We start from the raw sequence: 57,671 nt of genomic DNA, 5'->3' as shown, positions 1-57,671 counted from the left end.
GTGTGGTTAAAGCACTCAACAACTGTTTATTTTTTGTCAGCAACTCATTTGTACAAGGCTCAGCCCCTGATTTTATATCGCCGACATGGAGTAAAAAAGCATGTTCCGTGGTATTTATTTTACTGCCTAAAATTCCCTTCGGCGCTAAATTTAGTGCATCTATTGGGGTATACGGCATATCCCCCATTACCAAAAATGCATTACTAGACAACGCCCAGGTTAAACCAATAAAACTCAACATCGCTCCCCTCACCCACAAATAGTAAAACGCTATATTAAGCTCTCATAGTAACAAACAAATGAACACCTAAAAAAACGGCTTTTTGCGACTAAGCTTGCTAAAATAACTGCACAGTAATCCTGAATTAATTAATCATGTCATTTAGCACCACTTATACATTAGATAAGCCCTATTTTTACGAATGTTTTGATGAGTCTCTGCCTTACAGCGCGCAGGCAAAGCCAAAATATGTTTTTTTAGTATTATTGGTTAGTTTGGGACTAACGGCTATTTATTGGTTAGAAAAACACTACTTAGGTAATTTTTTGATTATGGCTGCGGTGCTTGAATGCGTGGCATTTTATTATCGCAGGCCTTGGTGGGTAACGCGGCAAATGCTCAGTCGCGCATCGGGGTCAGAAGCGACTTTAAGCATAGATAAAGAAGGCTTCAAGAGTGTTAACCCGCATAAGAGCTACCAGCTAGCGTGGCAAGATATCGATGAAGTGATTTTTACTCCTCGCGGTATTATTTTAAAAAGCCGCCGCGGTATGCAGTATATTTCAAATAGCGTACTGAATGATGAGATAATTGCATACATAAAAAAAAGAGCCACTAAATAGTGGCTCTTTCATATCAATTAAATTGATTAAGCATTGCCCGGATTCGGGTTAGACTTTTCAGCTTGAATACGCATGTAAATTTCTTCACGATGTACTGAAACGTCTTTAGGTGCATTAACACCAATACGTACTTGATTTCCTTTAACACCTAGTACAGTGACAGTTACTTCGTCACCAATCATTAGGGTTTCACCTACTCGACGAGTTAGTATTAGCATTCTCTTGCTCCCGTATTCCAATAAATTAAAAGATTCCGCGTTTGTATCTTAAAGAAAATAAAGCTTAAAAGTAAGTAAAAACTCTAAATCGATTCATTTTCTGTTAAAAAAACTCTTTGTAATGCACCTATTGCCAATTCTAAGTCTGTTTCATCTATACAAACTAACATTTTAATATCAGATATTAACTTAATACCTGTTTACGTTAACCCATAAAAACATACTTACTGCACTAGGATGTGATCCCGTACTCACTGCCACAACAGGGTTTTAGCAACTAAGTAACCACCAGAAATCTCTTTACAATTAATATAATGGTGATTATCGCTCAATACTTCAAGTGGTTGCTAAAAATCTTTATCCACACTGTAAAGCATAGTCTATTTTTTCATATACAAGAAAAAGTCGATAGCCAATAAAAAACAACTGTGGTGTGTTTTAAGCTGAACTCTGGATAATAAATCTATCTCCAGCGGCTCTTTTCAACGCTAACTGTGTTGAATTTAGTAAGTGATTTAATCGCTTTGAAGCACACTGAGTATAAACACCTTAGAAGGCTCAATTGAGCCTCCAAGGTGTGCAACTAAAAAGTGCGCTAATACGCTTACGTACGCTCGGTTAACCAAGCCGTTACACTATCAAGTGCCGAGCTTAAGTTTTGTGGCTCTGAGCCACCCGCTTGCGCCATATCAGGACGACCACCGCCTTTACCACCCACTTGTGATGCCATGTGATTTACCAGCTCACCGGCTTTCACTTTGCCAGTTAGGTCTTTCGTGACACCGGCAATTAAACTTACTTTGTCGCCATCAGCTACGCCTAAAGCAATCACACCTGAGCCAATCTTGTTCTTAAGATCATCAACCATACCACGTAAGGCTTTTGATTCAGTGCCTTCAACATTAGCAACCAGTAGTTTAACACCATTAATTTCAACAACTGAATCAAGCAATGAAGCGCCCGCTGCACTTGCTAGTTTATCGTTAAGCTGAGCAATCTGCTTTTCTAAACCTTTTGCTTTTTCAAGCAAGGCAGTTACTTTTTCAAGTACTGATGCGCTGTCGCCTTTTACAAGCGCTGCAACGTCGTTTAGGTGTTGTTCTTGCTCGCTAACGTAGGCAATTGCGTCTGCGCCTGTTACCGCTTCAATACGGCGTACACCGGCTGCAATTCCACTCTCTGATACGATTTTAAATAAACCAATATCACCAGCACGGTTTACGTGAGTACCACCACACAATTCGATAGAGTAATCGCCAATAGTTACTACGCGCACTTCGTCATCATATTTCTCACCAAATAACGCCATAGCGCCTTTTTCTTTGGCTGCATCAATGGCCATCAACTCAGTGTTTAAGGCAAAGTTACGACGTATTTCGTCATTAACAACGCGCTCAATTTCACGTAGTTCAGCTTTAGTCACCGCTTCAAAATGTGAAAAGTCAAAACGTAAACGTTCAGGGTCAACCAATGAACCTTTTTGTGATACGTGTTCACCTAATAACTGGCGCAGTGCTTCGTGAAGAATATGCGTTGCCGTGTGGTTCTTTTTAACACGGTCACGACGCGCATCATCAATACTCGCTTCCACCTTATCGTTGACACCAATACGGCCCATTACAGTACCGTGATGTGCAAAGGCATTACCAAGCTTTGTCGTATTAGTTACTGTAAACTCACCACCGGCTACTGTTAATGTGCCGGTGTCGCCAACTTGGCCACCAGATTCTGCGTAAAACGGGGTGCGATCTAGTACCACAATGCCTTGTTGGCCATCTTCAAGTACAGATACAGCTTCGCCCTGTGCGAACATTTCAATCACAGTACCGCTATAATGCGTTGCGTCATAGCCTTTAAAATCAGTGTGTTTATCAGATTTTAATTGTTGGTTGTAGTCGGCACCAAATTTACCGGCTTGCTGCGCTGTTTTGCGCTGCACAGCCATGCACTGTTGAAAACCTTCTTCATCAATGCTCATAAAACGCTCACGCGCTACATCAGCGGTTAAATCAGCAGGGAAACCATAGGTGTCATAAAGTTTAAAGACTAACTCACCCGGGATCACATCGCCGGTTAAATCAGTCAAACTTTCTTCTAAGATAGCTAAACCACGCTCAAGGGTTTTACCAAATTGTTCTTCTTCGATACGCAGTACTTTTTCGATGATTTCTTGCTGTTTTGCAAGCTCAGGGTACGCTTGACCCATTTGCTCGATTAATGCGGCAACTAACTTATAGAAGAACGAACCTTTTGCGCCAAGTTTGTTACCGTGGCGTACAGCACGACGAATAATACGGCGCAGTACATAACCACGGCCTTCGTTTGATGGCATCACCCCATCAGAGATTAAAAACGCACATGAACGAATATGATCCGCCACTACGCGTAGTGATTTATCATCCATATCTTGAGCATGGGTAATTTCTGCTGCCGCTTTAATTAAGCCTTGGAATAAATCGATTTCGTAGTTTGAATGCACGCCTTGTAAAATTGCAGCAATACGCTCAAGACCCATACCTGTATCAACCGACTGCTTAGGAAGTGGCTCCATCGTACCGTCGCTTTGACGGTTGTATTGCATAAATACTAGGTTCCAAATTTCAATGAAACGATCGCCATCTTCTTCAGGTGAGCCTGGAGGGCCGCCCCAAATATGTTCACCATGATCATAAAAGATTTCAGAACACGGACCGCATGGGCCAGTGTCACCCATTGACCAAAAGTTATCTGACGTAGCAATACGGATAATACGATCTTCAGCTAAGCCAATATCTTGTGACCAGTAGTTAAAGGCTTCTTCATCATCATGATAAATCGTAACTAAAAGCTTTTCTTTAGGCAGCTTTACTACCTCAGTTAAAAATTCCCACGCAAACTTAATCGCGTCTTGCTTAAAGTAATCGCCAAAGCTGAAGTTACCTAACATTTCAAAAAATGTATGGTGGCGCGCTGTATAGCCTACGTTTTCTAAATCATTATGCTTACCACCGGCACGCACACAACGTTGTGAGCTAGTTGCGCGGTTATAAGGGCGGCTTTCTGCGCCTAAAAATACATCTTTAAATTGCACCATGCCGGCGTTATTAAATAATAACGTCGCATCGTTACCCGGAATAAGCGAGCTTGATGGAACAATTTGGTGTTGTTTAGAGGCAAAAAAGTCTAAAAACTGTTGCCTGATCTGTGCGGTAGTCATGTGCTGCATGTGAACGTCTCACCCATTTTTACTGTGCTTGCATTGCAAAATCAATTTGTTCGTAACTGAACCCTCGATACATTAAGTAGCGCACGCGCTTAGCTTTTTCTTTGTGATCGAAGTCGTCCTGTGAATTTGAATATTTCTTTAAATACGCATCCTGCGCTAATTGAAACCAATCTATTGCAAATGATTCAATGACACTTTCTAACAGTGTGCGGTCAATCCTTTTCGCCATGGCTTCACTTTGTATCCGTTTTAAGCCATGTTTTTTAGCAATATGGCGACGTACAAACCCTTCAATATAGCGCTGCTCATTAATAAAGTTGTGCTCTTCGCACCAGTCTAATAAAGCCTCGATAAATTCCGGCGTCGCCTGTTTTTGCTGTAATTTTAGTGTTAACTCTCGGCGCGAATATTCTTGGCGGCCGAGTAACCAAAGTACGTAATTTTTTAACTTTTTTTGTAACGCTTCATCCATTTCATCAGCCATTACGCGTCAAAGCGACCGCTGTCATCATTATGCTGCGGCGCTACGGGCTTTGCATCCGCAGGTGGTACAACCGGCATAAATATAGCTTGATAAGAAACAAAAAAGCTAATGTAACAAATCGGCATTAAAACCAACAGCGGCAAGAATGATAAGAACATTGAAAACATCATCAGCACAGCTGCAATCGCGCCATACACACTCAGTGGCGCCATATTATGATAAAACACCATTAATGAGCTTTTCAGTACCTCGAAAATCCGTTTTTGTTGGTTAAAATAAACCAATGGCACAGCGTAAGAGAAAGCGGTTAAATACAGCGATAATGCAATTAAAAACAACGCCAAGTTTGCCATTGAAATGCTGTCAATCACTTGCTGCAAAGCAATATTCGGGTCGACACTTGGGTTGCTCATTATCTCAACAGCTTCTGCAAATAAGCCACTAGCTAATAACGCCATTAGTACGCCAGCCGCCATTTGATAAAGCGCTAAGCGCAGTAACCCCATACGATTACCTTTATTGGTAAACGGTTTTAGGATATCGGCCAGCATAATTTTACCACCTTGCTGCTTGGTGATCACCGCTTGGTAAAAGCCGGCGGTTAAAAATGGTGTAGCTAAGGCAGCTATAATTTGTAAAAAAGGTAGAAATAGCGATAACAAACCAATAATACCGATAAATAAATGCATAAAAATAAAGGTAAAAGGCTGAGTTTTAAAAATAAGCCAGCCTGCTTTAAACCATTTCAGCCCAGCATCGGCCTTAAATACTCGTAATTCAATTGACATACTTGCTCTTAAATTAACAACAAAACACGCCGAGTATAACTCGGCGTTGGATCGGATTACATAGACGACGGCGTAAAATTAAGGTTTTTTAATCTTCTTTATATCTAACATATGTGCACCATGCTTAATTTTCGTCTCTAAGTATGCTTTGTTACCCGCTAAACCAGCTTTTAGATGTGCATGCGTGCCAATCACTGATACCACTTCGATACCTGCATCTTTTAACGCATTCAGCTTTTTAGGGTTGTTAGTCATAAGCTTCACATGAGCCAATCCCATCGCTTCGAGCATCAATACTGCGTCAGAAAAATCACGTAAGTCATCTGCAAAACCTAAATGGTTGTTTGCTTCGTAGGTATTCATACCTTGCGACTGCAATACATAAGCATCAATTTTGTTATACAAACCGATACCACGCCCTTCTTGGCGTAAATAAAGTAAAATACCACCTTGTTGATGCATCATCTCAATGCATTCGTTAAGTTGTTCACCACAGTCACACCGTGATGAGTGAAAAACATCGCCGGTTAAACACTCTGAATGCATGCGAATAAGCGGCACAGATTGCTCACTGTCAGCATTATTAAATACCAAAGCAACGTGCTCTTGACCATCTTTTAAACCGCTAAATGACACGATCTCTGCGGGAATATCACTGTTTTTGCCAACATTAAGCTGGACTCTAGCTCTTACTTGCGCCACGACAAATCCAAATATTAAAAAGTAATGCGATACTAAAATGTGATATTATCACAAAAATGATTTGCATTGAAAATAATACAACATCGCAATGAGTAGTAACTATATTGAGGCAGTTACTAGCAATTCAAGCATTATACCTCAGTTTAGCGCTGGGCTGAATCGGCAATACAGCGCTGCGCTACAAAAACAAATTTTTCGTTGATATTCTGAATCAGCGACACGGATCCGTTAGTATTTATTTCGCTAAAATAATAAGGAGCATTATAAAAACTAGCTATTTACTACTCTGTTTTGCTATTGCTTATCTGGGTTACAGTCTCACCGATGACTCAGCAATTAAAAACCAATTGCCAAGCAATGTTTATTGATTGCGTCATAGTATGAATTGAAATTTAACTTTACTTCCCTTGCCCTTAATGATCAACTAGGATGGATTGTTCGTAATAACATCTATATCCAACGATTGAGGAGTTTTGATGAGTAACAGCGAAAACTATACCCCACCAGCCGTGTGGCAGTGGGATGCAGAAAATGGCGGTGAATGGGCTAAAACAAACCGGCCAATTGCCGGCGCAACTCACCCTCAAGAGCTGCCAGTTGGCGAACATGCTTTACAGCTATATTCTTTAGCAACGCCGAATGGCCAAAAAGTCACAATCATGCTTGAAGAGCTATTAGAGCTTGGCATTACTGCAGCCGAGTATGACGCATTTTTAATTAAAATTGGTGATGGCGATCAGTTTGGCTCAGGCTTTGTAGGCGTTAATCCTAACTCAAAAATTCCAGCATTGATGGATCACAGTACTAACCCAGTTACGCGCGTGTTTGAGTCGGGTGCCATTTTACAGTACTTAGCTGAAAAGTTTGCAGCTCTAGTACCAAGCGATCACACCAGTAAAACTGAATGCCGTAACTGGTTATTTTGGCAAATGGGTTCTGCTCCGTATTTAGGCGGTGGCTTTGGTCATTTTTATGCTTACGCCCCTTATAAAATGCAATACCCTATTGACCGTTTCACCATGGAAGTGAAGCGTCAACTAGACGTATTAAATCGCCATTTAAGCGACCATGACTATATGGCAGGCAGTGAGTATTCAATAGCGGATATTGCGATTTGGCCTTGGTATGGCTCACTGGTACTCGGGGATATTTATGATGCAGCAGAATTTTTAGATGTTGAGTCTTACACTCATGTAATGCGCTGGGCTAAGCAGATTGCGCGTCGCCCTGCGGTTAAACGCGGCCGTCGTGTAAATCGTACTTGGGGACCAGAAGACGAGCAATTAGCTGAGCGCCATAGTAAAAACGACTTTTAGTCACTAAACATAAAAACGCGGCGAGTATAACTAACCGCGTTTTTATTTGTCTCACTAAAAATACTCATATTTAAGCTTTATCAATAACACCTTGAAGCAAAGTCTATAAGCCTCTTCGCACCTTCAATCTTTGCTGTAAAAACAGCATTATAAAAATGTACTAAGACGGTGCATTTTCACACAAACTTAAGTTATCATATTGTTTTAAAGCAAAGGACTACCCATGAAAAAATTAATTATTTTAGCAGCGACTATCGCTGCATTATCAGGTTGCAGTACTTTGGTGCAGATGCGTAATTTTGATGAAAATTTAGTGCCACAAAATGCAAATACAACACATACACAAGAAAGTGTTGGGGAAGCAATTTTACTCGCTTGTAAACAACTTACTTGGAAATGCCGCATACAAGAAACAGGTAAAATACTAGGGGTGTTAGATATTCGTAAACATCAGCTCCGCGTTAATATTAACTATAATGCAGCGCAGTATGACATTGATTATAAAGACTCGATAAACCTAGATTACAACGGTGAAAAAATACATCGCCAATATGTAAATTGGGTAACAAACTTAACCCGTCATATTGATTCAGAATTAGCGAATTAATAATTAAGGCGACCTTTTGGTCGCCTTATTGCTTATTACTCTTTTAAGTGTTTATCAAAAAAATCTAAAAACGCTTGTAAGGTTTGGATCCGATAAGGTTGATACGACAAATAGTGATCGCCATCTTCAAGTTCAATGTAAGTTACATCTTTATCCTCATCATCTAACTCGTCTTCCATTTCACGGCTATGGTAAACAGGCACTATGTTGTCATCACTGCCATGCACAAGTAATACTGGGCGGTTTATTTGTTTGGCATAATTAACCGGCGAGCTCTTTGCCAGCACATCGTCATCTGTACCAAACTGCTTTCTAACAATTTCTTTATTAGTAAAATACCGTGCTTGCCTTACTAAGTGCTCTAAATCACTGACACCTGCAAAGCTTGCTGCACATTTAAAGGTTTCTGGGTGTTTTACTACCGCCATTAATGCTGCATAACCACCATAGCTTGCGCCACCAATACAAATTTTATCTTTGTCTGCGATACCTTGCTCTACAAGCCATAGTGCGCCGTCTTGCAAATCATCTTGCATTGCTTGACCAAACCCTTGCACCGACTGCATTAAAAAATCATAGCCATAGCCACTCGAACCACGAAAGTTAGGTTGTAATACGGCATAACCATGATAGGCCAACAACGCAGTCCAGTAATCAAAGTTGCTGTAATCACGCGCCATTGGCCCACCGTGCGGGAATATAATGGTCGGCAGTTTATCGCCTTTTTTATAGCCAACCGGCAAAGTTAAATAACCTTCAATGGCTAAACCATCACGTGCTTTAAAACTAATGTGCTCTTTGCCGCGGTAAATTGTTTCGTCAATGTCAGGATAAGCTGTGGCAAAAACGGACAGCTCATTGTTTTGCCGATCACCGAGCAAGTAAGTCCCTGAAGTTGAATCCGAACTCATAAACAACACATATTTTTGCTGATCATCACTGGTATTTAAAATATCGACTGAAAATTCTTCTGCGGGTAATACATTACGAATAGCGGTTTGTAAGGCAGCTAAATCAGCATCCCAATATTGCACCCCATCAGGTAACTGTGAATGAGTAAATCCAGCAACTTCACCGGTTTTTGGTGAGTAAAAAATATCACCATCAACATCATATTTATCATCGCTGTAAATTAATTCACGTTTTTTAGTGGTTAAATCAAACTTAAACAACGCGTCTCGGCCATTATGAATCGCTTTGATATAAATAAAGTTAGGGTCTTTATCAAAGCCTAAAATAGCAACACTTTTATCGCTAAACGCACTGTATGCAAATAATGTTTCCCAATCACCTGACTGCTGATGCAAAAGTTCATAACTAAACTTATCATCATCCATTTTCTGGGCAATACGCACATTACCTTGGCGATCAGCTATCCAGTCGACCACACTGCTTCGTGCGCGTTGAACTTTCTTTTTGCGCTGATTATTTAAATCAAGTTCATAAACAGCAGGCATATTTGCCACATCGTAGTCGGCCTGGATCAAGACGGTATCTTTTTTGTGTGGTAAAAAGCTAAGCAGTTGATCTTCAAATTGAGGTTGACGTTCATCACGGCCATAATCTGGTTTTGTTGCTATCTTAATTGATTCATTATTTTTGATGTTGTAGCTATACAGACGTGTCGATGCATATTTAATTCCACCGCGTTGGCGTTTAATATACCGAGCGCCTAGCAGTAATACGTCATCGTTTGCCCAGTTATACCAATCAAAAAAGATAGTATGGTCATCAGATTTTAAAATAGGCTTAAAACTGGCGTCTTTGGTGTTGTAAACCATCAACACCAATTCACCTGCTACATTTCTAACAAAGGCGAGATTTTCACCATTTGGAGAGAGCTGTAAGCGGCTAAATGACTTAAGTGAGGCAAATGATTCAATCGGTAATTTTGTAGCGGATATTGCACTAAAACAAACACTCCACATTACGCATAATATAAGCAGTTTAAATTTCATAGAAAATTCCATTTTTATTTTTGCAACTATCTTAAAAGCAAATAGCTGTTTTTGCTAGTCGTTCGTTTCAACAGAATGATTTGGCCGCTTAAAATGAATTTATCAATCTTCTTTATATGCTGTATACATCACTTGTAATTAAAGGAACTACTATGAAAAACGTATTACGGTTCAACTCCTCACTTAACGGTGAACAAATTACTGATATCGATTTAATTTTAGCTAAGCCAGCGGTCAGTGATGGCCGCTTGTTAATTAGCCATGTCGCTTTCATTTATTAGCCATTCTTATCATCAGTGGATCCGTGTAACTCAACATTCAATACTTTTGTAAACTTGGTGCTTATGTTGCAACAGTCTCTGTAAACCGCCCATTTCGCTATGCAAAGGTGAAATCTTTTCACAGTTAGCGAAATTATTACAAAGGAGATGAGCATGACGATTAAGAAATCAGCACTATCACATTGGTCTGGCGATATAAAGTCTGGTAAAGGCCAAATAAACACCGAAAGTGGCGCTTTAAAAAGCCAACCTTATGGCTTTAATACGCGCTTTGAAGATAAGCAAGGTACCAACCCTGAGGAACTTATTGCTGCTGCGCACAGTGCATGTTTTAGCATGGCACTGTCTGGTGCACTAACAGAAGCAGATTATGTTGCCGATGATATCACCACCAGCGCGGTGGTTAGTTTAGATAAAGTAGATGATGGCTTTGAAGTGAGCCATATTGCGCTGCATGTTGAAGCAAAGATCTCAGGCATTGCTGAGCCAGAGTTTAATAAGCTGTGTGAGCAAACAAAACAAGGTTGCCCAATCTCAAAATTAATGAATGCAGAGATCTCGCTGTCTACGGTACTAAATTAAAGCCTCAAAATTTAACAACGTTAAGCCAAGTAACCATTACTTGGCTTATTTTTAGCAAAGATTTCGCCGCTATTGCAGGCTATTTATTTGCATCGCTATGGATGGCAGATACGCCATAGCTAGAAAACTTAAGTCAAAGTTCAGGTCGCGCTAAACTAAACAATGCTTGTGTAGTCGCAAAATCATTGCCGCCCATTTTACCAACCGTGTTTAATAAAGCGGAGTCGATATAACCATCAACAAGTACGCTGTCATCAATATAAACCCCTACAATATCGAGTAACATCATTTGACCACCGGCCGGTTGTGCAGAAATTGTGATCACCTCACGTAATCTGCATTCATAACGCACTTTAGCTGCTGCTACACTCAACGGTTTTACCAATTTACTAGCCGTTGCTGCGATACTCACAGCTGCAAATTCGCTCACCTGAGATGGGAAACTGGCACAGCTTTGATTCATTTGTTCCACCAGCTCGTGGCTAACTACGTTAATAACGCACTCTTGTGTGGCCAGTAAATTGTTTAAGGTATCTTTGTTTTTATTATCGGAAGGGTTTACCTGAGTCACACTCAATACCGGTGGATTAACACTGGCCACGGTAAAGAATGAATACGGTGCAATATTCGCCACGCCATCAGCGCTTAACGTACTTATCCACGCGATAGGCCTTGGCGTGATCCCACCAACCAATTTACTGTATGCCCCTTTTTGCTCGTCAGGATCGGTTAAATCAAAATACATCATCACCTCATTAAATTTAAACTCATTAAACTAAACGCCTTGTCACTTTGTTACGTATTAAAAACAAAGTAAATAAAAAACGCTTTATAACTATGACACACTCTTTGTACTGGTTTACCAACGATTTACGACTAAGCGATAACGCACTAATCACATTGGCTGCAAAGCAAGATACCGCACTTAGCTTGGTATATTGTGTTGACCCTCAATGGTTTAAAAACAACCGCCATGATTGCCAAGCAATGGGACTACATCGCTGGCAGTTTTTAGTGCAATCTTTACAACAGCTAAACAATACCCTGAAAGACTATGGCCAACATTTAGTGATCTACCATCAAGCTGCTGCTGAAGTGATTGCTCATTATTATCACCACCACAACGTGCGTACTCTGTATTGCAGTGAACAAATTGGTTACGATGAGCGACAAACACTACTCGATGTAGCGAAAAATCATGGTGATCTTGTTATTAAACAAGCCAATACATTTACCTTATATGACAACCAGCAACTTCCTTTTGCTGTTAATGAATTGCCAGCAACATTTAGTCAATTCAGAAAGCTAATTGAGCAAACAACGCCCACTATAAATACACTTTTAGATCCTCCAGAGTACATAGCCAGACCTTTAATTGCTGCAATGCCTTGGCCAACTACATTGCCTAATGTCAGTAAAGAACGATCGTTATTCGCAGGTGGTGAACAAAGTGCTACTAAGCATCTCGTTAATTACTTTTCAAGTGCGAGTCCGTCTACCTACAAAGAAACTCGCAACGCCTTAGCGGGCATTGCAAACTCAAGCAAATTTTCTCCTTGGCTTGCTAATGGCTGCATTAGTGCCCGGCAAATAGTTAATGCTTTGCGTAATTATGAGCGCATACACGGCGCAAACGACTCAACATACTGGATTTATTTTGAATTACTATGGCGTGAATACTTTCAACTATACAGCGTGTGTTATGGCAATAAGTTATTTTCTTTTGCTGGAATTACCAAGCGTAAGCCACTAACCAGTTTTTACCCACAGCGATTTAAACAATGGTGTACAGGCACAACACCGTACCCCATTGTCAATGCGTGTATGAAACAACTGAATCAAACCGGCTATATGTCAAACCGTGGCCGGCAATTAGTCGCCAGCTGCTTGGTAAACGAGCTCAAGCTAGATTGGCGCTTTGGCGCTGCTTATTTTGAGCAACAACTGATTGATTACGACGTGGCATCTAATTGGGGAAATTGGCAGTACCTCGCGGGTGTAGGTGCAGATCCTCGCTCGGGTAGGCATTTCAATTTAGTAAAGCAAACCCAAACCTACGATGCTAATAATGAATTTATTAATTACTGGCAAGGTGATGAGGTACACGGCATAGACTCGTTAGATGCCGCAGATTGGCCGTTAAGCAGTTAATAATGCTTAAAGAATAGCGGTGGTGAGAACAAAAGTGGTGGCACACAAAACCGAGCCATTAAGGCTCGGTTTTGTACCATTTTAGCAAGGTGCAACATTATTAAATGTTCTAATTTTTGTTTTTAAATCAAACGCCGCATAGCCAGCCACAATAATAAAGCAGCCTGCTGGCACAATATAAGAAAAAGCGACACTATAGGTATCGATAAACACCGCCTGCAACACAGGTATTATCGCTCCACCTAAAATAGCCATTACCAAACCGGCAGCGCCTAACTTTGCATCATCGCCTAAGCCGTGTAGTGAAATCGCGTATATAGTAGGAAACATTAACGACAAACAAGCCGATATACTCACTAACGCCCAAACGCCACTTATAGTTGGCATTTGCACCATATATAAACACAACAACGTTGCAACAATAGAGGTTGCCATTAAAAGTTTAGCCGGGCGAATAAATCCCATAAGCCATGTCATCACAAACCGAGAAACTAAAAAGGTGAGCATACTGTATTGTAAAAACATTCCGCCAGTCACTTCATTTGTATCAAGTGCTTCCATAACGTATTGAATGGTAAACGTCCATACACAAGTTTGTGCCGCAACATTAAAAAACTGCGCAATAACGCCAAAGCGGTAATGGGTGTTTTTAAATAAACGCTTAAACGTTGCACGAAAATCGACATGCTTAGACACTTTTTTTTGCTTACAAAAGTTAGCTGTTTTAGTAAACGCAATTGCTAACCAAATAAGCACCAGCACGCAGGCCATACCCACATATGGCACCATAACCGCATCAAGCTCAGCGCTTATAACGCTAGTTAATTGCTCGCTACTCATCTTAGCGCGCTCGTCTGACGTTGCGATATTTAGGCTAGGTAAAATAAGGGTTGCAGCTAAAAACACACCAATATTAGTACCAACAGGGTTAAACGATTGCGCTAAGTTTAACCTGCGAGTGGCACTTTGTTGACTGCCCATCCCCATCACATAGGGGTTTGCTGACGTTTCTAAAATAGATAAACCACCGGCTAACACAAACAAAGCCGCTAAAAAAAAGCCATAAGTCATTGCTTGGCTGGCTGGGTAAAACATAAATGCTCCCATTGCAGCCATACCCAAACCGGTTAACACACCCGTTTTATAGGAAAAGCGTTTATTGATATACGCAGCCGGAATAGCTAAGCAAAAATAAGCACCATAGTAACTAAACTGTACCAGTGCAGATTGCACTGACGACATTGTAAAAATTTTACTAAACACTTTTACTAGCGGATCAGTCATATTTGCCGCCGCCCCACATGCTGCAAAGCATAGAACGAGCAAAATAAAGGGAACCACCATCTCCTTGGAGACAAGAGGTGTTTTTTGTGTGTGTGTGGTCATTGCCGTGTCTCAGTTGTTAACTTTGAGTAAAGCATTTAAACAGGTAAATACCACCTCGTCAATAAATCAACTATAGTTACTTATTATTTATCAGCTAATTTAATTGTACTCTATCGAAAATTTAATAATAAAAATGAGCCTAGTAATAAAGCCAACACAGTCGCCAATTACACACGCTCAGTGTACAATTAATCAAGTTATTCAAGATAATAACAACTAGGCAGGAATAATTATCAAAGCTAAAAACCCTCGACTCGCCTCACAAGAAGGCCGAAGTCAATCCGGTCTGCGTGCCCATAATGAACGTCGAATTATGTCATTAATTCGTCAACAAGGTAGTGCGCCAAAAGCTGAGATAGCACAAAAAACGGGCCTTTCTGCACAAGCCGTTACTGTTATTATCAATAGCTTAGAAGCCGAATCGTTACTAATAAGAAAAGCACCGCAACGTGGTCGAGTTGGCCAACCGACGATCCCATTTGCGTTAAATCCAGATGGTGCATTTGGAGTTGGCTTAAAAGTAGGTCGACGCAGTTTTGATTTAACACTGATTGATTTGGTTGGAAATATACGCGCAACCTTGCACGAAAACTGCGCCTACCCGACCGTAAATAGTCTACTGACCTTTTTAAAAAAAGGGATCAACGTACTTAAAATGAGCTTAAGCGATGAACTAGCTGAGCGTATTTTGGGCGTTGGCGTTGCCACTCCTTATGAAATTTGGCACTGGACTGAAGAAGCCGGTGCTCCAAAAAAAGTAATGGAAGAGTGGAAATCTTTTGATTTTAAACAAGAAATAAATCAAATTGTGCCCCTTCCGGTATATGTATGTAATGATGATACCGCAGCATGTTCAGCAGAATTAAGCTTTGGTAACCCCGCTCGCTTTAGCGATTTTTTATATATTTTTATCGGCACCTTTATCGGTGGTGGAGTCGTTATAAACGAAACCTTGTTTACCGGTAAAAAAGGTAATGCGGGGGCTATAGGCTCGCTTCCTAGGCCAAGACTTAATAGTGAAGGCCAACTAACATCGCAACAACTGATCATGCAATCGTCACTGTATATCCTCGAAAAAATGCTCAAAGATGATGGTTACAACACCGACATACTATGGAGTTCAAAGGAATACTGGGGAGACTTAGGCCCAGTACTCGATAAATGGATAGACCAAGTTGCAGATGGTCTGGCCTACGCGGCATTGTGTTCGCTGGCTATTTTTGATTTTGAAGCGATTGTGATTGACGGTGCAATTCCTATCAACGTCAGAGAAAAAATAGTTGTCGCAACAAAGTGTAAATTAAGCCAAGCCGATCACCGTGGTATTAATCGCTGTGAGGTAAAAAGTGGCTCTATTGGTGCTAAAGCTCAGTCAGTAGGTTGCGCTAACCTCCCGTTACTTATCAACTTTTCTCAAGATAATACGAGTATTTCACACAACTAATAAGTTTTAAATTTAACAAGCAGCCCGTAATAACTATGGCTGCTTTTTTATTTTCTAAATGTAAGGTAAAAAAATATCCCTGCAACAATCACAAAAATTGTACAAAAAATAATAAATGATAATAGTTGATTTATTATTTTAAGTTCTCTACATTCAATTTACAAATTTGATAACACTGGTGAGATGAGTTGATTCTAGAAGGTACAAAAGATACATAAAGCGACGTATTTTTTGACACCAAAATCAATAACCGCCTTAGTGGTCAAGGCTTAGATTTAACCAAGGGTATCGTTTAAACGCGGCGATACCCTGACAATTTTTATAGGAATAACGTAATGGAAGTAGTTGCAATTGGTGAAGCCTTAATTGATTTACTCTCAAATGATTGTATAGATAAAACAATATTAAGCAGCGAGCTAGGATTCACTCAATTTGCTGGAGGGGCGCCCGCAAATGTCGCTGTCGCCGTTGCAAAGTTAGGCGGTTTGAGCTCATTACTTGGTAAGGTCGGCGATGATCCGTTTGGTCATTTTTTGATAAAGGCACTCGCTACCCATAATGTTAAAACATCACATGTGAGTTTTTCTAAAAAAGGGAAAACTGCATTAGCCTTTGTCTCATTAGATGAAAGCGGTGAACGTACATTTGATTTTTATGATAAAGACGCCGCGCATTATGATTTGCAGATCACCGATTTAACCGCCTCTTTATTTACAGCCCCTAAAATAGTGAGTTTTTGCTCAGGTTCTTTAGCTAAAGCTAACGTATTAAATACCACGTTACATGCGCTAAAACACTTTAAAGAAGCAAACTCGGTTATATGCTTTGATATTAACTTTCGACCGGCCTTTTGGGATGAACCGCTCACGGCCCCATCCATTATTGATGATATAGCTAAAACGGTTGATGTTATTAAAGCAAGTAAAGATGAGCTGATAGCCCTGTATGGCATTGAGCATATTGAAACCACAATAAAAAGCTGGGTAGACAATGGCGTGTCATTGGTTTTAATGACTGATGGTGGCGAGCCAATTACATTTTCCTCATGCTCATTTAGTGGTACATACCCTTGCCCACCAGCGAATGTCGTAGATACCACAGCTGCCGGTGATGCTTTTGTAGGCGGTTTTTTATACCAAGTAGCTTCGCTAGTAAGTGATAAAAACGAATTTACTTATTGGGCCAATAATTTTGAAAAAGTATTAACAGCAATCGACTTTGCAACTAAGTGTGGCGCCTCAACTGTCGCAAAGTTTGGTGCGTTCGACGCTTTACCAACGCATGAAGACTTGCCTGCCTGAGCACTTACAATCAACCAGCCTATTTGTAATCTCTATACTAACGACTAAAACTCATATTTTTAGTTTTAGTCGTTTAACAAAATCGCTTTTAAACTACTTTTACATTTAATACGTATAAAACTATTTATGCCTAATTATTTATAAACGATACGGTTTTGATATCACCAGTATGAAAGAAAAAATAAACATAGTCTGGTTTAAACGTGACCTACGCCTAAGCGATCATCAGCCTTTAAAAAATGCGTTTAGTAATGGCCTGCCCACACTATTAATTTATAACTTTGAACCTTTACTGCTTGAAGATGGGCATTACAACGAGCGGCATTGGCGCTTTGTCTATCAATCAATTGTTGATTTAAATACCCAACTAGCTCGCTTTAATAGCCGCGTGTATATATTTAATTCAGACATGCAAACCCTGCTTGAATCGCTCAATACGCAGTTTGCAATCACAAACATCTTTAGCCACCAAGAGATAGGGCTAAATAACACCTTTGAACGTGATAAAGCCATTAAAACATGGTGCCAACATAACCATATCAACTGGCTGGAGTCACCAACAGGTGCTGTGATACGCGGTAAAAAAAATCGCAATAATTGGAACGAACGCTGGCAACAAACCATGCAAGCACCTATTGCTATACCTAATTGGAAGCAAATAAAGCCACTTACCCTTACTGACTATAAAACACCTAAACTGCCGAGTGCCTATACACAAGATAATGAACTTTTTCAACAAGGTGGCCCACGACTTGCCCGTGAAGTAATGCAAAGCTTTTTTGCTGAGCGTGGCAAGGGTTATCAAAAAAACATATCCAGCCCAAGTTTAAGCCGTACTCATTGCTCTAGGCTATCGCCCTATTTAGCATGGGGAAATATCAGCCTTAGGCAAGTGTATCAAATGGCGATTGACGCATACCATAGCACTCATGCTGATAAAAAAGGTTGGCAGCGCCCCCTTGCTGCATTTGTATCTCGGCTGCATTGGCATTGCCATTTTATGCAAAAGTTTGAAAGCGAATGCAGCATGGAATTTAAAGCATTAAATCTGGGTTACCATGTATTTCCTTATCGTGATGACGCACAGGTTACAAGCAATATTCAACGCTGGGCGCAGGGGCAAACCGGCATTCCTATTATTGATGCCTGTATGCGCTGTTTAAAAGTCACCGGTTATATTAATTTTAGAATGCGCGCTATGTTAGTGAGTTTTGTTACCCATCATTTAAACATCAGCTGGCAACAAGCAAGCCTGCCGCTGGCTAACTATTTTTTAGACTTTGAACCGGGGATTCATTACCCGCAAATTCAAATGCAAGCTTCGGTTACGGGCATTAATACTATTAGACATTACAACCCAATTAAGCAATCGGAGGATCAAGACCCAACCGGAGCGTTTATAAAAAAATGGTGCCCCGAACTTGAAAAGCTCCCCATTGAATATCTACATCAACCTTGGGAGCAAACGCCCATGGAAGCACTATTTAACGACTTTAAACTAGGTGAAGACTACCCAGAGCCGATGCTTGATTTAACCAAAGCGTCTAAAGAAGCGAGAGAACGGCTTTGGCAATATCGTGAACGTATTGAGGTTAAGCGCGCTATTCCTGCGATTTTAAAAAAGCATGTAAGCATCGCCCCTAGCTCAAAAAGTACCAAGACAAACCATCACAATGGCTCATAAAAAACTAACTTTAGCGCAAAAAACCTGCCCCACTTGCAAACGTGATTTTGCTTGGCGTAAAAAATGGCAGCGCGACTGGGATAACGTTATTTACTGCTCAGAGCGTTGTAAACGCAGTAAAGAGCTAAAGCTAACCCCTTAGTTAAATACAATAACCTTTGTTATCAACTCTAAAAATACGGTAATATCACCGTTATTATTAATAATAAATAGCATGAATTAAGGGATACTATGAATTGTACAAGTTGTGGTAAAGGGTTACTTAAACCAAGCTTTATTGAAGGTCAATTTCGTTCACACACATGCACGCACTGTAATGGCCACTGGATACTAATCGAAGACTTTGCAGCTTGGAAAGAGCGTAACCCAACCTTTGCATTTGCTGACAACATCTCATTCGAAGCCGACGCTACAGACACGAAAAAAGCATTAATTTGCCCAGTATCGGGGGTCATTATGCGTAAATTCCGTATTTCATCAGCAACTGACCACCGTATAGATTACAGCGCACCAGTAGGTGGGATCTGGTTAGATGCGGGTGAGTGGGAACTACTCAAAGAAGAAGGCTTAGCTGGTACATTGAATGCGGTAGTAACCCAGCAATGGCAAAACCAAATTAGAGAGCAAAGTACCAAGCAAAACTTTAGTGACATTTATGCTGATAAATTTGGCGCAGACACTTATGCAAAAGTGAAAGAACTCAGAACATGGCTTAATGCCCAACCGCAAAAAGCAGATTTGAGAGCCTACCTAATGGCTGAAGACCCATATTCTGCTGAAAAGTAAGCTGCTAAAAAAAGTGGGACTCGCTGTATCGAGTCCTTTTATCACACAATACCCCTGTGTCTTTGTAGTTGTTTAATTTTCTTATTGCTGTGTTAAGCGCATACGCCACTGTTTTACTGTTATACTCAAACGCTAATACGCAGAAGCCAATCGCGGCTATGCCATATTTACTTTCAACTTGTCATTCTATGCAAGTTAACCACCTGATTTAAAACTGCTTTATATTAAAAACACTAATTTAGTAAATAACAAAACCCTTTACTGAGCACCATTGTTTACAGTCAAGTGTTGCGCTTGCCTGTAAAACAGCCCACAGTTTGTTGGCGAAGTAGCATCATTCGTTTATGAACTCAGCATACTTTAAACAAGGCGATAGCATGAGTGAATTAACTATTGGCGTAATTGGTACGTCACGTAAGACAGATGAGCGACGTTACCCCATCCACCCAGACCACCTTAAGCGCATTCCAGAACAACTTAGAAAACAACTGATCTTTGAACAAGGCTACGGCAAAGCTTTTAATGTGAGCGATGCGCAAATAGCCGCATTAACCGGTGGTGTTGCAAGTCGCAGTGATATTTTAACCAAAATAGGCAGCGTGATCATCGCCAAACCGGTGCTTGCTGATTTACAAGAACTACGTGAAGGTGGCACCCTTTGGGGCTACGTACATTGCGTACAACAACGCGAAATAACCCAAGCTGCAGTTGATAGAAAACTCACTCTCATTGCGTTTGAAGATATGTTTGTATGGTCACCACAAGGCAATGTTGGCCGTCATACTTTTTATAAAAATAACGAAATGGCCGGCTACTGTGCGGTGTTACACGCACTGCAGCTCAAAGGCATTGACGGACATTACGGTGATCAGCGTAAAACCATCATCTTTAGTTTTGGTGCTGTTAGTCGCGGTGCAATTTATGCACTCAAAGCCCATGGTTTTAGAGATATTACGATTTGCATCCAGCGCCCCGATCACGAAGTACGCGAAGAGATCCTCGACTGCCATTACGTTAAAGTTCGCCAAGGTATTGAAGGCGAAGCCCGCATGATGGTGGTTGAACACGATGGTACACAACGGCCACTAACTGAGCTGATCAGCGAAGCCGATATTATCGTAAATGGTACTTTTCAAGAAACTGCAAACCCAGTTAATTTTGTTATTGGATCTGAAGCGGACTGCCTAAAAGCAAACAGTTTAATTATTGATGTAAGCTGTGACGAAGGTATGGGGTTCTTTTTTGCTAAACCCACTACATTTGCAAATCCGATGTTTCGCTATGCAACCACGGATTACTACGCGGTTGATCATACACCTAGTTATTTATGGGAAAGTGCAACACGTTCAATCTCTGCCGCCATGATTGTATACTTACCAACAGTATTAGCAGGCAAGGCACAATGGCAACAAGATGAAACCATCCGCCGCGCGATTAATATTGAAGACGGTATAATCAAAAACACTGCGATTCTAGCGTTTCAAAAACGCCAATTAAACCCGCCTTATAATGCACTTTAATTATTAAAGGCGGTTGATTTTACAAACATCAATGATCAAGCCGAGCAGCTAATCCTGCTCGACGAGTTCATCTGCAAGAGTCATTGCTCTGATGTTGTTTGCTCAGCAACGGCTATTTCTCTTAGTTGCATCACCACTTGATCTGATATAGCTAAATCTCCTTGCTTGGCACTAAAGCTATGAACAACCCCGGCAGAGGCAGCAACCACTTCCAACACCACTTTATCAAAATCAACATCAAATAAAGTTTGGTTTCGTACTACGGCATCCCCCTCATTCACATAAATTGCCGAAATCGTAGCCTTACCCATCACTCCTTTTAGTTCAGGTACTTTGATATCCATATTGCTTCCTTAGTGATTAATTTAAATGCTATTTCGCGCCCCATGCAGCAATCAATTTTTCAAACTGAGCCTGCACATTATTACTGTTGATACCTTGAGTTTGTTGGTTAATCGCATTAACAAGCTCAGTAAATGACGTTTGGTTATTATTACTGGTAACCGCTGCGGTGAGCGCATTCACAGCCTCGTTATTATCAAGGGCTGCAAGTTGCTCTGTTAACGCCTGCAACTGTGACTGACAGTTATTACCAGCAATAGCACGGCTTAATTGCTCTAAACTTGCCATATAAGGTGTTTGCACAAAACCATTATCAAGCGATTGCGCTATGCTGCTCATTGCTTGTTTATTATCTAAACTTTGTATATTCACACCAACACTTTGTAGTAACTGGCTGTAATCGTGGCTTAGGTTGTTTTTACTGAGTTTACCGGCGATCTCTTCCAGTGATTGATGCAAATAACCCATTTGCTCCACCGCCATCATCACCGGACTGCCAGCGCCATCAAGTTTATTTAAACGTACAAAGTCACCTTTAATTTGACTAAAGCGCTGCTGCTGTTCGGCGCTTAAGGTGCCACGCAGTTCACCGAGTTTAAGTAGGTTCTCTTCAGAGCCTTTGCTGAGCGTTTGCGCTTCACCGCGATAATGGTCACAAATCAAGTTTTCTAGTTCTTCGTCATTCATGGCAGCGACTACTTTTTCTGCCATTTTATTCATATTACGGTAGCTGCCTTGCAGTTTAAATGGCGGCTCTGTACGGTAATTATTATCTTGCGCGGCTGAGGCAATATACTGAGCGTTCACTTTTAGTACGGTATTACGAATAGTGATTAATCGCATCAGTACCGCTTTAATTTCGTTAACTTCCGCTTGTGAATAGCCGTGTTCAAGCTCATTTAATGAAATATCTTCGCCTTGACACATCCGCACTAACTTATATAAATCTTCCATATTGCGATTAGCCAATGGCGCTAATACTGCATTAGAGGTTAGCGCATTTTCTATAAAGCTCATGGCAAACTCTTGCTCACAGCCGGCTAGTGTGTCGCCAAGATTATAAATATCGGCGCGGTTTGCCAACATATCAGGAATTTTAAAACTCTCGCCAGACTCCGTATACGGGTTACCAGCCATCACTACCGCAAACTTTTTACCGCGTAAATCATAGGTTTTACTTTTACCGTTCCACACCCCATCAATACGTCTTGAGCCATCACACAAAGAAATAAACTTTTGTAAAAACTCAGGGTTAGTATGCTGAATATCATCCAAGTAGAGCATCACGTTATTGCCCATTTCAAAGCTCTGATTGATTTTTGCAATCTCTTTTTCAGCAGTAGCATTAATGGCTTGAGCAGGATCGAGTGACACCTGATCGTGCCCTATCGACGGGCAATTTACTTTTACAAAAGTCAGCCCTAAACGGTTAGCAACGTATTCAACTAAGGTGGTTTTACCGTAACCTGGCGGCGAGATCAGTAATAACATACCCATTAAATCAGTGCGTTTGTTTTTACCTGCTGAGCCAATTTGTTTTGCTAAGTTATCACCAATAATTGGGAAGTACACTTTATTTATCAGCTGATTACGTACAAACGAGCTAAGTGGCCTGGCTTTAAATTCATCCAGTTGCAGACGCTCTTTTTGCGCCGCTAAAATATCACTGCGCAGTGCATGATACTGCTCAAAAGCCGGTACTTGCTCAGTGATGTATTTCCGAGTTCTGGCATAAAACTCTGCATAATCAACATGTAAAGTTTGCTCTTGCACTCGTTTATGTTGCCCCATTAAACGCTCAACGTGGGTGTTTGGGGTAACGTCCAACACAGTGTATTGTAATGATGTGGTGGCACTGAGATGCAAGTAGTTAGCCGCTTCCGCCTGTACCATTGCCGACACTTTCGGACTTTGCATGCAGTACGCATTAAGCCAACTTAAAAATAATAATGCCCGCTCATCAGTTTGCTTGACGTTCTCACAGGCCTGAGCAAGTTCGTTGCTATAACCTTTGGCTTTAGCGTCACTACTAAACTGTTCAGCCAAATTTTTAGCTTGCTGAGAAACGATAAATAACTGTTGCTCCGCGGTTGTTTGCTGCGCTAATTGCTGTACTAAATAAGCAGCGGCCAAGTCAGTGGATAAATCAGCAAAACGTGCAGATAATTTGCTAATTTGCGGCAAAAAGTCGTTGATCTGTTCACTTAACTGCGCGGTTAGCGTGCCGATAAAACTGCTCGCTGCAAAGTGTTTATCCATCAAAATAGCATTGCTCGCTTGATGGAAATATTCGTTCAGTTGTGCGGCTGACAATTGCGCACTAAATAACTGCGCAATAATACGACAACTAGCCGGATAAATAAGTAAATCCAGACTATTTTTTTGTGTCAGTAAGGTGTCAATAATTGCCCATGCATCGTGGTCATGAATGCCTTTTTCATAGCCTTCTTGATAGCGCGGCTCGGCAAATTTTTGCACCAGCTGCAATAACTGTTTATCTCGTTGTGCCTGCTCTAATTGTGCAAAAGTCAGCGAATGCTCACTGTTTTCACAAGCGAGTAATATTTGTGCAGCTAAATACTCACCACGATAAACCAACTCACTTTCCGAAACTAATGTTTGTTGCCACAAATGACGGCTTTGCTGTAATGTTTGTAAGCTTTTCTCATCTGTTATTGGCTCAAAATAATCAGTACCGGTTAAGTGCAGCATCAGCTGCTCGTCACGCGGCAATAAGGTTAAATCGAGTAATTGCTTATTAACACTAAAGGCGTGCTTACCAATACTGACTGTATTACCGCCGTCAGTGAAAATATCTTGTTTATCACGTAACGAACGTATGCCCTGATCTTTACTGGCTTTTAGCTTTGCTTGGATATCATCGGCACGAATTTCATCGCCTAACTCTTTAAGCTCGCTAGTCAATGCGCGCAGTTTGCTGATCATAGGATCGGCAGCAAAATAAGTATTTAATGCATCAAGCTCAGTAAAGCTTTGTGCACGGCGGTTAACGCCTTGCAATATCCGCTCGGCGGCATTGGCTAAATTCAATGCGCGGCGCTGGCGGGTATCAATTAAGCTTTGTTTATGCGCTTCAAAGCTTTCGTATACGTCATCCCGTTTAGCAATGATCTCTGTCAGGTATTCGTCAAAGTCACTAAATTGCGATTCCAGCTCTTCAAGCTGAATAAGCAAACGTGAAAGTTGCTCGTCACACGCCTCTGGGGTTTTAGCATTATTTAGTGCGTTGGTAATACTTTGCGAAAAAAGCTTAAAGCGTGCGGCAAATTCAGCTTTAGCTTCAACACTGCCAAGGCTCTTTTGGCGGATTTCAATACTCGCTTTAGCACGATTAACCAACGCATAAACAGCACTGATATCTTCGAGGATTTGCGTGCGCACACGGCTGTCGTCGATGTCTAAATCCAGCATAGTGTGGTTAAGTAAGTCCAACTCCACACTTTGCGTATCTAACTGGGCGATATAGGTTTTCAGCTCGCTAACGCTTTCGCTTTTACTGCTTAGCTGTTCAAGCTCGTTCAGTTTTTCGTGGTACGGCGCCAAGGCGCTATCTTGTTGTAAAAACGCAGCAGTTGCTTGGCTTACTTCCACTAGCCGTGCATCAATTTCAGTTTGTAAATTATGCAGTGCCGCAATATCTATATATTTAATATCTTCAAGGCTTATTACTTGGCCTTTGAGCATTTTTAAGGCATCAATACCTTGCACAAATTGTGGTGCAGTTTTAAAGCTATTAGGGCGAACTTCGCGGGTTACATCAGTGTATTGCTTATTAATATCCACCAAGGCTTGCTTGGCTTTGTTTTGGATCTCGGTGACTTTTTCAAACTCATCAAGCACTTGCTCAGCGGTTTCATTAATGCTGTGAAGGTTTTGTGCGATTTCTGCAAATTCGCCTTCGTTAAGCCAATGATAGCGGTCAAAGATATTCCGACTAAGGGCAATTAAATCTTCATAATGAAATAAGGTCGGGCTTTGCTCGCTAATGGCTTTACAGACACTGTATAAATCAGAAATACCGCGCACTAAATCGGGGTTGCCTATTTTACCAAAAAAGCTAGTAAGTGGCGGCGCATTGGCTGCAAATTCAGCGGATACAAATGGGCTTTGCCAAATTTGAATCGGGTGTACTCGCTCCGCTTGGTCTTTATCGGCCTTAAAGGTCAGCGTTATACCATCGTTGTAAATAGCATAACCGTGACAGTAAATCGGGTTTTGCAGGTTTTTATCAATGATATTGTAAGCAAATAGTGCGTAACGCCCTTCACTTGGCTCGTAAAACACGTATAAAACATCTTCGCCATTGGGTGACTTTATATATCGGTGAAATTCTAAATCTTCTATTTGCTCTTCAAACGAGCGTGCTTGCCCTGATTGTAAGTAGTAACCGCCAGGGAAAATAATGCCGTGATCTTCAGGCAAAGTAACACATGCACTACCGATTGCATCTTGGCGCATCACCTGCTGAGTGCGGGTGTTATAAATAAAATAACGCCATGTTTTTTCACGGTATGGGAGAATTTTTAGCAGCACTAAGTCGCCTACCAGCGCGTACTCAACCTCGCTGTCAGCAAGGGATTGATTTTTATCATCAACAGCTTCTTGATAAATCCCTTCACCAGAGTCTGTGCTGTTTTCTATTTTAATGGTCAATGAGCCACCAATGGTTTCAACAAACACTTGATCGGCGATGTTGATATGCGCGTGACGGCCTTCTATGTGGTTACTGCGGTCAGTTTTGAGCCATTCAAAATCATAGTCATGGGCGTGTTGAATATCACGCTCACCGCGGTTATCGATATAATTAATGGTGTTGTCTGGGTGAATTTCCCAGCGAAAAACCCGCACATCCGATAACTTGTCACCGATTTGGAATAGCGCAAACAGCTTGCCATTTTGTTGATATAAATGCTGTAGGCTGGTTTGTTTGTAATAGGTATACAGTTCTTCAAAATCACGAATAAAACGACTATCGGTTAAAAAACGCGTTGTCTCTGGGTAAGGCTCAATTTCGTAATGGTCGTCTTGCTGCACCAGCTTTTGTACACTAAATACATCACTGATTGCGGTTGCTTTTTTTAATCCCAAAAATACGTTGTAAGCAAAAATGACTTTGTCGCCAATAATCACGATATCGCGCGGGGTACAGTTTTGCTCAGTGCGAACGCGAACACGCCCTTTTACCTGTAGTTCAGTGCTGCCAAACTCGTTAATACGCTGTGTATTTACGTCATCTATTTGCGTTTTTAAACTAGCACCAAAATTATTTAAGCGGCGTTTAATTAAATCGTACGAGCCTTGCTCTAGCGCTTGTTGAGTTGCGTCCGTCATGAAACCTATCCTGAAATTTAATAGAAGTTAGCCGCAATAGTTAAACTATTGCGGCTAAGGGTATAAGCTAGTCTTTTGGATCTAGTTTAATTTTCTCATCTAACCCACCACCTAAGTTACCGCCTAACATGCTTAGTAATTGGCTTTTTTCAGCCGCAGAGGTATTACTTAACTGCTTTAATAACTTACTCATGTTGAAGTTTTTAAGTGTTTCTGCTGAGCCATTCGCCCCAGCTAACACCCCTTTTAGGTCTTCAATTAAATTACGATCACCGTTTAAGTGATCTTTAAATACGGTTTGTACGGTTTTACTTTCATCAACTAAGCCATCAATTGATTTACCTAAACTGATCGCACTCATAAATTGATTAAAGAACTGACCATCGCCGCCCATAATATTGATATCAGCATTACCTAAGGCTTTCGCCATAATGTGTGCTTGGTGCTCGGCGATGTCTTTGCTAGCTGAAATTTTTGCTAATACCAGCTCTTTTTGCTGGTTAAGCTGCAACGTAAAGCTTTCGTAATCGCGAGCATCTTGATCCATCGCATTCAAGGCTTGTAGCTTCTCTTCTAGGCCTTTTGCTTCTGCACGCATCTTACGCTCAAGGTTAATCGCTTCTACTTCACCTTGTTTTTCATTCGCATCAGCCATCGCTGTTTGTACTTGCGCCTGAGATAACCCTATTTCACGGTTACCTTGTGCTTCAGCTTCCAGTTTTTGACGCATTACTTTAGCATCAGTTTCACCTTGAATTGCATTTGCTTCGGCTTTCGCTTTAATAACATCCGCTTCAGCAAGCCCTTTAGCAGCGGTTTCAACTTGCTGCGCATGGGCCAGAATCTTTTTCGACTCAGCTTGTTGATTAGCAATTCTAAGCTCGGCATTGGCCATTGTTTCAAGCTCACGAGCTTTATATTCTGCGGCTTGCTCTTGCGCTTTTGCAGCTTCGATGTCTTTTACTAATGACTGCTCGGCTTCGGCTTTGGCACGAATGATCATCGCACTCTTCTCGCGCTCTGCACCTGCGAGTACTTTCACATCTTTAATGCGCTCTTCTTCTTCGGCCACTGATTTTTCAACAATCACGCGATCACGCACTACATCGGCAATTTCTTTACGTTCTACTTCCAGTGCTTTTTCTTTATTGATGCGCAGGATTTCGGTTTCTCTTTCACGTTCGATCACTTCAATTTCACGTGAACGAGCAACTTTTTCTTCTTCAATACCCAAAACGCGTAAGCGGTTTTGCTCGGCAATATCAAGCTCACGTTGCTTATTTTGCTCGCTAATGCCAATCGCTTCTTCGGTTTGAATACGGGCTTGCTCTGATTTTAAGCGCTCTTCTTGGCGTACTTTTTCAGCTTCGGCGTATTCACGGGCTTTTACAGTTTCAATTTCGCGCACTTGACGTGACATAGCGTCTTGCTTTTGACGCTCAATTTCCAGTGACTTTTCAGTGGCTTCTTGATTTTGGATCTCAATCTTAGCGCGTTCATCACACTTCAATTGATTGGTCGATACATTTTGTACTGCGGTCATTTCAGTGATCCGGCGAATACCTTCGGCATCAAGAATATTTTGCGGATCAAGCTTATCAATCGAGGTTTGTTCAAGGTAATCAATAGCCACATCTTCAAGGGTATAACCCGATAAATCTTGGCCAATCACTTCTTTGATGTTATCGCGAAATTCATTTCGGTGAGTAAATAACTCAACAAAATCCATGCGTTTACCAACAGTTTTTAGCGCTTCTGAGAACTTCGCTTCAAACAGCTCTTGCAGTGTGTCGTGCTCCGATGCACGGGCGCAACCAACTTGCTTAGCAACGCGTAAAATATCTTCTTTATTTTCGTTAACACGAATATAAAAAGTAATGGCGATATCAGCGCGAATATTATCTTTACAGATCAAACCGCCCTTATCTTTACGCTCCAGCACCATGCGTTTAGTTGAAATGTCCATCACTTCCATTTTATGGATCACTGGGTAGACAATTCCGCCCGTGGTGGTGACATCCGGCTCGCTTTTCATTTTATTAATGATCAGCGCTTGGCCTTGCTCTACCTTGCGATAAAACTTGCCAATGATCAGCAAAATAGCAAAAATAACAGCGATTGCTATACCTACAAAAGTCAATATAGGTATGAGGTTATCTAAAAATTCCATGTTATGTCCTAACGTGATTATCGATTTATTATCTGTTACGTATACCTAAATTATTTAGGCCATTACCAAGGTTTGGCGGTAATTATGTAACAGTGTTGCTCTTTGAGGTGTTCAAGCAACACTGCGGTGTCGCCTGATGTAAACTGCTCGTTATTCTCGGCTCTAACTTCAATTAACTGCTCTGTGCCTTGAAATTTAACCCGTGCTTGGCCAAATGTATTGGTTACTTTGCCAGTGGCAACAACACATTCTAAACCGAGTAAATCTGAACTTTGCGAGGTTTGTGCGCTGCGAAAAAAGCGCTGTAACGGGCGTGAAATAATGGCCGCAACGGGTATCGCGATTAATAAGCAAGCGACTAGCATTAACACGCCAAAAATATAAAACCAAATACCGTCGCCTAGCAGATAGGCAAAAAACTTGTGGGCATAGATGCTGAGCAACCAGCTGCTCATCACTACGAGACTAATAGATACAGTAATTGGAATACCGCCAAAACCCATACTAAACCATGAACTCAATCCTGAACTTTGCGACGCATCGGCTTCAATTTCAAGATCTGACTCAAACATATCAATGTCAGCAAAGCCAATAAGGGTTATTAGCCAAAACAACATCACAACTAACAACAGGGCTGAAAAAATCACAGTGGGGAAGGTAAGCGCTAAGTTTAAAAATTCCATCATTACAACTATCCATTTATTTTAAACGCAGTAGGCGGTAAAACTTTTTATCATTTAGTCGCGTAAATGTTAAGCGTTTTATGGAAAATCAAGGTTGTTAATATAAAAAATTGTAAACGAGCTACTACTTTTTGATGTAAATTTAGCTTAATTAAAGACTTAAGGGCTAAATTAATAGTGAAGTAGAACTAGCAATCAATATTAATTGGCTATAACATTCGCGCTTTATTTTTGTACCCGCAGCAACGAAACTATATTTAAATCGCCAAGAAAGGACACAAATGCGTTATTTTCTGCCTATTTCATTACTTGCATTATCTTGCTCTGCCACTGTTAATGCGCAGCAGTCTGAAACTCGTCAATGGTTTAACTCAATTCAATACACAACCTTAGAAAATACAGGTTATGACTATGACACTATGTACTTATCGAGCCATTACTATTTTGCGCCGCAGCAAAACTCTGGCGTATGGGATGATTACGGCTACTTAGACACTGATTCAAATATCAAATTAGATTATTCCAATAGTGATTTAGCCAACAGCTTTGGCGTATTTGGCGAAGGCTTTTACGGTAACTGGTTTGCAAACTTAGAATTTTCTGATTTGAGTGAAACAGATGATTACTCTGTAGGTGTTGGTTATTTATTTGCTGACGATCTAAAAGTATCTGTGCAAATGCAAGAGTTTGAAAATACCGACACAATCTATCGGTTTACAGCGCAATATAACTATCAACTTAATGATAGCGATTACCTAGGCCTTACAGCTAACACTGACGATGAATTAGAAATATGGAGCTTATCAACTCGCTATTTTGCACATCTTTATGCTGATAGTTATTTAGCTGTAGATGTTGCTTATCACTATAATAACTTTAATCCTTATATAACTAGCCTTGCAAATTATTATTTTAATCGCCATGTTGCGGTTGGTGCAGGTGTTGCTGATTCTAAATTATTACTTGAAGCTAAGTACTTCATTGATAGTCAATATTACTTCACTGCTAACTTTTTCGACAGAGCGGACGGTGAGGCATATAGCATTAAATTTGTAGCTCAGTTTTAATGAGTGAAAAATCAAAAACGCCGCTATTTAGCGGCGTTTTACTTTATGGGTATAACCGGCCTAAGTTACATATTACCCAGCTTTATCATCATTGCTGTATACATTTTAAGGTTTAACTTAAGTTGCTCTAAGGTAATAAACTCATGCTCTGAGTGGCCGGTGTAGCGCTTACCTGGCATTGATGGCCCAAACGATACTGCATTATCAAATAACTTTGCATTGGTACCGCCGCCAATAGATACAAATCCAGCCTCTTGATCACCGGTAAAGTGTTTAAAAATATCTAATAATGCTTGTGCATGAGGTGCGCTGTCGAGCAACATTGGCGTGCCAATCACCACATCAACACCAGATAACGTTACGTTATTTATCACTTGCCAATTACTCAGTGCGGTATCAATTTGCGTACGTAATAGCGCTTCATCTTTACCCATTGGACGACGTAAATTCACGGCCAGTGTGAGTTCATTACCATCACGTTCAATAAGCGTTGGTGCTACTGTCATAGGTCCCATAAAGTCATGTTCATAAGCAATATCACCAAACTGTTTGCCATGTATATCAAGACCAATTAGCTGATTAATAAACGCAATAGTTTGACCATCACTGTTATTCTCAAGCTCAACACCTTTAAAAACTTCCGCTAAGTAAGCAATCGCGTTAACCCCAGATTCGGGCTCTGATGAATGGGCAGACAACCCTTTTACGCTGATAACAACACCATCAGCTTGCTCGCTAAAGTTAAATTCCACAGCGTTAAGCGCACTCGCTGCATGTTTAAGTTTGCTGACTAACGCAGTATCGGCGTTATGTAATACCACACTCGCATCTTCTGGTATTTGGCTTTTAAAAGCGCCGCCAGTAAGTTCACTTACATACACCCCTGTTTGTGCTGAGGTAGCATTAAACGTTGGTGCAATTAAGCTCCAACCTTTTTCCGCGACAACCACTGGGTATGACGCATCAATAGTGACCGCATATTTAGGCTGCTGATAACTTTTCATAAACTCTTCAAGCGGCCCCCAATCAGACTCTTCCGCTAAGTAAATCATCAGCTCAATACGGTTATCAAGCGTTATCCCTTGATCTTTAATCGCTTTCATCGCATAAAGTGCGGTGGCAATGGCGCCTTTGTCGTCTTCTGTTCCACGAGCAATTAATTTACCAGGCTCTGAGGTACTATCTATTTCAAACGGGCTTTTTTTCCACTTATTCGGGTTGGCAGGTTGCACATCGCCATGGGTTACTATGGTTACTTTATCTGTTTGCTGACCCATACCAATTAACACTGTGTAACCTAAATCTTGGTAATCAAAACCAAGCTCTGCAGCTTTCATTTTTAAAAGCGCTTTAAAGCCAATAAAGTCGGGATTATCGGGCGTATTGATGCCGTCTTTATTAACCGTCGGGAATGATACTAAATTAGCTAAGGTATGAATTTGCGCATCTTGATATGTTTTGACTGCGTAGTCGACAGCAGCATCGCTGTGGTTATTAATATTGGCATTAGCATTAAGTGCTAATAATGCAAAACTTGCTAAAAAAAACTGTTTCAAAGCGAGATCCTATTTAAATTGAAAGACCAAATTAAGCCCTAAGTGTAACGCTGTTGGTGATCATGATGCCAGCTTTGTCACTGCCATCGCGGCTATTTTCTAACCAGTAAATAATTCGATAGCTTATAGTACTTATTACGCTGTATACTATGCCACCATTTTTAAGCGTATAAGCCACCCCGATGAATCGCAGAAAGAAAATCGTTACAAAGTTTAATAACAAAGATAAGCGCGCAAATGCAAAATTACATAAAAGTAATAAGCCTGCTTATGTGTCTAAAGCTGAACGTGAAAGATTGGCACTACTGGCTCAAGAACAGCAAATAGACACTTTAAACCATGAAGCGTGTTGATAAATCAATAAAAACAAAAGCTTGAGATCAAAGTGAAATAAAAGTTAATAAATAGTTGCAAATAAAACCTTCAGATGTAATATTTAGTATTCAGCAACAATGCTGAAACACACCAATAATCACTTAGGAGGCATAAATGAACAAACTATTTATTATCGCTCCTAGTGCTCCTCAAGAATGTTCTGTCAACTATCATTTAAGTGAATGGTTCGACGAATAAAAAAACCTGAATAATTTAAAAGCAATAATGCCTCGCAGTAGGAAGGCTTCTATGTAATTAAAATTCAGGTAACAATAATGAAAAGAAAACTCTCAATTCTTAATGGATCACTAGCCGCGTGCATGTTTTTTTCGTTTGCAAGCAATGCTTGCTTAACAAACGAAGTTGAAGCAAACGACACTGAAAGCAATGCAAATACCCCACTTTGTAGTAATACCACCGTTGCAGGCTCGTTGAGTCGCAATGATACTGATTGGTTTAGCTTTGAAGTAACTCAAGTCGGGCCTATTGAGGTCAACCTTGACCACAACGCTAACGACGATTTTGACTGGGCATTATACCAAGAAACAGGAGCTGCTGTTGCCGAAGGGGCAACTAGCAATGTACCAGAAACAGGCAGTTATAGTGCACAAGCAACGGGTACTTATTATGTAAAAGTAACGCGTTACTCGGGTACGGGCTGGTACGATTTAACGGTCAATTTTGGTGAAGGTAGTAACACCGGTGGAGGAAGTGGCAGCGGTGATTGTGGCTATAGCTCTCGCCCTGCAAAGCCAGGTTCATTACAAGCATATTTACAAGGTGGCAGTGCTGATTCATGCAACACATTAACAGCTGATCAAGGTGCTGTATTACTGATGGGCGGTGGCAGTGATGTTGATCAAGCATTTAGTAATCGCGTTGCTAACCATGTTGGCAGCGGTGCCGATGTTGTTGTGCTTAGAACCTCAGGTACTGACGCCTACAACGATTATTTATTGAACTTAATGAATGCCGACTCAGTAGAAACACTGATCATTGATACTCGCAACAAAGCGAATGATGACTATGTTGACTGGGCTATCCGCAGCGCCGAGTTTGTCTGGATTGCAGGCGGTGATCAATCAGATTATCTCAATCAATGGCAAGGCACAAAAGTACAAACCGCTGTGCAACATGTTTTTGATAAAGGTGGTGTCGTTGGCGGAACGTCTGCAGGCATGGCGTTAATGGCAAACAGCGTGTACGACCCAGATGGCGTTGCTGGCGCAGTATCCGATGAAGTAGTCACTGACTTTTGCCATGAAACACTTAACTTCAGCAGTCGCTTTATTGATGTGCCTGTTTTAGACAATAGCTTAACCGATACGCACTTCCAAGAACGTGACAGAATGGGCCGCGCCATCGTGTCTTTAGGCCATCACAGCAATCAGCACTTTTCTATCGCAGCCAGTGAGGCAACCTCACTGTTTATAAATGCAGATGGTAATGGCATTGTTGATGGCAGTGCCGAGGTGTATATTTTCAAAGAAACCTCTCGTACAGTACGTCAGACCTTACAATGTGGTAGTGCCGTTGATTATCAAAATGTGAGCCGAGTTAAACTATTACCAGGAGACAGCTATAATGTGATTACTCATTCGCATAACAGCGCACAGCTCGATGTGAGTATTGACGGTAATAGCAGTAATTTTTACTCACCGACTAACCCTTACTAACTCAGCACTTAATAGTCAATAAAGAGGAGCCCCTTGGGCTCCTCATTTTATTTTTAAAACGCGTAGCTGAAGCCTTGGCTCATATCAATTTTAAAATCAGCAATACTGACTCCGTCTAACGGCTGTTGATAATACTGATCAAGTAAGTTAGTAGTTGCCAACCTAACGGTTAGCTTGTCCCATGTCGCCTTGGTTGTTAGATTCACTAAGCTATAGCCAGCTTAATGAGTTTTGCCATTTACCGAGTTGTTGCTCAAGGACTATTTTGCTGTGCAATGGCATTATTTGATATAACGACTCATCACTGTCATCACGCTCACCATGGGTGCTAGTAAGCGCGTGAAGATAAACCATGAACCGCAGAAAAAAGATCGTTACTAAATTTAATCAAAAAGATAAGCGCGCTAATGCTAAATTACACAAAAGTAATAAGCCTGCTTACGCTTCTAAAGCTGAACGTGAAAGATTGGCTTTACTTGTTGAGGAACAACCAGTTGCTTTAGTAAATGATGAAGCGTGAAAGTGAACACGTTTCTCTCGTAAGCTTCTAAAGGTCAATTTGCTGCCAGCTATCGTCTTTGAGTGTATAGATATAGGGTGATATTGCATAAGCAAGCTCAGGGAATTGACTGTAAGTGATCCCTGCTACAGACATTACTGCCTTACTATCACTTTTACTGGCGATAAGTAAAATATTGCGACTAGGTATGCCAATAACAACCTCCCCAGAAATTTTTTGTTTAAGTAACTTTTTGAATGATGGCGTAAGAATAGCTGTTGCTTCATAATTTTCATCAGCAACTAACATATAAACATCACCATGATCTCCGATGTCTAATTTTTCTATTTTTGCATTAATGGTATTTAAATATTCATCTAAATTAGCGATTGCTTTACTTCTTAAGTTACGACTTGATAACGCTAAGCTTTGAAAGTCTTGTTGAGTAAGAAAGCGTAAACTATCAGGTGAATCTATTGCATAAAACACCAATAGCTCACCTGTTAACTTTTCATAATAAGGCTGCTGTATTTCGTTCACTCCCGCAGCTGCTAGCTGACTTTTCACTCCATCTAAATAACTTTGTGATTTTATCACTGGCCGTAACTGGCTAATATTAAGTACATCTGATTCATCTAAATTTTGATATTCAACTTGACTGGCGATAAAGTCTGTTAACGCTTCATCCATACTTGCTTGCCCTGAAATATAACGTGCATAGCTATTTGCTAAATAACTCGTTACTTTTAAACCATTTTTAAACTCAATTTCAATGACAAGATCATCTACATGATTGAAGGTTGCTTGCTTGAGTGCCAATTTCGCACGTTCAGTATACTGACGTGTAAATTCTTGCTCCGAAGTGCTAGCGGCAAATCCGGGGATGCTAAATATACTTATTAACACAAATAAAAGAGGGTAAAACTTCATAGCTTAGATCCTTTAACTATTCATTATTTTTAATGAGCTAATAGTATGTTTTAAAAATAACATTAACAATGTTTCTTAAGTACAAAAAAGGCCAAATTATTTGGCCTTTAAAAGAACTTAACTAATTTTCTATTTATTAAAACGCGTAGCTGATACCGGCATTAACCGATCGCCCTTGTCCTGCTAATTGGCTGAAGCCTTGGCTCATATCTGTTTTAAAATCAGCAATACTGACTCCGCCTAACGGCTGTTGATAGTACTGATCAAGTAAGTTAGTAATTGCCAACCTAATGGTTAGCTTATCCCATGTCGCCTTGGTTGCTAAATTCACTAAGCTATAGTTGCCTGTTAGATTTTCAATACGAAGCGGATCTACACGCGTTTTGCTATCTACCCACTGCCAGCTTAATGAGTTTTGCCATTTACCGAGTTGTTGCTCAAGGGCTATTTTGCTGTGCAGTGGCATTATTTGATATAACGGCTCATCACTGTCATCACGCTCGCCATGGGTGCTAGTAAGCGCGGCTGTTAGATCCCATGTACCTGCATTTTTACTATCAACAACACGGATAATACCTTCAAGCTTAGCGCCATAAAGTGTGGCGTCTAAATTGGTAAATTGTAAGGTGTTACGTTGTGTTGCTGGCATATCAGTGCGGTTAGTGCTGCCAACAACAGTAACATCAATATAATCATTTACTTGGGTATACCACGCATTGGCTGTGACTTGCCATTGACCATCGTTTGCCGATTTAGTGTAACTGCTACTAATAGTATGAGCGGTTTCAGGGTCTAAATCAGGATTACCAATATAACCGTTACCATCACCAAACCAACCGATCATACTGGTCGACATGCTGCTGACACCCCAGCTATAACGTTCATATAAATTAGGCGCGCGATTTTTACGTGCTAAGCCAAATTGTAGTTCATCTTCATTACTAATTTGGTAGCGTAACAATAGGCTGGCATCCACCAGCGTGTCACTGCGCGCGCGATCCATGGCATTAAATTCTTTTGCCGCATCTTGGTTTGGATCTGCCATATTCATTCCTGGCATATTTCCCATACCTGACATGCCATTCATGCCATCGCCCATGGTCATGTCTGAATATGGCTGCACTTCGCCTGCATTAGTTTGCACATATTCAATACGCGTACCAGCAGAGACCCACCACTTGTTATTTAGCTGCTTTTGCAGCTCAACAAAACCGGTGTAGCGGTCGCGTTCACCGTCATTAATATTTACATAGTCGTTAGGCCCCATCATCATTGAGTCTTCAATCGCAGGCCACCAATCATCAATGCGGTAACCATAGTATTCTTGGCCGAGCAGTAATACTGTGTCAGCATCAAGGTTTAAACGCCAATTAAGTTGATAGCTGATATCTTGTGCGTCGGTATTCATCGGCATCATGCCGGTTTTTTCAGCGCTGAAAAAACCCATTTCGTGCTTTACATCGTTAAAGTTTATTTGCGCTTGAAACTCACCGCTGTCAAGCTGGCGTTTATACTGAGTAACTAAACCATAACTAGTGTTATCCGTCATATCCATATATTGATTAGCAAAGCCCTGAAACGGTATTTTTTGATGCGTTAATTTAACCACTAACTGTTGTTTTTCATCTCGTAGCGCTGCAGTTAATGCATGATTTTGCACGCGATATAGAGTATCTAATACTAAATCACCATTACCATCATCATAACTATCAGCGTCTTCAAAGGCACCTTGATAATTTAAACTAAAGCTGTCACTGGCAAGTCGTGCGCCAACACCTACCGCTTGCGCATTGTTTACACTGCGATACTGCGCCGACACATAACCAGAATGCCACGCTAACGTATCACTTTCACCATATTGCGGGGCAATGGTGTTTACTGCAATGACGCCGGCAATGTTATCGCCACCAGCGCTTACTGGCGAAATACCTGCAACCACTTGATAAGACGATAGCTGATTAGCTGAAATATACGACAAAGGCGGGTTCATCTGATTGCCACAGGCTGCGGTAATATCTGCGCCATCGACCAGCACTTTAACTCTATCGCCCATCATGCCATTTAATATAGGTAAACTAGAGACACCACCTGCCGCAGAAAAATCGACCCCCAACTCAGTTAAAAGCTGTTCAGCAGAACCTAAATTTGCATGACTGTTAACGTTTTGGCCTTGAACTTCAATCACTTCAATTGAATCATCAGCAAGTACATAAGGAGAGACTAAACTCGCTATGCAAAGTGCTAACGGAGAAAGTGCATAACGTGAATTGATAACTGAATTGTGGTTGCTCATTTTATTCTTTAATTACAACAGGTTTAAGATGAGCAAAGTATATAACTTGACGACAGCACTGAATACGCGACAAATTGTCGCACCCCAAGCCCTTACTCGATGCTTATTGCCCTTATCTTAAACACGCTTATAACTTTTAAAAGGCTGTTAAAACACTAAAAACACAAAATAGCCACGACCACTGCAAATTTATTTTTCATCAGCATATCGCTTAATAACCAAAGTGTTCATATCAAGTCATTGAAAATTAGAACGTTCCTATTCAACCAAAAACGCTGCAAGCTAAAATTGTATTTTCTGCTCTAAATACACTGCTTTTAGTGCAAGACGCTGACTTATTTTTATCATACAATTGCGGTTTAATTCATTCTTCAAAATTGCAGTTTCCTGCTTTTTATTAAATAAATCATTCATATTTTGTCGTCAATCTTTTTACAAGGGTTATCTATGTCACCTGAACCTAGCGTCGTGAACAATACGCTAAGCACTACCGCTATTTTGTTAGTACTTGCACTGGGTACTTTTATTTTAGGATTATCGGAATTTTCGATGATGCCGATGCTGCCATTGTTCAGCGAAACATTTGCCTCAACACCAGCACAAAGCGGTTATACCATTAGCGCCTATGCGATTGGCGTGGTGATCGGTGCACCGTTTTTTATGATCACCACAGCAAACATGCGCAAGCGTAATGCTTTGCTATTATTTGTGTCGATGATGTTTATATTTAACGGCTTAAGCGCATTTGCTAATTCGTTAGAGCAGCTTATATTATTTCGCTTTTTAAGTGGTTTACCCCACGGCGCTTATTTTGCTGTTGCCATTTTATTAGCTGCAGATATAGCACCTGCCAATAAACGCGCCAGCTTTATGTCTAAAGTATTTATGGGCCTTACCATTGCAACGATTGTTGGCGTGCCTATGGTTACTTTAGTCGGTCAAAATTTTAGCTGGCGTTATTGTTTAGCGGGCACCGCAGTGCTGGCACTTGTCGCGTTAATTCTAATTGTAAAGTTCATACCAAACACCAAAAATTCAGCCCCTTCGTCGTTATTAAGCGAGTTAAGCGTACTGAAAAACAAGCTGGTTTGGTCAATTTTAGGCATCATTATTGTTGGCTTTGGCGGGGTATTTTGCATTTATACTTATATTGCCGATACAATTTTAGTGGTCACCCACACACCAGCCTACACTATATCTATTGCGATGGTTATGTTCGGTATTGGTTGTACGCTGGGCAACTATATTTTAGGTAAGGCGGCAGATCATTCGCCCCTTAAAACCACCGGTATAGCACTTGTTGGCGCAATCGTTTTTGCTGCAACTTATGTAATGGCAAGCCATAACATTTGGTTACTTTATGCGGTTATATTTTTTATCGGTTTTAGTGTCGGACTTGGCACCGTTATCCAAACTATGTTGATGGATGTATCTCCGCATGGGCACGCAATGATTGGCGCACTTGTACAATGCGCATTCAATACTGCCAATGCAATTGGCCCTTGGGTTGGCGGCTTAGCCATTGCACAAGGCGCGCAACCAAATCAAACCGGCTATGTCGCCGCAGTGTTATTTGCTGGTGGATTTATTATGTGGTTACTGAGTGCATTGCAAATGAGTAAACAAAAACCGCAACTAGTTACCCCATAAACAACACGACTCTCTGTGCACTTTAAGTGCACAGAGAGTCAAATTTATACTTGTTCATCTTGAAAAATATCTTCAATTTTTAATTTAAATAACCGAGCAGCTTTAAACGCTAATGGTAAACTAGGATCGAACTTGCCTTTTTCGATAGCATTCACCGTTTGCCTTGATACATCAAGTAGCTCCGCTAATTTTGCCTGAGTAAGGTCATGCTCCGCGCGCAGTACTTTAAGGCGGTTTTTCATTCTTCATCCTCAGCGCCAAGTTGTTTATTCATCACTACGACAGACACTAAATAAGTTATCCCCATAAACATCACTAAATGGGAAATCCCTTGTCGAAACGAAATTACCCCGCTCGTTTGTAATACCGAGTATGCTAAACCAAATACTAAACTCCCTCCTAAGGTAATCGCCATCGCATTTAAATGTAACCGTTGCTGCAATTCATCTAAGCCAGCTAAATGGCGTTTATTTGCCAAAATCATCATGATACCCGCACTAATATTTAGCATAACAGCCGCTATGCTAAATAACGTGTTGTGCTCTGCCCATAGAGATTTTGGTCCTAACGCAGCAAGCGCCAGAGTTAAAACCCATGCCAGAGTCCACTTTGCTAAATGCACTGTGTTTAGTTTGTTACGTTGTTTGAATGTTAATCCTGTTTGTTGTTTCATGCTCTCGCCTTTTTAGTCAAGTAAACTTGACTAAGTATTATTGAGGCTCACAATAAAGTCAAGTACGCTTTACATAAAGTAGCGTAAATAAGACACCGCTTGTACTGTAACTGTTTAATGAAGCTTTTTAACATTTAACTCAGAATATTGTATTAATTTATTGCTTGCAGTAGGATAAAAAAACCTGTTGAAGTAATCTCAATTTTAACAATAACAATGATGAGCCCTGCATGAGTAAACCTGTTTTCTTTGTCGGTGAATGGCAAGTAACACCTGCCACCAATAGCTTACGACGAGGCACGCAAGTCAAACAACTTGAGCCCAAAGCGATGGATGTTTTATTGTTATTATGCGAAAAACAAGGAGAGTTAGTTAGCAGTGAAGAGATCCTTAACCACTGTTGGCGCACTGTTGCAGTGGGCGATAATCCCCTACACAAAGTCATCACGCAATTACGTAAAGCATTTGACGACAAAGCCAGTGATCCGCAATACATAGAGACAATCCGCAAGCGCGGCTACCGCGTTATCGCCAACATAGCGCTCCCTCTCGATGACGAACAAAAAGCCAGCCATAGTAAGTGGCAAGGTGATTCGCCATTTGTTGGCTTAAGCGCGTTTTCCGCCAATGAAGCAGCGGTGTTTTTTGGCCGCAGCAAGCAAATAAACACACTATTACAACGCGTATCTGCGCAAATTAATTATGGCCGCGCATTTTGTTTATTGCTCGGCTCTAGTGGCTCAGGTAAGTCATCACTGGTCAATGCTGGTGTATTACCTGCACTAATGAGTGAAGCAGGCTTTGATGGTTTTCGCGTTGAGTCTTACTGCTTGCTCGACTTTGCAGACGTAAGTAAAGAACGGTTAATACTCGATCTAGCCTCTACTTTGCTTGATTTAGAAATCAACGATGCGCCAGTTTTAACGAATATCAGTGCCGACTCCCTCAGTGAGTTATTACTCTCAGCGCCTGAGCAAGTTATTGAGCGTTGCCAAGCCGCTTTAAAGCAAAGCCAAACAACCCATATAAAAGCGTATTTATTTTTATTTATCGACCGCCTTGAAGTATTACTGTCGTCGCCGGTATTTAGCGAGCAAGAGCGCAGCAACTTTTTAACGGTTATTGAGCAACTCGCTACCAGCGGCTGCATGATTATTTTTAGCGCCTGTCGTAATGACTTTTACCCGCAAGTGGTCAATCAACCAAGTTTAATGGCTGGTAAAGCCAATGGCGCCCATTTTGACTTACTGCCGCCAACTCGCTCTGAATTAAAGCAAATGATCCGCTTACCAGCCTTAGCCGCTGGGCTTAACTGGCAGCTTGACCCTGAGCACCAAACACCACTGGATGAAATGCTCTGTAACGACACCGCCAATAATCCCGATGCCCTGCCAATGTTGCAATACACTTTGCAGCAGCTTTACATTCAACGCAGCGAAAACGATGAACTACTGGTATCTGAATACCAAGCCTTGGGCGGTATTGAAGGTGCGATCGGTAAAAAAGCCGAACAAGTCTTTAGCCAGTTACCTGACAAACAACAAGCTCAGCTGAACTTTATTTTATCAAAACTTATTACCTTAAATGCAGACGGCGAAACTTTAACTAGCAGAGCAGCTCGCTGGAATGAACTTAACAATCCAGCGCAAACACAGCTGGTACAGGCCATGGTCGACAATCGCTTATTTGTATCACATCTTAAAAATGAACAAGCCTGTTTTAGCTTAGCCCACGAGGCGCTACTGCGTCACTGGCAACGCGCGATAGCGTGGGTAGGTGAACATCAACAAAGTTTAGCCATTAAAAGTCGCTTACAAATCGCCACCGAGCGTTGGTTAAACGAGCAAAAACATGCCGACTTTTTACTAGCGCAGGGCAAGCCGTTACAAGAAGCGCAAAGCCTAGCTAATAACGCTATGTTTAGCCTCTCATCTGCTGAGCTGAGTTTAATAAAGGCATCAAACAGCCGAGCAAAACGCAAAAAAACAGTGTTACAAGCCACCGCTGTCGCGCTTATTTTACTCAGTTTTATAGCCAGTTTTATGAGCGTGCGCAGTTACCATGCCGAGCAAGTCGCGCAGCAAAAACGCTTAGAAGCCGAAAACCTACTCGGTTTTATGGTGGGTGAATTTGCCGATAAACTGCGTAGCGTTAAACGTATGGATTTGCTCGATGGTATTAGCAATAAAGCGCTGGAGTATTTTACTAATCAAGCTGATGAGGGCAATTCTCTCTTTAGCTTTACAGACCAAAAAGCCGAATTTAACAACCGCTTTCAGTACGCACAAACTCTTGAAGCTATGGGGGAAGTAGCCTATTCCCGCGGTAAAACCGACGAAGCATTTACCGCGTTTGAGAGCGCCCGCACCCGACTTGAGGCACTTTTAAAAATACAACCAGACAATCTAGAACTATTAACCCTCGCGGGTGCCAATGCCTTTTGGCTCGGCCAGCTTCATTATGATAAAAGTAATTACGCTGCTGCCGAGCCATTATTAAAAAAATATCATGCCTACAGCGAGAAAATGTATTCATTAGCACCGAATGATTTTAACTCTATTATGGAGTTGTCGTATTCACATAATTCATTGGGGTCTTTATACACAGAGAAATTTGACTACATTGCTGCGAAACAAAGCTTTACAGAGTCACTTATACTTAAGAATAGAGCCCTTGAACTCAAACCCAATAATAAAAACTTACTGCGTGATAAAGCAGACACCATTAGTTGGCTTGCAAAAACAGAAGAAAGGTTAGGTGGCTTTAATACAACAGTAGATATGTTAGAAAATGCAGTAACAGTGGTAAAAAATATGACTGTTAACTACCCAAACGATGCAAGCCTTTTTTACATGTCAGCAAATATACATATGCAACAAAGTTATTTACTGAGCTATTTAACCGATAAACTAATGGCCTATGAAAAAGCCCTTTTTGCCAATAGAATTATAAGAAAGGCTCTAGATCAAGATTCAAAAAACAAAGAGTTTCAACATATGTATTTTCGCTCTTTAGCATACTTGTTAATGTTGTCAGATGATAAAAATATTGATTTAAGAGTAGAAAAAACTATTAACTTCTTAAAATCACAAAGTTTTAGTAACATCAGTTCCATTAATACACAAATTAGTTTGATTCAATATTTTATAGATAGACATTTGCCCCACAAAGCCCAAAGATTATTAACCGCACTTGAGAGTAACAAAGACTATAAGCAGCAAATAGCTAAACAAATCAGGCTTGAAGATAACTTAGTAACCACAAGAATAAATTTAATTAAAGCGAAATTAACGAAAAATAATGAACAGCGAAGTCTGTTTTGTTTAAATGCGATTAAAGCCATTTCTGCAACAGAAAAAAGAAACCAAAGTATTAAAATCACATACCCGCTAGTCCAAGCTTACACCTGCTTAAACAGAGAAAGCGAGATATCTGAAATTAAAACAAGCCTAGTTAACTTAGGTATTACTAATTTTGCACTATAACCATGAATAAAAAAGGAAATAATATGAATAATACTCAAAACCTAATTCACTTTACTGTCAATATTGAACTAGACAGTAGCAACAATGCCAATTTTACATACTTTAAAGATAACAAAGAAGTTTCTGGCGGTGGTGTTGTCAGAACTGAAACCGCAGGTATTTACAGCTTAAATGAAGCAACACTTGCTAAAGGTTTTTTATTCAGCGGAGCTACTATCACAGATAAAGAAGGCAACTGTGCTAGCGATTTTACACCAGAAATAAATGATAATGGCCAATCAATAATTATTACAGACACAGATAAAAATAACGGCGCTGTATGCTTAATTTTTGACGTGGAGCGCAATGGCACAACTTACAAGAGTGCTGACCCTCAAATCATCAATAAAAAAGAAAATTAATTAACAGCGCTTAATTATTGATTTTTAAATTGCACAGGGCTGAATCAGCCCTGTGCAATTTTTTATAAACCAAACACCTTAACGTCACTCATTGCTAAATAACGTTATATAGGGAAGAACTTATTTTACCAACCTGGCAACACGTTATGACTTGCAGCTAAAACACCGCGTAGGCGATATTGTTGTTGTAACAACTGCCGCTGATAATCTTCAGCAACTAGTGCAACAATTAACGCAAGAGCCAACAGTAAAACAAGCAAGGTTTGATCTGCGTGAGTTAGGCTTAAGCGCCGACCTGCAAGTTGAAAATAACAAAAAACCGAACTAAAACAGGCTAAGAGCGCCTGAATACTTTACCCAGGTTAGTTAAAACCTGTGTAAATTAAAAAATAAAACAATAAAAATCAGTACTTTATAACCAGAAGATTACCAGAAGGTTTATTTGCACTTTTTTAAGTAAATTTATAGACACCAAAAACGTATAGCAAAGCGTAAAGGATTAAACGTGTCTAAGCAAACAACTAACAATAACCAAATACTTAGTGCAAATAAGCAATCAGTTGCTATTGGCAAAACCCTTTCAGCCTGTCTTTCTCACTTACAGTTTGGCGCCTTGATTGAACTGTTTAATGGTACCGCCGAAGGCATTTTTGTTATCGATGAACAAGGTACTTTTGAGTTTGTAAATCCAATGGCTGCACAGTTTTTGGGGGACTCTCAACAATCATTAATTGGGCAAAGCTTGCTACAGTTTTTACACCAAACTGACCGTGATAAATACATGTATACGTTACTCAACTGGTTAGATATAAAAGATACTCGCCTTAACTTTGGTCCTAATGAAGTAAAAATAAATAAAGCGGATGGCAATATAATTGAGGCCGACTTATCAATTTCTAATATGCCAGCAAGTATTGCGTCTGCGCAAAAACTGTATGTATGTATATTACATGATTTAAGTATACATAAAGCAATATATAACAAACTAAAAGTACAAGCATCTACAGATCATTTAACCGGACTTGCTAACCGCTTCACGCTAGATGAATCATTAAAACAATACTGGCAAGAAAGTATTCAAAGCCACCAACCATTGAGTAGTATATTAATTGATGTTGATCACTTTAAAAAGTTTAATGATACCTACGGCCATATTAAAGGCGATAAGTGCTTACAAAAAATAGCCAAGGTTATTTTACAATGTGTACCATCAAGGGATTGTCTTGCTGCTAGATATGGCGGTGAAGAATTCGCAGTTATTCTGCCACGTTGCAATCGCGACAGTGCCACCGTTGTTGCCAGACATATTCAACAACAAATAAATGCCATGACATTTACAGATATTGGCTTACCGCCAGAAGTTAAGATTAGTGTTAGCCAAGGTATTGCCTGTGAATTTAATAATCAATATCGTACCTGTGAAGCACTTATATGCGCAGCCGATACAGCGCTATACAGAGCAAAAACTGATGGCAGAAATAAAATCAGCGTCAGCTCATAAGCATAAACAAACACTTTACTAACAAGAAGCCACCAATATTAACAAATACCTTTAGTTACACATATACTATACTTTAATGTTATTTGTTTGTTCCCAATACGCTTTATACACTACGTAAAAGTATGACAACAACACGGGATCAACAATGAAACTATTTAACAAACTACCTTTGCAACTTGCCATCGCAAGTACATTGGCTACCTCAGTGACTGCAATCGCTGTGGAGCAAACAGCTGATACAACAGCACAAGATATTGAAGTCATTTCCGTTACCGGAACCAGGCGCAGTTTACGTAGTATCGCTGAAAGCACAGTTCCTGTTGATTTATTAACAAGCCGCGACTTAGCCACCACAGGTCAGCTTGAAATAAGCCAAGTGCTTGCAGCGCAATTACCTAGCTTTAACTACCCAAGTGCAACCCTTGCTGATGGCACTGATCATGCCAAGCCTGCGGTATTACGTGGCCTAGCACCCGATCACACCTTAGTACTCGTTAACGGTAAACGCCGTCACTCTGGCGCTTTATTGAATTTAGGCGGCACCGTTGGCCGTGGCTCTACGGCCGTTGATTTAAATAATATTCCAACCTCTGCGATTAAACGCGTCGAAGTATTACGCGATGGTGCAGCTGCTCAATATGGCTCAGATGCCATTGCTGGGGTGATCAATATTGTGCTCAAAGATGCCGATGAAGGCGGTAGTGTAAGCTACACTTACGGTCAATATGATTCGCAAATGGCAGGCTCTGCACAGTTAAAAGAAACAATCATCGACTCGCAAGGTAAGCTTGGTTTTGTTAAAGGTGATGACCGCCGCGTTAGCGACGGTATTTCCCGTACTGCAAGTGCCAATGCAGGCTTTTCATTTGCCGACAATGGCTTTATCAATATCTCAATTGAAACCCGTAACAACGAGCCAACAAACCGCTCAGGTATTGATGAGCGAGAACAGTATAGTCGTGATGAAAACGGTGCGCTTGATCCAAAAGAGCTGACGTTTGATCGTTATAATCATCGCTTTGGTAAAGCCGATGTTGAAGATATCGCGCTATTTTATAATCTTGGCTACGACTTTAGTGATGACTTATCACTTTACTCTTTTGCCAGCTATTCAAATCGTAAAGGTAACTCAGGCGGTTTCTATCGCCGTGCCAAAGACAACCGTAATGTGCCAAGCGTTTATCCAGATGGGTTTTTACCAAACATCGACACTGATGTTGACGACTATTCGTTTGCTATCGGTTTAAATGGGGTTAGTAATGATTGGACATGGGATATCAGCACTAACTATGGTCTTAATGACTTTGCTTTAGGTGTTAGTAATAGCTTAAACACCTCTATGGGTTTAGATAGCCCTACTGAGTTTGATAACGGTTCACTCGTTTACGAGCAATACTTAGTCAATATGGATGCGAGTAACTCTTTTGACTTTGGTCTACCCGACGATGTATTTGTAACTATTGGCGCTGAGTATCGCCATGAAAGTTATCAAATTAAAGCCGGTGAACAAGCATCGTACATAACGGTACTTGACGCACAAGGCGAACCTGTTGCTGCCGGTGGCGCTCAAGTTTTAGCTGGTTTTTCACCGGATAGTGCTACCGATCAAAGCCGCCATAATATTGCCCTGTTTGCTGAATTTGATACTTACTTAACCGAAGATTGGAATGCCGTACTTGCGGGTCGATTTGAAGACTATAGCGACTTTGGCAGCACCTTTACTGCAAAACTTGCTAGTCGCTATAGTATTAATGAATCTCTGTCACTACGCGGTGCTATCAGCAGTGGTTTTAGAGCGCCCTCGCTTGCTCAAACCGCTTATAAATCAGTCAGCACAGTATTTGAAAACGGCGTTCCAAGTGAAGTAGGCTTATTCCCTGTTGATGAACCTGCGGCACAAGCATTAGGGGCTCGTAAACTTGATGCTGAACAGTCTGTAAACATGACTGCCGGTTTTATCTTCACAGAAGGTAACTTTAGCTTAACGTTAGATGCATACCGCATTGATATTGATGATCGCATTGTGTTATCAGAAAATCTGCAAGGACCAGAGGTCGAAGCTATTTTAGTCCAAGCCGGTGAACTTAATACCCAAAGTGTGCGCTACTTTACCAATGCTATCGATTCTCGCACTCAAGGTGTTGATATTGTTGCTACCTATTCATTAGGTTTAGAACACTATGGTGATTTACGCTTAAGCGCAGCAGTTAACTTTAACGATACTGAAGTCACCCATGTAAAAGAAAATCCACCTGAGCTTGAAGCCCTAGGCGATGACTACGAGTATTTTGCGCGCCGTGAAATCACCCGTTTTGAAAAAGGCACTCCAGCGGATAAATGGAATTTGTCAGCAACGTGGGATTATGAAAATGTACAAACCACGCTTCGTGCAACACGCTATGGTGAAGTGGTTGATACCTCAAGTAGTGCTGAGGGTGATGAAGTCATTACTGCTAAATGGATCACAGATTTAGAAGTGGCGTATCGTCCAACCGAGCAATGGAAACTGGCTTTAGGTGCTAACAATTTGTTTGATCAATACCCACAAGATACCGTAAGTAATATTGGTTATAGTGATTTCAACCAGATATTTACCTACAGTTCCTTTACACCATATAGCCTAGATGGTCGTTTTATTTATGCGAATGTAACGTTTAGCTTTTAATTAAACAAATAACTAACTACGGCCCATATAAATATGGGCCGTAGTTACCGAGGGTGCATAGTTATTTTACAATCGTTACAACGCTAAAACTGTCGCCAATTGTTCATAGACCTTTTTATGATAACGATTTAAATCACTCTCTTTAACCGCTTTAAACCACTTAATGGCCTGCTGATTATCTTTTGCTTGCCAGCATATTTCTGCCAGCCTTAATGTATGCGCAGCTTTAGTAATATCATCGCTACCATCTACCATATAACTTAACGAGTCAACATAGTACTTAATAGCAAGGTCATACTCTGCGAGCAGCTGATAAGTGCGTGCTAAATTGCCTTGCGCAACAATAATTTTATTTTGATGTTGGGTTGGATAAATCCAGTCGAGAGCTTGCTTTCTACTCTTTTTGGCATTTTCTAGATCACCAAAACCATGATAGGTATTTGCTTTGTTTGAATGTAATTCAAAGTTAAAAATGGGATCTTTACTTTTACCAAATTTTCGCTCTGTTTTTAGCAGCATTTGAAAAGCGGTTTCTTTATTACCAAAAACATACTGTAAATTAGCCAACTCTAGCATCCGCATTGGATCAGAAAACGATTCATACATTTGTTGTATATCGTCAAAAGCCTTGGTTGCGTATATTTTTGCACGCTCGTCATCATTATAATAACGTAACGCTTTGGCGTAATAGAAGTAAGTTTGAACTTTAAAAACTTTAGGTAAATCATCTCGATCTGCAAATGGCTCAACTATGGCTTTCAAGGCTTCAAAGTCATTTTTATCATAGTAATAATCAAATAAATAAGAGTTAGCCTTATACCAGTGTGTTGAATTTAGATCCGAAGACGCTATATGTTCATTAATATACGTTAAACATTTTTTATCTGGTTGCTGCTGGCAAAACTGCTCGTGATCACTAAAGTGTTCAGATGCATACATGCTGGCAGGGAAAATCCACATTAAAATAGTGAGTACACAAAAAGTTTTTATCATAAGGTCTAAGTAAACGCTTAATGCAGTCAAGACGAACATAGATTAAAACATATTTGCATAAAAATATTAACAAATATTACGCGGCAGCAAATTATAACGTGCTAAAAATAGAGGTAATAAACAGGCTTGGCAATTACAAAAAAAATTATAATTGCCTAAGCATTTGAAAGGTATATCTATATACCATCACTGATGACGCTGAATAACTGGTCACACAGCAGTATTTTAGATTAAGCTGCTTTTTTCAGCGCTTTTTTAAGCTTACCTATTTTGGCTTTTTGTTTTGCGACTTTATCTTTACGAGCACTGATTTCTTTTTTAATCGATTTTACTTCTTTACTGATTGCTTTAGCTGGTTTCTTTGACATTGAGTATTTCCTTTTTAATTATGTAACTCGCTACTACGAGAGCTGTACTTTATGATAAAAAAGAACCAGATCATATGCGCCAACCAGTTCTTCACTAAAGATTCACATAACAGAAATAAAACTGAAATCAATCAAGTGCCAGTGAAAATTGTCATACTTCGCGCACTAAAGTAGTAATAAACTACCTAACCCTAAGAAAGTCACAAAGCCAACGATGTCGGTCACCGTTGTTAAAATTACTGAGCCTGATAACGCAGGATCGATTTTCATTTTATCTAAAATCGACGGGATCACCACGCCAGATAAAGACGCAGCAATCAGATTGAGCAAAATAGCCACTGTGATAGTAATACTGAGCATCACATCACTAAACCACACATAGGTAAGTACACCTATAACCGTAGCCCATACACAGCCATTTACCGCACCAACCCTGAGCTCTTTTTTAAGTAACGCTTTGCGGTTTGAATCAGTTACCTGACCAAGCGCTAAACCGCGCACGATAACGGTAAGTGTTTGACTACCAGCAATGCCGCCCATTGAAGCCACCACCGGCATTAATACCGCAAGTGCAACAACTTGTTCAATCGTGGCGCCAAACAAGCCAATAAACCAGGATGCTAAAAAAGCGGTTGCTAAATTAATACCTAACCAAATTCCGCGGTTTTTCGCACTTTTGCGAACGCTGGCAAATAAATCTTCATCCTCTCGTAAACCACCCGCTTTAGCTGCGGCTTCATCGGTGACTTCTTGACGTAATTTGTAGGCTGAGGTGACTTTTAAGCGGCCAAGTAGTTTGTTATCTACATTCACTACTGGCATCGCCATTCTTTCGCTGTGGATCACCACTTCAGCCGCTGCGTATAAGTCATCATCGGCGTGCAATGAGGCGATATCGTGCTCGGCAAAACTCAATAAAGTATCTGAATCCTGAGCTTTAAATAATGCATTGACCGGCACTTCACCAATCAAGGTGCCTTTACGACTTACTAAATAAATCACTTCAGTATACTGAGGTAAACCTTTTTGCAGGATTTTACGAGCGCCCGCAACGGTTAGCTTTTCCGATACTTTAATGGCATCAAAATCAAGCCAGTGACCTAATTGCTCTGGGTTATATTGCTGTGCTAGTTGGTACTGCTTAGTTTGTACTTCATCTAACTGACGGCGAGCATATTCAACAAAACGCTCAGGAATGATCTCTTCGAGTTCTAGTAACTCTTCAACACTCACTTCATCGAGTAGTTTAAAGCCATCAGCTTCATCCAGTGACTGTAGTAACCAACGACAACTATCCGCGCCTAAATTAATAAATATTTCGTGTTGGGTATCTTCATCTAACAGCTGCCAAATGTCTAAACGTTGCTCTTTTGGCAAGGCTTCAAACAATAATGATAAATGTTCAGTTGAGAGAATTTCTTTAGCGTCGGCTAACAGCTTGTTTTTACGTTCTGTGGTATCACATTGCAGAAGCTCATCGATAAGCTGCGGGAGTTGATCAATCGGGTATTCAATCATATTGAAGCCTTTGAATTTAACTACTTTGTGGTTAGTTTACCTCAGCGTGAAAAAATAGTTTGAGAAATTTTCGTAGTAATACCCACAGCGCAAAAAACTGTGGGTATTTATTATTTATTTAAACCAACCTTGCACTCGCTCCATCAATAAGTAATTAACGGGCACCAACAACAAGGTGATAAAGGTTGCAAAAATAATCCCAAAACCAAGGCTCACCGCCATGGGGATCAAAAATTGCGCTTGTGTTGCCTTTTCAAACAGCAGTGGCATTAAGCCAATAAAGGTGGTTAAACTGGTTAGCATCACGGGGCGAAAACGAGATGCGCCAGCCATTTTGATCGCATCCAGTAACTCGCCGCCTTCACTGCGTTTTTTATTAATAAAATCAACTAATACGAGTGAGTCATTCACCACAACACCGATCAAGGCCAACATCCCAAGCAGGCTCATAATGGTTAATTCCATTCCCATAATCCAGTGTCCTACCACGGCACCTATCATACCAAACGGGATCACACTCATAACGATTAAGGGTTGTAAGTAAGATTTAAACGGGATCGCCAATAAGCCATAAATGATAAAAAACACAAATACCAATACCCACGCGAGTGAACCAAATGACTCTCGTTGCTCTTTAGCTTCACCTTCGAGTGAGTGACTAACACCTGGGTATTGCTGCACAAGCTCATCGAGGTAAATTTTTAAATCGGCTTGGAGCACCGTCATATTGGTGTTTTCTTTTTCTATATCAGCGGTAACATTCAAGGTACGGTAGCGATCAATGCGATTAATCGATGAAGGGCTCTGCCCTGGCACAAGCTTAGCAACATGCGATAAAGGCACAGTGCCACCGTCAGGTAAATTAATTAAAATATCTTTTAGATCAGCGACTGAGCGGCGCTCTTCAAGTGGTAAACGCACCATCACTCGCACATCATCGCGGCCACGTTGAATGCGCTGCGCTTGTGCACCAAAAAATGAATTACGTACTTGTTGAGACACGTCAACACGGTTTAACCCCAGTGCAAGGGCTTGCTCTGTCAGCTCGATTTGTAACTCTTCTTTACCGTCAGACATGCTATCGGCAATATCAAATACCGTTGGGTAAGTCGCCAAGCGAGCTTTCACATGCTCTGCCACTTCTTGCAAGGTTGTTAACGATGTTGCGTTAAGTTGCACATCAATAGGGTCTGAACTGCGGCCAATTTCGGCTCTAAAGGTTAAGCTCTCAGCGCCTGGGATAATACCAATTAAGTCACGCCATTCGCTGGCAAGCTCCCGCGAACCAATATCAGAGTCACGCTGTTCAGCAGGCGTAATTTCAAAACGAACACTGCCAGAGTTAGAAGCCCCACCGCGTCCGCCTGTGGTGGCGAGTATATTTAAAATAACACTTTCACCGCTTTCTGGATCGCGGTACTTATCTTGTAATTGGCGTGCTTTATCTGACATATCAATTACATACTTATTGGTTACTGCAAACGGTGTCCCCGTTGGTAAGGTTAAATTAACCCGCACCGTTTCGCTTGGAATACGTGGAAAGAAAATAAACTTAGTCCAGCCGCTGGTGATCATGGTTAAAATGATCAAGAAAATACCAACAAACAAACTCACCGTGGCTAATTTATGCCGCAAAGCTAGATTCAAAATAGGCTGATAGTATTTCAAAATTGCATGCTCAAAACCATCAGCAAAACGCTGTTGAAATTTATCAAACGTTGAGGGCTCGCCTTTTTGATGACGTAATTTGATATATTTTAAATGCGCCGGTAACACGAACTTAGATTCAATTAACGAGAATAATAAAACGGGGATCACCACCACCGGAATTTGCGCAAATAACGCGTCGCGGCTGCCTTCAATAAATGCCAGCGGTAAAAATGCCGCAACCGTGGTTAAAACCCCAAACGTTACCGGCGTTGCCACTTCTTGGGTACCACGAATAGCCGCTTGTTCACCGGATTCAGCGGTTTTTAAATGAGTGTAAACATTTTCGCCAGTAACAATGGCATCATCAACAACAATCCCCAGTACTAAAATAAAACCAAATAAACTCATAATGTTCAGTGTTACACCAAACAATGGCATCGCTATAAAAGCGCCCATAAACGACACGGGAATACCAATAAACACCCAAAATGCGATGGCCGGCCGTAAAAATAACGTCAGTAATGCCAACACTAAAATACCGCCTTGCAGGGCATTAGTGGTGAGTGTGGCAATACGGCTTTTAACCAATTCTGAATCATCGTCCCAATAACTTAGCTCAAACCCCATTGGCAAATTAACTTGTTGCTTTTCAATGAATTCTTTAACTTCATCCGCCACGGTGATAGCACTTTGTGGACCAATTCGATATACGTCAATAAACGCAGCTTGCTTACCATTAAAGCGTGTCCGCACTGGGGTTTCTTCAAAGTCATCACTGATTTTAGCGATATCACCCAGCCGAATAATGGTGCCATCGCTTTGGTGTTTTATCACAACTTGAGCAAATTCGTCTTTGCGGTAAGCTTGGCCTTTAGAGCGAATGAGTACGTCGCCGCCCTCGGTTTTTAAATTCCCCGCTGAGATGTCTGAGCTTGAGTTGGAAATTGCCCGCGAAATATCACTTAAACTTAAACTATATTGGCGTAAAGTATCTTGGCTTACTTCAATGGCTAATTCGTAATCACGTACGCCACTTAACTCAACTTGCGTCACGCTCGGTAAACGTAGTAATTGATCTCGCACTTGCTCGGCGTATTCGCGGGTTTCTTTTTCACCATAATCGCTGGCAACGGTGACAGCGATTACTTCGCGTTTACGCTCTGCAAGGGCAACAACTGGCTTTTCGGCATCAACTGGAAAGGTATTGATCGCATCAACCCGACTTTTTATATCGGCTAATAACTCCCGTGGATCATAACCGCTTTCAACTTCAATGCTGACCGAGGCGGAGCCTTCTGAGGAACGACTTGAGATCTGTTTGATCCCTTCTAAATCTTGCACTGACTCTTCAATACGAATAGTCACCCCTTGCTCCACATCTTCAGGCGTTGAGCCACGTAATGATACGCTGACGCTGATACGATCGGTTTCAAAGGAAGGAAATACTTCCAGCGGTATTTGCGTGGTTAAACTAAATAAACCCACAAATACAATGCTGATCAGCAATAAATTAGCTGCAACATGATTTTTGGTAAACCAAGCGATCATGGTTTATCTCCTTGCGCTCTTGCTGCGCGGCGTTTTTCAACTAACTGCTCAACAGTAATACCCTGTTTTTTAGCTATTTCTTCGAGCTGTTCACGGCTCGGACGTTGTTTTTTCATCGGCTCTGCTGAGGTTGCAGGCTCGCCAATAACTTTCACTCGCGTGCCCGAACTAACTTGGCCAAGCGGTGTGAGTACTAGCTGTTCACCAGCAGTTAAACCACTGGCAATAATCGCTTGGGTAGCGTTTTGCCATGCTACGCTGATCTCTTTACGCTTTAATACGCCTTGTTCAACAATATACACGTAACTACCTTGATAAATGGTGCTGTTAGGAATAACTAATACAGCGTCTACCTGTTTACCACTGATCTGCGCTTTAATATATTGCCCTATTTTGATCGGGTATTGGTTTTGCGAGGTTGCTTTGTATGGATCATTAATTTGTGCCACCACATAAAGTTGTTGGGCGCTTTCATCAATCGCCCCTTCAGTGCGCGAAATTTGTCCAAGCCAGCTTTGCTTACCGACTAAATCTGAGGTGAAATGCACCTTTGAACTGAATGCATTTTTTTGCCCATCACGGTATTGCTCCGGTAAGCTAATAAATGGCAAGTCTTTATTTTTTATTGGTAGACGAATTTCCACACTATCAATGGCATAAATCGTTGCAAGCTGGGTATTGTTAGACACCACTTGCCCTAAATCAACGCTGCGACTAAGTACACGCCCGGCATAAGGGGCAATAATTTTCGTGCGTTCTAAATCAAGCTCGGCTTTTTCAAGTTGCGCTTGAGCAGCAAGCACCTGGGCTTGCGCTGCGGCTAATTGTGGTTCGCGCAGCACCAAATTACTCGCTTGAGCGCCATTACCTAAACGCTGCCAATCAACTAAAGCTTGGCGACCACGCGCTTGCTCTTCTTGCAGGCCCTGTTGCGCGGTTAATAAATTTGCTTGTGCGGCTTTGACTTCAGCGCGGTGATCCCTATCATCAAGTTGAAGTAACACATCACCTTTTTCAAAAAAGCCCCCTTCGCGGAACTGCTCACTGACAGTGATAATTTGCCCCGATGCTTGGGCAACTAAGCCACTTTGTGTACGCGGTTTTACGGTGCCGAAACTATCGATCATCACTTGATACGATTGCGGTGTTAGTAGCTGCACTGCCACACTAATTTGTGCTTTAGGTGGCGCAGCAAAGCGGTTAGCTTGTGGCGGATTACCTTTAATAAACATAACGATAGCAGCGGTTGCTGCAACCACCACAACAGGGATAAGTATTTTTCTGGTTTTTAAGTTCATTGTTATTGCTCGGCTGATCCGTTGGTTGGCTGTGAAAAATCGCCACCAAGGGCAATATGAAGATTGATACGGTTGATAATTAACTGGTTTTTAATTTCGATAACTGAGCTTTGCGCATCAAATGAGCGATCTTGTGCATCTAATACTGTGGTATAAGTGACTAAACCACTTTGATACTGCTCAAACGATAATTGCTCAGCTGCAATGGCATTTTCTTGTGCTTTAAGCGTTGCTTGGTAGCGCTGTAGTAATGATTGTTCTTGCGAAATAGCCTGTTCAACATCATTAAATGCATCGTACAAGCTCGCTAAATAATTTTGCTCTTGGCTGAGCACCGCTAATCGCGCAGCTTCCTCGTTTGCCTTTAGTCTACCGGCATCAAACAGTGGCATAGAAATACTTCCAACCAGCGACCATGCAAGGCTCGACGGAGAAAACAAATCGCTTACTCGGTCAGTGCTATCACCTAACGTTGCGGATAAGTCTAAGCTCGGAAAACGTTGTTTATGGGCATACGCTAAATTAGCATCGCTACTTAACAGTTGATACCAACTGGCGATTAAACTTGGTTTGCGGGTAATCAGTTCTGACGGTAAACCTAATGGAATGGGTTTATCTAATAATGGCAGCTCAGCATCGACAGTTAAGGCCCCTTTTGGATAATCTCCAGTTAGCCGTTCAAGCGTACGAATAGCTTGGTTTAATGTCGCTTTTTGCCCTGCAATCCGCGAACGTTCAGTATTTAATTCATTACGTGTTAAATACACATCTAACGCATCATTTAAACCTTGACGATAACCCGATTCAATAATTGCCAAATTTTGCTCAGCGTTTTTTTCACGCTGTTGATACAGTGCCAATAGCTTTTGCGCACTGATCACATTAAACCAACCACTGACTACATCGCCAACTAAACGTTGCTTACTTTGCTCAAAATTGGCTTGCTCCGCTAAGAACTCAAGGTTAGCTTGACGCTGCGCATCAGATAACTTGCCCCATAGATCAATTTCATAGCTGAGAGTTAAATTTGTCGAGCTGGCATTATTGTAGCTAACTGGGCGATTATCTTTGCTGCGATTAGTACGTGCAGATAAATCTAAACTCGGCCACAACGCCGCGCCAGTGGCAACTAATTGTTGCTGTTTAATTGCAACATCATACCCAGACTGTAAAATTTGCTGGTTATTTGCTAATGCCTGTTCAACAAGAAAAAAGACTTGTGGGTTTTCTAATTGCTGCAGCCAGTTATCTTCAACCTTTAATGCAGACGTAGCAGCTTGTTGCCACAACTGTGGAGTATTTGCGATATCTTGCGCTCGTTCAGTTTGGTTGAGCTGATTGCTGCATGCACTGAGCAGCAACACACTCATCACCACTAAACTCGGCTTAAATTGCCAAATCATATAAAAACCTGAATTACTTCTATTTATGAGTGTAATTCAAGCACCAGCACAGCAATAGCTCAACTGACTTTACATAACATTACACATGCTTACGTGAAACAGCGATAAAGCGCAGGTTTTATGGGATTAAAGTGTAAGGTGTAAGGTGTAAGGTGTAAGGTGTAAGGTGTAAGGTGTAAGGTGTAAGGTGTAAGGTGTAAGGTGTAAGGTGTAAGGTGTAAGGTGTAAGGATTAGAAAATACAACCAAGTACATGGCAAGCTTTACTTGTGCTAATTTTCTCTAAAAACAAAAAAGCCCAGCTAATGCTGGGCTTTAAT

The 57,671-nt window shown here is 40.9% G+C and carries 48 protein-coding genes (1 of these 48 running past the window's edge); 22 read left to right on the top strand and 26 right to left on the bottom strand.

Features of this window, described 5'->3' with window-relative positions; translation table 11 throughout:
• On the bottom strand, positions 1-241 hold the beginning of the coding sequence (locus ACMVDV_RS00240; RefSeq protein WP_416156791.1) for a hypothetical protein. Its footprint begins 689 nt before the window's first position; only the first 241 of its 930 coding nucleotides appear in the window; it begins with the start codon at positions 239-241; its stop codon lies off the left edge, out of view.
• Between the two features lie 134 nt (positions 242-375).
• On the opposite strand from ACMVDV_RS00240, the gene ACMVDV_RS00235 reads away from it, so the two are divergent.
• On the top strand, positions 376-843 hold the full coding sequence (locus ACMVDV_RS00235) for a YcxB family protein (RefSeq protein ID WP_304182799.1): 468 nt from the start codon (positions 376-378) through the stop codon (positions 841-843).
• A gap of 26 nt (positions 844-869) precedes the next feature.
• Here ACMVDV_RS00235 and csrA read toward each other — a convergent pair whose 3' ends face one another.
• The 5 genes from csrA to ACMVDV_RS00210 all read right to left on the bottom strand — a co-directional run bounded on the left by csrA (position 870) and on the right by ACMVDV_RS00210 (position 6,240).
• Positions 870-1,061, bottom strand: coding sequence for a carbon storage regulator CsrA (csrA, locus tag ACMVDV_RS00230; RefSeq protein WP_004587515.1), 192 nt, complete (start codon positions 1,059-1,061; stop codon positions 870-872).
• A 604-nt stretch (positions 1,062-1,665) separates the two neighbouring features.
• Positions 1,666-4,266 carry an alanine--tRNA ligase gene (gene alaS / locus ACMVDV_RS00225; RefSeq protein ID WP_416156790.1) on the bottom strand — a complete coding sequence of 867 codons (2,601 nt, stop codon included), beginning with the start codon at positions 4,264-4,266 and terminating at the stop codon, positions 1,666-1,668.
• A gap of 19 nt (positions 4,267-4,285) precedes the next feature.
• Positions 4,286-4,738, bottom strand: coding sequence for a regulatory protein RecX (locus ACMVDV_RS00220; protein ID WP_192541582.1), 453 nt, complete (start codon positions 4,736-4,738; stop codon positions 4,286-4,288).
• 11 nt (positions 4,739-4,749) lie between these two features.
• Positions 4,750-5,538, bottom strand: a complete 789-nt coding sequence (locus ACMVDV_RS00215; protein ID WP_416156789.1) for a BPSS1780 family membrane protein — start codon at positions 5,536-5,538, stop codon at positions 4,750-4,752.
• A 78-nt stretch (positions 5,539-5,616) separates the two neighbouring features.
• Complete coding sequence (locus tag ACMVDV_RS00210; protein ID WP_304182121.1) at positions 5,617-6,240, bottom strand: GTP cyclohydrolase II; 624 nt, start codon at positions 6,238-6,240, stop codon at positions 5,617-5,619.
• Between the two features lie 476 nt (positions 6,241-6,716).
• Here ACMVDV_RS00210 and yghU point away from each other — a divergent pair, with 476 nt between their 5' ends.
• Entirely contained in the window at positions 6,717-7,556 is an 840-nt protein-coding gene (yghU, locus tag ACMVDV_RS00205) for a glutathione-dependent disulfide-bond oxidoreductase (RefSeq protein ID WP_416156788.1), read from the top strand.
• A gap of 223 nt (positions 7,557-7,779) precedes the next feature.
• Positions 7,780-8,163 carry a hypothetical protein gene (locus tag ACMVDV_RS00200; RefSeq protein WP_064666452.1) on the top strand — a complete coding sequence of 128 codons (384 nt, stop codon included), beginning with the start codon at positions 7,780-7,782 and terminating at the stop codon, positions 8,161-8,163.
• 35 nt (positions 8,164-8,198) lie between these two features.
• Here ACMVDV_RS00200 and ACMVDV_RS00195 read toward each other — a convergent pair whose 3' ends face one another.
• Complete coding sequence (locus ACMVDV_RS00195; RefSeq protein ID WP_416156787.1) at positions 8,199-10,121, bottom strand: alpha/beta hydrolase family protein; 1,923 nt, start codon at positions 10,119-10,121, stop codon at positions 8,199-8,201.
• 152 nt (positions 10,122-10,273) lie between these two features.
• On the opposite strand from ACMVDV_RS00195, the gene ACMVDV_RS00190 reads away from it, so the two are divergent.
• Positions 10,274-10,402 carry a hypothetical protein gene (locus ACMVDV_RS00190; RefSeq protein ID WP_416156786.1) on the top strand — a complete coding sequence of 43 codons (129 nt, stop codon included), beginning with the start codon at positions 10,274-10,276 and terminating at the stop codon, positions 10,400-10,402.
• A gap of 153 nt (positions 10,403-10,555) precedes the next feature.
• Positions 10,556-10,984 (top strand): OsmC family protein, encoded by a 429-nt coding sequence (locus tag ACMVDV_RS00185; protein ID WP_416156785.1) that lies wholly within the window; start codon positions 10,556-10,558, stop codon positions 10,982-10,984.
• A 133-nt stretch (positions 10,985-11,117) separates the two neighbouring features.
• On the opposite strand, the gene ACMVDV_RS00180 is transcribed toward ACMVDV_RS00185, so the two are convergent.
• Positions 11,118-11,729 carry a flavin reductase family protein gene (locus tag ACMVDV_RS00180; protein WP_416159035.1) on the bottom strand — a complete coding sequence of 204 codons (612 nt, stop codon included), beginning with the start codon at positions 11,727-11,729 and terminating at the stop codon, positions 11,118-11,120.
• Between the two features lie 92 nt (positions 11,730-11,821).
• Between ACMVDV_RS00180 and ACMVDV_RS00175 the strand changes: the two genes are divergently transcribed.
• Entirely contained in the window at positions 11,822-13,135 is a 1,314-nt protein-coding gene (locus tag ACMVDV_RS00175; RefSeq protein WP_416156784.1) for a DASH family cryptochrome, read from the top strand.
• Positions 13,136-13,216: 81 nt separating this feature from the next.
• Here the strand turns inward: ACMVDV_RS00175 and fucP are convergent, their stop codons facing one another.
• Positions 13,217-14,479: an L-fucose:H+ symporter permease gene (fucP, locus tag ACMVDV_RS00170; RefSeq protein WP_416159034.1), complete on the bottom strand. Its 1,263-nt coding sequence runs from the start codon at positions 14,477-14,479 to the stop codon at positions 13,217-13,219.
• A 268-nt stretch (positions 14,480-14,747) separates the two neighbouring features.
• On the opposite strand from fucP, the gene ACMVDV_RS00165 reads away from it, so the two are divergent.
• The 6 genes from ACMVDV_RS00165 (at position 14,748) to ACMVDV_RS00140 (ending at position 21,256) form a co-directional block, all read left to right on the top strand.
• Positions 14,748-15,965 (top strand): ROK family transcriptional regulator, encoded by a 1,218-nt coding sequence (locus tag ACMVDV_RS00165; RefSeq protein ID WP_416159033.1) that lies wholly within the window; start codon positions 14,748-14,750, stop codon positions 15,963-15,965.
• A gap of 335 nt (positions 15,966-16,300) precedes the next feature.
• Entirely contained in the window at positions 16,301-17,266 is a 966-nt protein-coding gene (locus ACMVDV_RS00160) for a carbohydrate kinase family protein (RefSeq protein WP_416156783.1), read from the top strand.
• 169 nt (positions 17,267-17,435) lie between these two features.
• The gene (locus tag ACMVDV_RS00155; protein ID WP_416156782.1) at positions 17,436-18,950 is read left to right on the top strand and encodes a deoxyribodipyrimidine photo-lyase/cryptochrome family protein; all 1,515 of its coding nucleotides are present in this window, start codon (positions 17,436-17,438) and stop codon (positions 18,948-18,950) included.
• Positions 18,940-19,092: a DUF2256 domain-containing protein gene (locus tag ACMVDV_RS00150; RefSeq protein WP_416156781.1), complete on the top strand. Its 153-nt coding sequence runs from the start codon at positions 18,940-18,942 to the stop codon at positions 19,090-19,092. The genes ACMVDV_RS00155 and ACMVDV_RS00150 overlap by 11 nt, the downstream gene beginning before the upstream one ends.
• Positions 19,093-19,181: 89 nt before the next feature.
• The gene (locus tag ACMVDV_RS00145; RefSeq protein ID WP_416156780.1) at positions 19,182-19,736 is read left to right on the top strand and encodes a zf-TFIIB domain-containing protein; all 555 of its coding nucleotides are present in this window, start codon (positions 19,182-19,184) and stop codon (positions 19,734-19,736) included.
• Between the two features lie 377 nt (positions 19,737-20,113).
• Positions 20,114-21,256: a N(5)-(carboxyethyl)ornithine synthase gene (locus tag ACMVDV_RS00140; protein ID WP_416156779.1), complete on the top strand. Its 1,143-nt coding sequence runs from the start codon at positions 20,114-20,116 to the stop codon at positions 21,254-21,256.
• Positions 21,257-21,336: 80 nt separating this feature from the next.
• On the opposite strand, the gene ACMVDV_RS00135 is transcribed toward ACMVDV_RS00140, so the two are convergent.
• The 4 genes from ACMVDV_RS00135 to ACMVDV_RS00120 all read right to left on the bottom strand — a co-directional run bounded on the left by ACMVDV_RS00135 (position 21,337) and on the right by ACMVDV_RS00120 (position 29,806).
• Complete coding sequence (locus ACMVDV_RS00135; protein WP_416156778.1) at positions 21,337-21,600, bottom strand: biotin/lipoyl-containing protein; 264 nt, start codon at positions 21,598-21,600, stop codon at positions 21,337-21,339.
• A 28-nt stretch (positions 21,601-21,628) separates the two neighbouring features.
• Positions 21,629-26,950 (bottom strand): DNA repair ATPase, encoded by a 5,322-nt coding sequence (locus ACMVDV_RS00130; protein ID WP_416156777.1) that lies wholly within the window; start codon positions 26,948-26,950, stop codon positions 21,629-21,631.
• A 67-nt stretch (positions 26,951-27,017) separates the two neighbouring features.
• Positions 27,018-29,120: a flotillin family protein gene (locus ACMVDV_RS00125; protein ID WP_304184345.1), complete on the bottom strand. Its 2,103-nt coding sequence runs from the start codon at positions 29,118-29,120 to the stop codon at positions 27,018-27,020.
• A gap of 62 nt (positions 29,121-29,182) precedes the next feature.
• Positions 29,183-29,806: a DUF1449 domain-containing protein gene (locus ACMVDV_RS00120; RefSeq protein ID WP_416156776.1), complete on the bottom strand. Its 624-nt coding sequence runs from the start codon at positions 29,804-29,806 to the stop codon at positions 29,183-29,185.
• 278 nt (positions 29,807-30,084) lie between these two features.
• Here ACMVDV_RS00120 and ACMVDV_RS00115 point away from each other — a divergent pair, with 278 nt between their 5' ends.
• A complete protein-coding gene (locus ACMVDV_RS00115) occupies positions 30,085-30,870 on the top strand; it encodes a putative porin (RefSeq protein WP_304184343.1) in 786 nt (261 codons plus the stop codon).
• A 65-nt stretch (positions 30,871-30,935) separates the two neighbouring features.
• On the opposite strand, the gene ACMVDV_RS00110 is transcribed toward ACMVDV_RS00115, so the two are convergent.
• Positions 30,936-32,426, bottom strand: coding sequence for a dipeptidase (locus ACMVDV_RS00110; RefSeq protein ID WP_416156775.1), 1,491 nt, complete (start codon positions 32,424-32,426; stop codon positions 30,936-30,938).
• Between the two features lie 182 nt (positions 32,427-32,608).
• On the opposite strand from ACMVDV_RS00110, the gene ACMVDV_RS00105 reads away from it, so the two are divergent.
• Positions 32,609-32,779 (top strand): DUF2986 domain-containing protein, encoded by a 171-nt coding sequence (locus tag ACMVDV_RS00105; protein WP_304184340.1) that lies wholly within the window; start codon positions 32,609-32,611, stop codon positions 32,777-32,779.
• 297 nt (positions 32,780-33,076) lie between these two features.
• Positions 33,077-34,477: a pre-peptidase C-terminal domain-containing protein gene (locus ACMVDV_RS00100; RefSeq protein WP_416156774.1), complete on the top strand. Its 1,401-nt coding sequence runs from the start codon at positions 33,077-33,079 to the stop codon at positions 34,475-34,477.
• Between the two features lie 53 nt (positions 34,478-34,530).
• Here ACMVDV_RS00100 and ACMVDV_RS00095 read toward each other — a convergent pair whose 3' ends face one another.
• Together ACMVDV_RS00095 and ACMVDV_RS00090 are read right to left on the bottom strand one after the other, a co-directional pair.
• Entirely contained in the window at positions 34,531-34,683 is a 153-nt protein-coding gene (locus ACMVDV_RS00095) for a hypothetical protein (protein WP_416156773.1), read from the bottom strand.
• A gap of 4 nt (positions 34,684-34,687) precedes the next feature.
• Positions 34,688-34,831, bottom strand: a complete 144-nt coding sequence (locus ACMVDV_RS00090) for a hypothetical protein (RefSeq protein ID WP_416156772.1) — start codon at positions 34,829-34,831, stop codon at positions 34,688-34,690.
• On the opposite strand from ACMVDV_RS00090, the gene ACMVDV_RS00085 reads away from it, so the two are divergent.
• Entirely contained in the window at positions 34,830-34,997 is a 168-nt protein-coding gene (locus ACMVDV_RS00085; RefSeq protein WP_416156771.1) for a DUF2986 domain-containing protein, read from the top strand. The two genes, ACMVDV_RS00090 and ACMVDV_RS00085, sit on opposite strands and share 2 nt — an antisense overlap.
• 27 nt (positions 34,998-35,024) lie before the next feature.
• Here the strand turns inward: ACMVDV_RS00085 and ACMVDV_RS00080 are convergent, their stop codons facing one another.
• Together ACMVDV_RS00080 and ACMVDV_RS00075 are read right to left on the bottom strand one after the other, a co-directional pair.
• Entirely contained in the window at positions 35,025-35,906 is an 882-nt protein-coding gene (locus tag ACMVDV_RS00080) for a DUF1444 family protein (protein ID WP_416156770.1), read from the bottom strand.
• 136 nt (positions 35,907-36,042) lie between these two features.
• Complete coding sequence (locus ACMVDV_RS00075; protein WP_416156769.1) at positions 36,043-38,199, bottom strand: TonB-dependent receptor; 2,157 nt, start codon at positions 38,197-38,199, stop codon at positions 36,043-36,045.
• Positions 38,200-38,646: 447 nt separating this feature from the next.
• On the opposite strand from ACMVDV_RS00075, the gene ACMVDV_RS00070 reads away from it, so the two are divergent.
• Positions 38,647-39,849, top strand: a complete 1,203-nt coding sequence (locus ACMVDV_RS00070; RefSeq protein ID WP_304184330.1) for an MFS transporter — start codon at positions 38,647-38,649, stop codon at positions 39,847-39,849.
• A 44-nt stretch (positions 39,850-39,893) separates the two neighbouring features.
• Here the strand turns inward: ACMVDV_RS00070 and ACMVDV_RS00065 are convergent, their stop codons facing one another.
• Together ACMVDV_RS00065 and ACMVDV_RS00060 are read right to left on the bottom strand one after the other, a co-directional pair.
• Positions 39,894-40,091 (bottom strand): helix-turn-helix transcriptional regulator, encoded by a 198-nt coding sequence (locus ACMVDV_RS00065; protein ID WP_304184328.1) that lies wholly within the window; start codon positions 40,089-40,091, stop codon positions 39,894-39,896.
• Positions 40,088-40,522 (bottom strand): hypothetical protein, encoded by a 435-nt coding sequence (locus ACMVDV_RS00060; RefSeq protein WP_416156768.1) that lies wholly within the window; start codon positions 40,520-40,522, stop codon positions 40,088-40,090. The genes ACMVDV_RS00065 and ACMVDV_RS00060 overlap by 4 nt, the downstream gene beginning before the upstream one ends.
• A 230-nt stretch (positions 40,523-40,752) precedes the next feature.
• Between ACMVDV_RS00060 and ACMVDV_RS00055 the strand changes: the two genes are divergently transcribed.
• From ACMVDV_RS00055 to ACMVDV_RS00035, 5 genes are all read left to right on the top strand, one after another.
• Complete coding sequence (locus ACMVDV_RS00055; RefSeq protein WP_416156767.1) at positions 40,753-44,007, top strand: winged helix-turn-helix domain-containing protein; 3,255 nt, start codon at positions 40,753-40,755, stop codon at positions 44,005-44,007.
• A gap of 23 nt (positions 44,008-44,030) precedes the next feature.
• Entirely contained in the window at positions 44,031-44,408 is a 378-nt protein-coding gene (locus ACMVDV_RS00050) for a DP-EP family protein (RefSeq protein ID WP_416156766.1), read from the top strand.
• 151 nt (positions 44,409-44,559) lie between these two features.
• Complete coding sequence (locus ACMVDV_RS00045; protein ID WP_414704860.1) at positions 44,560-44,736, top strand: hypothetical protein; 177 nt, start codon at positions 44,560-44,562, stop codon at positions 44,734-44,736.
• 237 nt (positions 44,737-44,973) lie between these two features.
• Entirely contained in the window at positions 44,974-45,909 is a 936-nt protein-coding gene (locus ACMVDV_RS00040; RefSeq protein WP_414704861.1) for a GGDEF domain-containing protein, read from the top strand.
• 145 nt (positions 45,910-46,054) lie between these two features.
• Positions 46,055-48,574, top strand: coding sequence for a TonB-dependent receptor plug domain-containing protein (locus ACMVDV_RS00035; RefSeq protein WP_416156765.1), 2,520 nt, complete (start codon positions 46,055-46,057; stop codon positions 48,572-48,574).
• Positions 48,575-48,649: 75 nt separating this feature from the next.
• Here the strand turns inward: ACMVDV_RS00035 and ACMVDV_RS00030 are convergent, their stop codons facing one another.
• From ACMVDV_RS00030 to ACMVDV_RS00005, 6 genes are all read right to left on the bottom strand, one after another.
• Positions 48,650-49,567, bottom strand: coding sequence for a tetratricopeptide repeat protein (locus tag ACMVDV_RS00030; protein WP_416156764.1), 918 nt, complete (start codon positions 49,565-49,567; stop codon positions 48,650-48,652).
• Between the two features lie 230 nt (positions 49,568-49,797).
• Positions 49,798-49,935, bottom strand: a complete 138-nt coding sequence (locus tag ACMVDV_RS00025; RefSeq protein ID WP_169020715.1) for a hypothetical protein — start codon at positions 49,933-49,935, stop codon at positions 49,798-49,800.
• A 165-nt stretch (positions 49,936-50,100) separates the two neighbouring features.
• On the bottom strand, positions 50,101-51,453 hold the full coding sequence (locus tag ACMVDV_RS00020; protein ID WP_416156763.1) for a magnesium transporter: 1,353 nt from the start codon (positions 51,451-51,453) through the stop codon (positions 50,101-50,103).
• 114 nt (positions 51,454-51,567) lie between these two features.
• Positions 51,568-54,651: an efflux RND transporter permease subunit gene (locus ACMVDV_RS00015; RefSeq protein WP_416156762.1), complete on the bottom strand. Its 3,084-nt coding sequence runs from the start codon at positions 54,649-54,651 to the stop codon at positions 51,568-51,570.
• The gene (locus ACMVDV_RS00010) at positions 54,648-55,949 is read right to left on the bottom strand and encodes an efflux RND transporter periplasmic adaptor subunit (protein WP_416156761.1); all 1,302 of its coding nucleotides are present in this window, start codon (positions 55,947-55,949) and stop codon (positions 54,648-54,650) included. The genes ACMVDV_RS00015 and ACMVDV_RS00010 overlap by 4 nt, the downstream gene beginning before the upstream one ends.
• A gap of 2 nt (positions 55,950-55,951) precedes the next feature.
• A complete protein-coding gene (locus ACMVDV_RS00005; protein WP_416156760.1) occupies positions 55,952-57,352 on the bottom strand; it encodes a TolC family protein in 1,401 nt (466 codons plus the stop codon).
• Positions 57,353-57,671 lie beyond the last annotated feature (319 nt).

Source organism: Pseudoalteromonas sp. ASV78, from assembly GCF_047806705.1.
GTDB classification, from domain to species: Bacteria; Pseudomonadota; Gammaproteobacteria; order Enterobacterales; family Alteromonadaceae; genus Pseudoalteromonas; species Pseudoalteromonas prydzensis_A.
The sequence above is the reverse complement of the archived record's forward strand: the minus strand, read 5'-3'. Positions and strand labels throughout refer to the sequence as shown.

Bases quoted from the DNA above. Each gene is read 5' to 3' on its own strand.
- ACMVDV_RS00235 (WP_304182799.1), top strand. From the start codon at position 376: ATGTCATTTAGCACCACTTATACATTAGATAAGCCCTATTTTTACGAA.
- csrA (WP_004587515.1), bottom strand. From the start codon at position 1,061: ATGCTAATACTAACTCGTCGAGTAGGTGAAACCCTAATGATTGGTGAC.
- alaS (WP_416156790.1), bottom strand. From the start codon at position 4,266: ATGCAGCACATGACTACCGCACAGATCAGGCAACAGTTTTTAGACTTT.
- ACMVDV_RS00220 (WP_192541582.1), bottom strand. From the start codon at position 4,738: ATGGATGAAGCGTTACAAAAAAAGTTAAAAAATTACGTACTTTGGTTA.
- ACMVDV_RS00215 (WP_416156789.1), bottom strand. From the start codon at position 5,538: ATGTCAATTGAATTACGAGTATTTAAGGCCGATGCTGGGCTGAAATGG.
- yghU (WP_416156788.1), top strand. From the start codon at position 6,717: ATGAGTAACAGCGAAAACTATACCCCACCAGCCGTGTGGCAGTGGGAT.
- ACMVDV_RS00200 (WP_064666452.1), top strand. From the start codon at position 7,780: ATGAAAAAATTAATTATTTTAGCAGCGACTATCGCTGCATTATCAGGT.
- ACMVDV_RS00195 (WP_416156787.1), bottom strand. From the start codon at position 10,121: ATGAAATTTAAACTGCTTATATTATGCGTAATGTGGAGTGTTTGTTTT.
- ACMVDV_RS00190 (WP_416156786.1), top strand. From the start codon at position 10,274: ATGAAAAACGTATTACGGTTCAACTCCTCACTTAACGGTGAACAAATT.
- ACMVDV_RS00185 (WP_416156785.1), top strand. From the start codon at position 10,556: ATGACGATTAAGAAATCAGCACTATCACATTGGTCTGGCGATATAAAG.
- ACMVDV_RS00180 (WP_416159035.1), bottom strand. From the start codon at position 11,729: ATGTATTTTGATTTAACCGATCCTGACGAGCAAAAAGGGGCATACAGT.
- ACMVDV_RS00175 (WP_416156784.1), top strand. From the start codon at position 11,822: ATGACACACTCTTTGTACTGGTTTACCAACGATTTACGACTAAGCGAT.
- fucP (WP_416159034.1), bottom strand. From the start codon at position 14,479: ATGGTGGTTCCCTTTATTTTGCTCGTTCTATGCTTTGCAGCATGTGGG.
- ACMVDV_RS00160 (WP_416156783.1), top strand. From the start codon at position 16,301: ATGGAAGTAGTTGCAATTGGTGAAGCCTTAATTGATTTACTCTCAAAT.
- ACMVDV_RS00155 (WP_416156782.1), top strand. From the start codon at position 17,436: ATGAAAGAAAAAATAAACATAGTCTGGTTTAAACGTGACCTACGCCTA.
- ACMVDV_RS00150 (WP_416156781.1), top strand. From the start codon at position 18,940: ATGGCTCATAAAAAACTAACTTTAGCGCAAAAAACCTGCCCCACTTGC.
- ACMVDV_RS00145 (WP_416156780.1), top strand. From the start codon at position 19,182: ATGAATTGTACAAGTTGTGGTAAAGGGTTACTTAAACCAAGCTTTATT.
- ACMVDV_RS00140 (WP_416156779.1), top strand. From the start codon at position 20,114: ATGAGTGAATTAACTATTGGCGTAATTGGTACGTCACGTAAGACAGAT.
- ACMVDV_RS00135 (WP_416156778.1), bottom strand. From the start codon at position 21,600: ATGGATATCAAAGTACCTGAACTAAAAGGAGTGATGGGTAAGGCTACG.
- ACMVDV_RS00130 (WP_416156777.1), bottom strand. From the start codon at position 26,950: ATGACGGACGCAACTCAACAAGCGCTAGAGCAAGGCTCGTACGATTTA.
- ACMVDV_RS00125 (WP_304184345.1), bottom strand. From the start codon at position 29,120: ATGGAATTTTTAGATAACCTCATACCTATATTGACTTTTGTAGGTATA.
- ACMVDV_RS00120 (WP_416156776.1), bottom strand. From the start codon at position 29,806: ATGATGGAATTTTTAAACTTAGCGCTTACCTTCCCCACTGTGATTTTT.
- ACMVDV_RS00115 (WP_304184343.1), top strand. From the start codon at position 30,085: ATGCGTTATTTTCTGCCTATTTCATTACTTGCATTATCTTGCTCTGCC.
- ACMVDV_RS00105 (WP_304184340.1), top strand. From the start codon at position 32,609: ATGAATCGCAGAAAGAAAATCGTTACAAAGTTTAATAACAAAGATAAG.
- ACMVDV_RS00100 (WP_416156774.1), top strand. From the start codon at position 33,077: ATGAAAAGAAAACTCTCAATTCTTAATGGATCACTAGCCGCGTGCATG.
- ACMVDV_RS00085 (WP_416156771.1), top strand. From the start codon at position 34,830: ATGAACCGCAGAAAAAAGATCGTTACTAAATTTAATCAAAAAGATAAG.
- ACMVDV_RS00090 (WP_416156772.1), bottom strand. From the start codon at position 34,831: ATGGTTTATCTTCACGCGCTTACTAGCACCCATGGTGAGCGTGATGAC.
- ACMVDV_RS00080 (WP_416156770.1), bottom strand. From the start codon at position 35,906: ATGAAGTTTTACCCTCTTTTATTTGTGTTAATAAGTATATTTAGCATC.
- ACMVDV_RS00075 (WP_416156769.1), bottom strand. From the start codon at position 38,199: ATGAGCAACCACAATTCAGTTATCAATTCACGTTATGCACTTTCTCCG.
- ACMVDV_RS00070 (WP_304184330.1), top strand. From the start codon at position 38,647: ATGTCACCTGAACCTAGCGTCGTGAACAATACGCTAAGCACTACCGCT.
- ACMVDV_RS00065 (WP_304184328.1), bottom strand. From the start codon at position 40,091: ATGAAAAACCGCCTTAAAGTACTGCGCGCGGAGCATGACCTTACTCAG.
- ACMVDV_RS00060 (WP_416156768.1), bottom strand. From the start codon at position 40,522: ATGAAACAACAAACAGGATTAACATTCAAACAACGTAACAAACTAAAC.
- ACMVDV_RS00055 (WP_416156767.1), top strand. From the start codon at position 40,753: ATGAGTAAACCTGTTTTCTTTGTCGGTGAATGGCAAGTAACACCTGCC.
- ACMVDV_RS00050 (WP_416156766.1), top strand. From the start codon at position 44,031: ATGAATAATACTCAAAACCTAATTCACTTTACTGTCAATATTGAACTA.
- ACMVDV_RS00035 (WP_416156765.1), top strand. From the start codon at position 46,055: ATGAAACTATTTAACAAACTACCTTTGCAACTTGCCATCGCAAGTACA.
- ACMVDV_RS00030 (WP_416156764.1), bottom strand. From the start codon at position 49,567: ATGATAAAAACTTTTTGTGTACTCACTATTTTAATGTGGATTTTCCCT.
- ACMVDV_RS00025 (WP_169020715.1), bottom strand. From the start codon at position 49,935: ATGTCAAAGAAACCAGCTAAAGCAATCAGTAAAGAAGTAAAATCGATT.
- ACMVDV_RS00020 (WP_416156763.1), bottom strand. From the start codon at position 51,453: ATGATTGAATACCCGATTGATCAACTCCCGCAGCTTATCGATGAGCTT.
- ACMVDV_RS00015 (WP_416156762.1), bottom strand. From the start codon at position 54,651: ATGATCGCTTGGTTTACCAAAAATCATGTTGCAGCTAATTTATTGCTG.
- ACMVDV_RS00010 (WP_416156761.1), bottom strand. From the start codon at position 55,949: ATGAACTTAAAAACCAGAAAAATACTTATCCCTGTTGTGGTGGTTGCA.
- ACMVDV_RS00005 (WP_416156760.1), bottom strand. From the start codon at position 57,352: ATGATTTGGCAATTTAAGCCGAGTTTAGTGGTGATGAGTGTGTTGCTG.